This window comes from Sarcina sp. DSM 11001, from assembly GCF_900101015.1.
Taxonomy (GTDB): domain Bacteria; phylum Bacillota; class Clostridia; order Lachnospirales; family Lachnospiraceae; genus CAG-791.
Map to the genome: position 1 here is coordinate 115,343 of NZ_FNFZ01000006.1, position 52,081 is coordinate 167,423.

The following is a 52,081-nucleotide window of genomic DNA, read 5'->3' on the forward strand; positions in this document are numbered from 1 at the left end:
TTGAGCTCCTGGAAAAGCTTGGCCATGAGCATGGAATCCTTACCGCCTGAAATACAGACGGCAATGCGGTCGTTCTCACTTACCAGTTCATACCGGACGACCGCTTTTTCAAAGCGGCCGACCAGGTCATGTTTGTATTTCTTGCGCAGTTTTTTTTCTATCTCATCTCTGCGCTCCTGAAGATCTTCTGAATAAGTTATTTCCATGTTTCTCTGTTCAAAGTTCAAAGAGGATATTTCCTGATCACCAGTCACTTTCCTGCTCGGTGTATTTTTCATCGCAGTATTCACAGCGATAGATCTTGCGCCGGGAATCGGCCAGGTAGAACATGTGCTGGATCCCCTGTTCGATCGTCGTAATGCAGCGGGGATTGTTGCATTTGATGACATTTTTGATCTCTTTGGGGAGAGGGACACGCTTTTTTTCGATCAGTTCGCCGTCTTTAATGATATTGACGGTGATGTCAGGATCAATGAAGGCAATGACATCGAGATTAATACTGTCTGCATCGGTTTCGATCTTGACAATGTCTTTTTTTCCCATGGCATTGCTGCGGGCGTTTTTGATGATCGCAACAGGGCATTCCATTTTGCTCAGTTCCATGTGATGGTAAATGGACATGCCTCTCCCGGCATGGATGTGGTCAAGCACGATGCCGTTTTCAATTTTTCCTACATTCAGCATATCATAGACCTCCTGTGATTAGGACTTGCCGCAGTATCGTAGATTTATTCCGAGATTTATTCATAACAAAGCAGGTTATAACAATGCATCGTACAGCTGCTCATTGCAATGAAGCAGTTTAGAACATATTGCAATTGCGGAGCTTCAATCTTTGCGGGCTTAATCATTGTCGCAGGTCGTCGTGCCGTCCTCATTGACATGGATCCCGAGAAGGGTGAGGATGAGGGCCATGCGGACATAAACTCCGTACTGGACCTGGCGGAAATAAGCGGCCCGGGGATCATCGTCTACTTTGACAGAGATCTCGTTGACGCGGGGGAGGGGATGCAGGACGAACATGTCGTTCTTTGCCTTGCGCATGATCCTGGGGGTCAGAATGTAAAAATCTTTCAGGCGGACATAGTCTTCTTCGTTAAAAAAGCGCTCTCTCTGCACGCGGGTCATGTACAGGATATCGAGACGGCCGATGACATCGTCCAGCTTGATGAATTCCTCGTACTGGATCCCCTTTTCATCGAGCATATCGGTGACATAATCGGGTACACGCAGTTCGTCCGGGGAGATAAAGATAAAGCGGATATCCTGGTAACGGGACATGGCGAAGATCAGCGAGTGGACAGTGCGGCCGAATTTCAGGTCGCCGCAGAGGCCGATCGTCATGTTGTTGAGCCTTCCCGTGAGGGAACGGATGGTGAGCATGTCCGTCAGGGTCTGGGTGGGATGCTGGTGGCCGCCGTCCCCGCAGTTGATGATCGGGATCCGTGAGAACTGTTTGGCTACCATGGCGGCGCCTTCCTTGGGATGGCGGATGGCGGCGATATCCGCGAAGCAGGAGATGGTGCGGATAGTGTCCGCAACGCTCTCTCCCTTGGAGACAGAGGAACTGTTGGCATCGGAGAAGCCCATCGTGGAACCGCCCAGATTCAGCATGGCGGTCTCAGTGGAAAGCCGCGTGCGGGTGGAAGGCTCGTAGAAGAGTGTTGCGAGCTTTTTGCCCCGGCAGGCGTTCGCGTACTTGGGTCGGTTCGCCTCAATGTCGGCCGCGAGGTCAAAAAGCCGGTCCAGTTCTGCAGTGGAAAAGTCAGTTGGTGACAGAATGTGGCGCATAGTCGATCCTTTCCAATCATCATGATTTTTAAAAAACATGGAAAACTGGTACATGGTAAAAAAGAGCGTGTTTACAGTTCCCTTGAGACAGCGGGTAAAAACCCGCAGCCTGGTCCGTCATCCTGCGGCAGTCCCGAACTATTGGTCAGGCCATTTTCCTGGTCAGACCATTGTATCGGTCAGGCCATTGGTTCAAAGGCGATTTCCTTTGCCTGCAGGAATTTCCGGACGGTCTTGTCCCACAATATATCAGCATTTTTATTCAGCGTAAAGCTTTTCATGGAAATTCCTGTGAGAATAGAAACCTCGGAATCCCTGTAGCTGACCGTCAGGACAAAGGAGCCGACACAGTCCAGAAGCTCCCTGTCCCCTTCCTTCTCGAGCATGGCTTTTGTGTATTCCGGCTTGAGCAGGAGGACAAAGCGGAAAAAGACAGGCGGCCTTTTTCCGCGGATCAGCTCGCGCAGGGAGGGACGGATCTCGCTCCATGCGACGTGGTCGTAGGGAAGCAAGGCAGGGTCATCCCGGATCTCCTTCTCAAAAAAGTCCTTCTGCACCTTTCCGTCCACCGTCCAGGTGACCGCCGTCTGCAGAGTTCCTTCCGCGAGGAGAAACGAGTCGAATGTATTGCGTGAGAACAGCCCGGACATAAAACTGCCGAGGCTGCTGATTCTGAGTGAGATCATGTCCCTGCCTCTCGTTTTTATTTTTCATCTATGATTTCGCAGTTTACGGGGGTATGAAAGGTACTTCTTTCTGACAGGTACTTCTTTTAACAGGTACGCCTTATAAAAAAACGATAGAAACCATGACTGAGCGCAGTAGTACAATGAAGCCGATCTGCAGCACCAGGATCAACGGGAGCCCGAAGCGGAATTTTGCCATGCGGATCTTGTGGTGGAAGAGAAACATACCCACGATAGAACCGATACTGCCTCCGATGATGGCGACAGTGAAAAGTACAGCCTCCGGAATGCGGAAGCGGCGCTCCATGGCCCGGATCTTGTCGGAAGCCATCGTCGCGATCCCCATAAAGTTGATGAAAATTAAATATAAAATAAGAATGATTCTTGCAAGCATTCAGATCCTCCATATCAGCTGTCAGTGCGTTATTCATAACGCGGCCGGCTTCCTGAAGCCGGCTTTTTCCTATTTTAATAGCTGATGAGTGCAGACGCAAGAGAAACATTTTTCGAAAAACTGACAATAAATTTGTCGCTACAGTACACGCCCTATCGAGGGCGTGTACTGTAGCTTGCGAAAATCCCATTCCAAATCGCTTCGCGATGGGATTTTCGCCGTAAAACTCGGGTTTTTCGCGAAAAAGCCGCGAAAAACACCTCGAGTTTCGAGGGAGTCTGTACTGTAACAATTTGTCAATAAATGTGTCAATATCTTCGTCAGCATCTGCGGCGGATAAACGGGGGAGCCGGGAGCATTTTCCCTGAGTATTGATATATTTTTTCCGTTTATTGAAAATCTGTACAGGAATCGTTTAAAAATCGTATGAAAATCATCAATTACCGTCTGTTCCAGATCAGAAAAAAAGTGTAAACTCTTTCAGTGAATAATTTATTCCAATCTGTCTTTAGGCAAGTAAAGACAGAAGAAACCCGCCAAAAGGCCATTACAGGAGAAGTATGCTTATGAGCAGACTGAGTATTGACACACAAAATACCGCCGACAAGACGGTAGAGGAGCTTTATAAGGACCTGGAGCGGCGTGTACAGGCCAGCCAGCCGGGACTCTGTCCGGTGGACCTTGCAGCTTCTTTCCTCAAGACCTGCTACGCGCAGTCCTGCGGAAAGTGCGTTCCCTGCCGCGTCGGACTTGGACAGCTTGAAAAAATGCTTGCCGAGGTCCTGGACGGACCTGCGAGACCGGAGCTTCTGGACATCATCGAGCGCACGGCACAGAGTATCTATTTCACTGCGGACTGCGCGATCGGTTCGGAAGCCGCCAGGATGATCCTGAAGGGGGTTCGCGGATTCCGCGAGGATTATATCGAGCACATCGAACACGGCAGATGCAAGGGCAAACACAACCAGCCCGTGCCCTGTGTGGCACAATGTCCCGCGCATGTGGACATCCCCGGCTACATCGCCCTGATCCACGAGGAGCGCTACACCGACGCGGTGCAGCTGATCCGCAAGGACAATCCCTTCCCGTCGGTCTGCGGCCTGATCTGCGAGCACCCCTGCGAGGTACGCTGCCGCAGGACTCTGGTGGACGACGCGGTCAACATCCGCGGCCTCAAGCGCTACGCCTGCGACCATTCGGGTGAACTCCCGGTACCGGAGATCTCGCCTTCGACAGGCAAAAAAGTCGCTGTCATCGGCGGTGGTCCCTCCGGACTTTCCGCAGCCTTTTACCTGTCGATCATGGGTCACGAAGTGACCGTCTATGAGCAGCGCAAACAGCTGGGCGGTATGCTCCGCTACGGCATCCCCAACTACCGCCTGCCCCGGACAGCCCTCAACCGGGAGATCGACAACATGAAAAAGGTCGGCTTCAAGACGATCTGCAATGTCAGCGTCGGCAGGGACATTTCCTGGAAAGATATCCGGGACCAGAATGATGCCGTCTACGTTGCCATCGGCGCGCATACAGGAAGCAAAATGAACATCGAGGGAGACGACGCGGAAGGAATCATCTCCGCAGTCGATATCCTGAGGGGCATCGGCGATGACTCCTATCCGGATTTCACTGGACAGGACGTCGCGGTCGTCGGCGGCGGTAATGTTGCCATGGACGTCGCCAGGACTGCCATCCGCTGCGGCGCCAAGACCGTCCGGGTACTCTACAGAAGAAGGATCGCGGATATGACCGCCCTGCCCGAGGAAATCCACGGCGCCATCGAGGACGGCTGCGAGATCTCCGAGCTCCTGGCTCCCCTCCGCATTGAAAAGAACAGAGAAGGAAAGATCACAGCCATCTGGGTGCGCCACCAGATCTCCGGCCCCATGGTCGACGGCAGACCCACCATCGTTGAGTCCAGAGAGCTGGAGGATGTCCGGATCGGGTGCGACGTGCTCCTGGTCGCGGTCGGTCAGGGTATCGATTCCCGGAAGTTCGGCGACTACGGCATCCCCCTCAAGAGAGGACGCATCGACGCCCGCGACACCAGTGATTTCAAGAACATAGAGGGTGTCTTTGCAGGCGGCGACTGTGTGACCGGACCCGCTACCGTCATCCGCGCGATCGCGGCGGGCAAGGTGGCGGCCGCTAATATCGATGAATACCTGGGCTTTAACCATGTGATCAAGGCCAACATCGATCTTCCTCAGGTCCGTTTCGACGACCACAAGCCCTGCGGGCGTGTCAACCTGCGTGAGAGACCCGCACAGATCCGCAAACACGATTTCGAGCTGATGGAGACCGGCATGACCCACGAAGAAGCCTGGCAGGAATCCAGCCGGTGCCTGCGCTGCGACCATTTCGGCTACGGTGTCTTTAAAGGAGGGAGGGAAGTTCAATGGTAAATGTGATCATCAACGGCAGAGCCGTCAAAGTGCCGGAGAAGACGACCATCCTGGAGGCCGCGGAGAAAGCCGGTGTCCGGATCCCTACTCTCTGTTATCTGAAGGACCTCAATGAGATCGGTGCCTGCCGGATCTGCGTCGTGGAGGTGGAGGGCTATGAGCGCCTCTTCACAGCCTGCAACAATCCGGTAGCCGACGGAATGGTCATCCACACCAACTCAAAGAAAGCGAGAGAGGCCAGAAAGATCAATGTCGAGCTGATCCTCTCCCAGCACAATACCAACTGTGCCGTATGTTCCCGCAACTGGAACTGCACCCTGCAGAAGGTCGCCAATGACCTGAACATCCACTGGATCCCCTTCGAAAAGGACCTGCCCAGGATCTCCAGGACGGACTATCACTTCCCCCTGATCCGCGAGTATGACAAGTGCATCAAGTGCATGCGCTGCATCCAGATCTGCGACAATGTGCAGACCACAGGCATCTGGGATGTTTTGAACACCGGTTCCAGGACTACGGTCGATGTGGGCGGTGTCTACCGTCTGGAGGACTCCAAGTGTGTGCTCTGCGGCCAATGTATCACCCACTGTCCTGTCGGCGCGCTCCGTGAGCGCGATGATCTCGACCGGGTGCTCCTCGCACTCGAGGATCCGGACATCATCACGGTCATCCAGGTGGCACCTTCGATCCGCACTGCCTGGGGTGAGGGCTTCGGCCTCAAACCGGAGTTCGCGACCTACCGCCGCCTGGTCTCGCTCCTCAAGAACATCGGCTTCGATTATGTCTTTGACACCAACTTCTCCGCAGACCTGACCATCATGGAGGAGGCCAGCGAGTTCCTCGAGAAGGTCAAAAAAGCGGCAGAGACAAAGGACACCGGAGCGGAAGAGAAATTCCCTATGTTCACCTCCTGCTGCCCCGGCTGGGTGCGGTTCTGCAAGGCGAACTATCCCGAGTTCGTGGACCAGCTCTCGACCTCCAAGTCGCCGCAGCAGATGTTCGGCGCCATCTCCAAGAGCTACTACGCTAAGCTCCTGAACGTGGATCCCTCCAAGATCTTCGTCATTTCTGTCATGCCCTGCCTGGCCAAGAAGGCGGAGTGCGCCTACCCGACCATGGTCGATGACCAGGGTTCACCGGAAGTGGATGTCTCCATCACGAACCGAGAGCTTGTCCGCCTGATCCGCCTGGAGAACCTCAATCCCGCGGAGTTCCCGGAGTCCGAGCCGGATATGCCTCTCGGCGTCGGTTCCGGCGCGGGCAACATTTTCGGCGCGACTGGAGGCGTCATGGAGGCCGCTCTCAGAAGCGCCTACAACTTTGTCACCGGCGAGAATCCCGCTCCCGATACCTTCAGTGACGTCCGCGGCATGGACGGCTGGAAGGAGCAGGTTTTCGACCTGGCGGGCACACCGCTCAAGGTCGCGGTCGTCAACGGTCTGGGCAATGCCAGAAAGCTCCTCAACGAGCTGAAAAAGGGCCGCGTCTCCTACGACTTCGTAGAAGTTATGGCCTGCCCCGGAGGCTGCGTCGGCGGCGGCGGACAGCCTATCCACGACGGCATCGAGATGGCGGCGGACCGCGCCAAAGTCCTTTATCGCCAGGACGCCGGCATGGAGCTTCGCTTCAGCCACGAGAACCCCTCCATCAAGGCGGTCTACGAAGACTTCCTGGGCGAGCCCCTCTCCGACCTGTCCGAGCACCTGCTCCACACCGACCACCACGGCTGGAAGATGCCGGGAGAGGAGTGAAGATTCCTCGATAAAGAGCCACAGGCCTGTGATGCCTGCATCCTGATGATGCCATTCGCGGCTGCAGGTGATGGCGAAGCGGAAACATCGCCGCACCGGCGCTGTCAGGGAGTCGATGTGAACCCATCGGCGACTGACGGCACACTGGAAGTTCCGGCTGAAACTGCAGCGTCAGGAACCTGAGCCAATCTGAGTCACATAAAAAAGCAGGCGCAAAATGCGCCTGCTTTTTAATTAAGAGAATGTTTTTAAGACGTTTTGTTTTTGTCAGATACCCGGTCTCCAACAGGGCAGACCAGAGGTTGTCGCCGTTTTCATAGATGCGGTGGTACGGCAGGTTTTCGTTTATCAGGCATTCGATGCTCTCCCCTGCGAGGAGCCGCTCAAAGGATTCATTGGCATCCGTTGTTTTGCCTAAAAAACCGTGGATCATGGCAGGCGCGGGAATATCCGAATACAGGTCCAGGTATGTCCGGATACAGGCTCTGGCAGCTTCAGATCCAGGGCTTACAGTATCCCCATTTCCTGCATCTTCATGGCGCGAACCTTGGTGGAGAGACCGAAGAGGGTGATGAAGCCCTCGGCATCGTGATGGTCGTAGAGGTCGCCGGTGGTGAAGGAGGCGAGGCTCTCGCTGTAGAGGGAGTAAGGGGAAGTCGTGCCGGCCTTGATGATGTTGCCCTTGTAGAGACCCATCTTTACTTCACCGGTGACGTATTTCTGGGTGGACTCGATGAAGGCCTGCTCCGCCTCGCGAAGAGGGGTGAACCACTTGCCTTCGTAGACGAGGGAAGCGAATTTGTGGCCGATATCGTCCTTCATGGCGTAGGTGTCGCGGTCGAGGATGAGCTCCTCGAGCTGCTGGTGGGCCTCCATGAGGATGGTCCCGCCGGGAGTCTCATAGATGCCGCGGGACTTCATGCCGACGACACGGTTTTCCACGATATCGACGATGCCGATGCCGTTCTCGCCGCCCAGCTTGTTGAGCTTGCGGATGATATCGGAGACCTTCATAGCCTCGCCGTTGAGAGTCTTCGGTACGCCGGCCTCAAAGGTCAGGGTGATGTAAGTGATCTCATCGGGAGCCTTCATGGGAGTCTGGCTCAGGACCAGGAGATGGTCATAGTTGGGAGCGTTTGCGGGATCCTCGAGCTCGAGGCCTTCGTGGCTGATGTGCCAGAGGTTCCGGTCACGGCTGTAGCTGCTGTCGGCGGAGAAGGGAAGCTCGATGCCGTGCGCCTTGCAGTACGCGATCTCGGATTCACGGGAGTCCATGGTCCACTTGGGGCTTCTCCAGGCAGCGATGATATTGAGGTCGGGAGCCAGAGCCTTGATGCCCATCTCGAAACGGATCTGGTCATTGCCCTTGCCGGTCGCGCCGTGGCAGATCGTGGTCGCGCCTTCCTTGCGGGCGATCTCGACAAGCTTCTTGGCGATCAGAGGACGTGCCATGGAAGTACCCAGCAGATACTTGTTTTCATAGACGGCATGAGCCTGTACGCAGGGGACAATATACTCATCGGCAAACTCATCACATACATCCAGAATGTAGAGCTTCTCGGCGCCGCAGTATTTTGCGCGTTCCTCGAGATGATCCAGCTCCTCCTCCTGTCCGCAGTCGATACAGACGCAGACGACGTCAAAACCGTAGTTTTCCTTCAGCCAGGGAATGATCGCCGTAGTGTCCAGACCGCCGCTGTATGCCAAGATGACTTTTTCGTTTGCTGTGCCCATGATAAATGACCTCCTGATTACTTTCTTTGAACATTTCTGTTCTCTGTTTCATTTCTGTTCTTTGATTAATCCTGTTAAAGTTTAATCCTGTTAGATTTCTTGTTTTTCAGTCCTTTTTATTCAGACCGCGATGTTTGACGCGATGATCCTCATCTGATCTGTGCGGATTTTGTAAAAGGGATATCCGCTGAACGAATACAACTATACAACTTTCGTATGTTGATTGCAAGCCCTAAATTGTGAATATTTTTATGAATATTGCATATTTTATGCATATTTCTAAAAATTTATGCAAAAATACTGGACTTACATGAATAATAGGTGTATGTTATTGAAAGCGTTGATGTCATGGCTGAATAAAACGGATGTTCAATCCGGCTCTTCAATCCGGGTATGTCCGGGTTTTTCAGCGTTTCCGCCAAATGACATTTCCTGTTGCATGTAAAAAAGAATAGTTTATAATGGTAAGAATGCAATGTGGGAAAAATATTGGAATGATAGAAAAGAATTAAAAAGAGACAATGGCAAATAAGAACTTACCTTTACAGATCCGGATCCGGGCCATGCTCATCGAAGATTACGAACAGGTGCGCCACCTGTGGATGACGATCCATGGATTCGGAATCCGGAGCATAGACGATACAAAAGAAGAAGTGGCCCGTTTTTTAAAGAGAAATCCGACGACCAGTGTCGTTGCTGTATGCGGGGAAAAGGTCGTGGGCGCGATCCTCTGCGGGAGTGATGGACGGCAGGGATGCCTTTACCATGTCTGTGTGGCAAAAAAATTCCGCCGCAGAGGCATTGGCCGCCAGATGGTCGGGTATTGCATGAATGCTCTCCGAAGGGAGAGGATCAACCGGGTGACCCTGATCGCCTTTACCAAAAATGACGTGGGCAATGCCTTCTGGAAACAGATCGGCTGGACCGTACGCACGGACCTGAACTATTATCAGTTTGTCCTGAATGAGGAAAATATCACACGGTTTGTGGAATATCAGGAGGAGTAGACAGCCTGCTGATCGTCAGAGAATAATCGATCATTTCGGTGAGATCAGATACTACTGTTGAATATTATGGACAGCATCCAATATAGTAAAAGAGTGTTTCACTATCGCACTTGGAAATAACAAATAAAGAAGGTGTTATGATGGAAAAAATTTCAGGCGGCGTGACAGCCGCAAAGGGCTTTTCGGCTGCATCGGCAGCTGCGCAGATCAAGTATCAGGGCAGGACAGATATGGCGATGATCTACAGCGCCTCTCCCTGCGCGGCAGCGGGAACCTTTACAAGGAATGTCGTCAAGGCGGCGCCGGTGATCTGGGACCGCGACCTTGTGCGGAGCGGGAAACCGGTGCACGCCGTGGTCGTAAACTCCGGGATCGCCAATGCCTGCACCGGCCAGACAGGGCTCGACTACTGTCTGAAGACTGCGGAGGCGGCGGGAGCCGCCCTGGGGATCCCCGCGGACTCTGTCCTCGTGGGTTCCACTGGAGTCATTGGTTTCCAGCTTCCTATTGACCGGATCTGCGCAGGTGTTGAGGCCCTGGCGGGAGGCCTCGGAGAAGACCTGGACCACGGAACGGATGCCGCAAAGGCCATCATGACAACGGATACACATAAAAAGGAGTGCGCCTGCTCCTTCGAGATCGACGGGAAGAAGGTGACGGTCGGCGGCATGGCCAAGGGTTCCGGTATGATCCATCCCGATATGTGCACCATGCTGGGCTATGTGACAACGGACGCAGCCGTGGAGGCTTCTGTCCTCCAGCAGGCGGTCAGCGCCATCGTGGACGAGACCTTTAACATGATTTCCGTTGACGGTGATACATCCACCAACGATACCCTGCTCGTCCTTGCAAACGGCGAGGCGGGAAACACCAGGATCACTTCGGCAGAGGGAGAAGCCTATGAGGCGCTCTTTGAGGCGCTGCATCTGGTCTGCAGAGATCTCGCCATGCAGATGGCCGGCGACGGCGAGGGAGCGACCAAGCTGATCGAGTGCACGGTACAGGGCGCGGATACTCTCGAAAATGCCCGCACACTGGCCAAATCCGTCATCACTTCCAGCCTGACCAAGGCGGCGGTATATGGCAGTGATGCCAACTGGGGCAGGATCCTCTGCGCGCTGGGCTACGCTGGCGTGGAGTTTGACCCCAATGACCTGCAGCTGTATTTCGTGGATGAGACCGCGGCATCTGCAGGTGAAAAAGACTCTGCAAAAGCAGCTGCTGCCGGTTCAGGAGAAGCAGAAGAGGGGGGCAGTCCCCGAAAGATGCTGATCTTCACAGACGGAGCGGCAGCTGCCTACAGCGAGGAGGAAGCCACTCAGCTTCTGAAAAAAGAAAAAGTCACGATCCTGGCGCAGTTCCACATGGGGAACGCCTCCGCCACTGCCTGGGGATGTGACCTGACCTATGACTATGTAAAGATCAACGCGGATTACCGCAGCTGATCTTTCAGGGCATTTTATCATTTTATGGCAGCTTTGCTGACCTGTGAACAGATTGAACAGATATGTATTTACGGATCTCCGGAGCCGGGGAAGATAAGTACCGAAGCTCTCCGGGGCTGCGGACGATAAATATGCCGGCTCTCCGGAGCCGGGGAAGATAAATACGGCGGCTCTCCGGGGCCGCAGCCAGAAAGGAACAACAGTTTATGGAACCTTATTTAAACAGGGAACAGATGGAGGCGCAGGAAAAGGCCCAGGTGCTGATCGAGGCGCTGCCTTATATTCAGAAATTCAACCGCAAGATCATTGTCGTCAAGTACGGCGGGAGCGCAATGAGCGATGAAGAGCTGCAGAGGAGTGTCATTCAGGACGTCACCCTGCTCAAGCTCGTAGGCTTTAAGCCCATCATTGTTCACGGCGGCGGAAAAGCCATCAGCAAGTGGGTGGAGAAGAGCGGCAAGGAGGCAAAATTCGTCAAAGGACTGCGCGTCACGGACGCCGAGACCTGTGAGATCGCGGAGATGGTTCTGGGCAGTGTGTCCAAAAAGCTCGTCTCCATGGTGGAAGAACTGGGGATCCGGGCCATCGGGATCAGCGGCAAGGACGGAAATCTCCTTCATGTCCAGAAAAAATACGCGGATGGACAGGATATCGGTTTTGTGGGAGAAGTCACTGACGTTGACCCCAAGATCCTGTTTGACATGCTGGAAAATGATTATCTGCCCATCGTCGCGCCCCTGGGAATGGACGATGATTTCAACACCTATAACATCAACGCCGACGAAGCGGCAAGCGCGATCGCCCGTGCGGTCTGCGCCGACAAGCTTGTCTATCTCACCGACATCACAGGCGTCCTGAGGAGCCTTGACGATCCGAATTCCCTGATCAGCCGCATCAATATCGACCAGGCTGACAAGCTGATCCAGGACGGCATAGTCGGAGGCGGCATGCTTCCCAAGCTTGCCAACTGTACTGATGCAGTCCGCGGAGGAGTGCACCGTGTCCATATCCTGGACGGCCGCATTCCCCACTGCATCCTGCTTGAGATCTTTACCGATAACGGCGTAGGCACTGTATTCTACAAGGGCGATTATATGGCGGACCGCGGCTACTGAGGAATCCAGGAAAGAAGATAAATTCCCCAAAAAGATTGATTCCAAAAAAGAGGAAAGAAAAACAATGGAACAGAACAACAAGATGCAGCTGATGATCGAGCAGGCGGAAAAAGACCTGCTGCACACCTATAACCGGTATCAGATCGTCCTGGACAGGGGCGAAGGAATGTATTTGTATGATATCAACGGCAAAAAGTATCTGGATTTCATGGCCGGGATCGCTGTTTTTGCCCTTGGCTACGGCAATAAGGCCTACAACGATGCCCTCAAGGCCCAGATCGACAAGATCCTGCATACCTCCAACTATTTTTACAATGAACCCGCGATCCGCGCGGCCGCAAGGATGAAAAAGGCCTCCGGCATGGACCGGATCTTTTTTACCAACAGCGGCGCGGAGGCAGTGGAGGGCGCCCTGAAAGCGGCCATGAAGCACGCCTTTTTAAAGGACGGGCACAGGGGCCACCAGGTGATCGCCATGGAAAATTCCTTCCACGGCAGGACCTACGGCGCGCTTTCTGTCACCGGCAATTCCCACTACCGTGAACCCTTCGGCCAGATGCCCTGCGATGTGCAGTTCGCCCGTCTGAACGATCTTGAAAGCGTGAAGGTTCTGATCACAGAGGAGACCTGCGCAGTCATCGTCGAGCCCGTTCAGGGCGAGGGCGGCCTTCTGCCTGCTTCTGAGGAGTTTCTGAAAGGCCTGAGGGCGCTCTGTGATGAAAAGGGAATCCTCCTGATCTTTGACGAGATCCAGTGCGGCATGGGGCGCACGGGTTCCATGTTTGCCTGGCACCGCTTCGGCGTCCGCCCGGATATCATGACCTGCGCCAAGGCACTGGGCTGCGGAGTTCCCGTCGGCGCTTTCCTGCTCACTGAGGAGGTCGGACAGAGCTCTCTTGTGGCCGGCGACCACGGTACGACCTACGGAGGCAATCCTCTTGCCTGCGCCGCTGTCAACGCCGTTCTCGACCAGTATGAGGCTCTGGACCTTGTGAACCATGTGCGCGAAACTGCGCCTTATCTGACCAGCACCCTGGACGGACTTGCGGCCGAGTTTCCCTGCATCAAAGAACGGCGCGGTACCGGATTCATGCAGGGACTGGTTTTTGACCGCCCTGTGGGTCCCATCATCGCCGATGCCATGGACAAGGGCCTGATCCTCATCAATGCGGGCGCTGAGATCATCCGATTTGTACCTGCGCTGATCACGGAAAAACAGCATATCGACGAGATGGCAGAGATCCTGCGCGGCGCGATCGCCCGCAATTCCTGATCTGCCCTGATCTGTTTCCAGTGTTCTCGGCAGCCTGTGAGTTCGGGCTGCCTGCGGCATGCGGTTTTTGGACTTGACAGTATTACAGTAATAAAGTATATTGGAGTCCGTAATGAAATACAGAATCTTCAGGGCAGGGTGAAAGTCCCTACCGGTGGTACAGCCCACGAGCCGCGAGGCATGATTCGGTGAAACTCCGAAGCCGACAGTATAGTCTGGATGGAAGAAGGTTCCGAAAGAAAAACATTGATCATTCCGGTACCCGGCCGCGGTGGCTGGTATCTTCGCGTGTTGCGTATTTTTCTTTCAGATCTGTGATGTGTATTGTCTCAAATGCACTTGAAAAACTGCCCTGGAACAGAATGATCTGTTCCGGGGTTTTTCTTTTTTGAGTGCAGACAGAGGGACAATACCATGAGCATGCCTGCCCTGAGACTTTCTCCGGTGCGGGCAGTTTTTATGGAACCGAAGATGCCATGATTATAGATGAGACGGGAACGGGAGGAACACTGGAAATGGAAAAATGGATGACTCCGGAGCAGAGAAAAGCAGATGAAGAGTATATGCGGATGGCTCTGGAGCTTGCCGTAAAAGGAAAAGGCTGGGTGGCCCCCAATCCGATGGTGGGCGCTGTCATCGTACGGGACGACGGAAAGGTGATCGGTCAGGGATATCATGAGCGGTACGGGGAGCTTCACGCGGAGCGCAATGCCCTGAAAAACTGCCTGGAATCACCCCAGGGCGCGACGATTTATGTCACCCTGGAGCCGTGCTGTCACCATGGGCGCCAGCCCCCCTGCACGGAAGCGATCCTGGAGGCCGGGATCCGGCGTGTCGTGGTTGGGAGCGGAGATCCCAACCCTCTGGTCTGCGGTAAAGGAATCCGCATCCTCAGGGAAAACGGCGTGGAGGTCACGGAGGGTGTCCTGAAGGAAGAGTGCGACCGGATCAACGATATCTTTTTTCACTATATCAGGACGAAGACCCCTTACGTAGTGATGAAATACGCCATGACACTGGACGGCAAGATCGCCGCCTATACAGGAAATGCGCGATGGGTCACCGGAGAGGCGGCCAGGGAGCATGTGCACCGGCTGCGGCACGAGCTGAGCGCCATCATGGTCGGCGTGGGGACTGTGGTCGCTGACGACCCCATGCTCAACTGCCGGCTTCCCGATACAAAAAATCCCCTCCGGATCATCTGCGATACTCACCTGCGCACGCCCCTGGATGCCCGTGTGGTACAGACGGCGCGGGAGATCCCGACGGTGTTCGCGACCTGCTGCGATGATACAGAGAGGGTCATGCGTTATCAGGAATACGGCTGCCGGATGATCCGTGTCGGCAAAAACGGCAGGTCCGTAGACCTGCGGGAGCTGATGAGAAAACTCGGGGCGGAAGGCATCGACAGTATCCTCCTGGAGGGAGGGGGGACCCTGAACTGGTCCGCCCTGAACAGCGGAATCGTCAACAAGGTCATGGCCTATACTGCGCCGAAAATCTTTGGCGGCTACAGCGCCAAGACTCCTGTCGAGGGAGACGGCGTCACCACTCCCCAGCTGGCTTTTTCCCTCAAAGATACCTCTGTCACGAAGCTGGGAGAGGATTACCTGATCGAAGGAAAATTATAAGAAAGAGAAGGCTTCAGATATGTTTACTGGAATCGTAGAGGAGATGGGAACCATCCGGCAGATCCAGAGAGGCCGGGCTTCCGCAGTGCTCACGATCGGGGCCCACAAGGTCCTGGAGGATGCCCATATCGGAGACAGCATCGCAGTCAACGGCATCTGTCTGACGGTCACAAGCCTGGGAGGCGGAGCCTTTACTGCGGATGTCATGCATGAGACACTGCGCAGGACATCCCTCTCCGGACTGGGCCCGGGCAGCCGCGTCAATCTGGAACGCGCCATGGCTGCGGACGGCCGGTTCGGCGGCCACATCGTATCCGGCCACGTGGACGGAGTCGGGATCGTCGCTGAGATCCGCAGGGACGACAACGCGATCTGGTACACTTTCCGCACAGATCCGAAGGTGCTGCGCTACATCGTGGAAAAAGGATCGATCACGATCGACGGGATCAGCCTGACGGTCGCGGATGTGACCCGGACCACTTTTTCCATTTCCGCGATCCCGCACACAGTCCGTGAGACCGTCCTCCAGTTCCGGAAAAAAGGAGATACAGTCAACCTGGAGACGGACATCATCGGCAAATATGTGGAGAAGCTCCTTTATGGGGGACCGCCTGCGGACAGTGCCGGTATTCCGGCCGCCGGAAGCGGAACCGGTTCGCAGCTGCATCATGAAGAGAAAAAAGGAGGAAGCGGCCTTACAGAAGAGTTTCTGAGGATGCACGGCTTCTGAAAGATACACTAAAGTATTTGGACATGGAGGTGTAAAGAGAATGTGTCAGTTCAATACAGTAGAGGAAGCGCTGCAGGATCTGCGCGATGGAAAGATCATACTTGTCACAGATGATCCGGACCGTGAGAACGAAGGGGATTTTATCTGCGCCGCGGAATTTGCCACTACAAAAAACATTAACTTTATGGCGACTCATGGCAAGGGGCTGATCTGTATGCCCATGTCGGAAGCATTTGTGCGCCGCCTGCAGATCCCTCAGATGGTCCGGACCAACACGGACAACCATGAGACGGCCTTTACGGTCTCCATCGACCATGTGTCCACGACGACAGGGATCTCCGCCAAGGAGAGGTCCATGACCGCGCTGGCCTGTGTCCAGGATGACGCAAAGCCCGAGGACTTCCGCAGGCCCGGGCATATGTTCCCTCTGCTCGCCAAAAAGAACGGTGTCCTGGAGCGGGACGGCCATACAGAAGCCACTGTGGACCTGTGCAGGCTGGCAGGTCTGAAGGAGTGCGGCCTCTGCTGTGAGATCATGCGGGAGGACGGCACGATGATGCGCACCACCGAGCTCAAACAGCTCGCTGACAAGTGGGGCATCACTTTTATCACCATCAAGGATCTGCAGAACTACCGGAAATGCCACGATAAGCTGGTCGACAGGATGGCAGAGGTCCATCTTCCTACCAAATACGGGGATTTCAGGGCTTACGGATTTGTCAACCGCCTGAATGGCGAACACCACATCGCCCTGGTCAAGGGAGAGATCGGGGACGGCCGCGATATTCTCTGCCGTGTCCACTCCGAGTGCCTGACTGGCGATACCTTCGGCTCCCTGCGCTGCGACTGCGGACAGCAGCTTGCCTCCGCCATGATGCAGATTGAAAAAGAAGGCCGGGGCATCCTCCTCTATATGCGTCAGGAGGGCCGCGGGATCGGCCTGATCAACAAACTGCGCGCCTATGAACTGCAGGAACAGGGCATGGACACCCTTGACGCCAATCTGGCGCTCGGTTTTGCCGGGGACGAACGTGAATACTTTATCGGGGCTCAGATCCTGCGCGAACTTGGCGTGAAGACCATGCGTCTGCTCACCAATAACCCTGACAAGGTCTACCAGCTCAAAGAATTCGGCCTTGAGATCGCGGAGCGAGTCCCAATCCAGATGGAGGCGACCCCCTTTGATAGATTTTATCTCAAGACAAAACAGAAACGCATGGGCCATATGATCAAATACGAGTAAAGCATGGATGTTCAAGACTCGTTTGCGAGACTTGCGTGCCGGATGCGGATTTCCCTTTTTGCGCGTGCATCCCGCGTCTGAGTACACGGGTATTACGCGATGAAGAATAAAATATCGGCGGAAAGAGCATCGATGAAAAAGGAACAGAAGAAGAAAAATCGATAAAAAGCACTGTTGAAAAGTATCTGATGAAGAGAGGAGAACACTATGAGGACACTGGAAGGCAAAATGATAGCAAAAGGGATCCGGATCGGTATCGTCGTTTCCCGTTTCAACGAGTTCATTACTTCGAAGCTTCTTGGCGGAGCCATGGACGGACTCCTCAGGCATGATGTTTCCGAAGATAATGTCGATGTCGCCTGGGTCCCCGGCGCCTTTGAGATCCCGCTCATCGCCTCCAAAATGGCCGGCAGCGGAAAGTACGATGCTGTGATCTGCCTCGGCGCTGTCATCCGCGGATCGACCAGCCACTATGATTATGTCTGCAATGAAGTGTCAAAGGGAATCGCCTCTGTCTCTCTCCAGACAGGAATCCCGGTCATGTTCGGCATTGTCACGACCGAGAATATCGAGCAGGCGATCGAGCGCGCCGGAACGAAGGCAGGCAACAAGGGCTATGACTGCGCGCTCGGAGCCATTGAGATGATCAACCTGATCAAGACAATGGAACAATAAAGAGGACAGCAGGATAGTGGAACAGCCGGACAGATGACAGGATAGGGAATACCTTATATACCTTATTCTGTTGACATCTTTTTCAGCATACCTATAATTTAACATTGAACCGGAAACTGACAGTCATGCCGCTCGCAGGAGCGGCATGACTGGTTTAGGTGTATATGATCAATGACGATCAGACAGAACAAGAGGTAGTACATGTCGAGAATGCTGGTGCTGCAGGCGACCATCTTTATTCTGATGGCGCTGGGCTTTTTTTTCAAAAAAAAGAAAATCATCAGCAGGGAGGGACAGAAAAATATCACGGATCTCGTGATCTATCTGATCCTTCCCTGTAACATTATCACGAGCTTCCTTTCGGAGCTTCCCGGGGATGCCATGGCAGCGGCGCTGCAGATCCTCCTGATCTCCCTGGTGATCCAGATCATCGCGGTCATCTACGGGAAGGTACTTTTTGCCCGGGAGGGAGAAGACAGGAAAAAATGCCTGCGCTACGGTATCATCTGCTCCAATGCCGGTTTCCTGGGGAGCCCAGTGGCAGAAGGGATCTTCGGCGCCGGAGGTCTGATGCTGGCCAGCGTTTTTCTGATCCCGGTGCGCACCATGATGTGGTCGGAGGGGATCGCTATTTTCACAAAAGAGACGGACATCAGGGCTACTGTAAAAAAGGTAGCGACCCATCCCTGTATCATCGCCTGTGTGATCGGAATGCTCCTGATGCTGACCGGCGCGCAGGTCCCGGCGGTCATTCTCACCCCGGTGCAAACCATCGGGCGCTGCAATCTGGCCATGTCCATGATGGTGATCGGTATGATCCTGGCGGAGATCGATCCGCGTACTCTGTGGGATCCCGTCGTCGGGATCTATACCCTGCACAGGCTGATCATCATTCCTGCCCTGGTGATGCTGGTCCTGCATTTTCTGCCGGTGGATCCTACCGTAAAGGGCGTCAGCATCCTGCTGACGGCCATGCCCGCCGGCTCAACGACGAGCATGCTGGCCGCCAAATATGACGTGGATCCGCAGTTCGCGACAAAGATGGTCGTTTTTTCAACGCTGCTGTCGATCCCCGCGATTCTGATCTGGAGCATCATTCTGGTATGACACATCGCCGTCTTTTTTATAATGGATTTATAATGGACGCTTTCATATGATTGGTCTCGTATGGATGCTTCCTGTGGACTTTTATGATGGCCTTTTGTGAGGGCGTTTCATAAGGACGCTTTCATAAGGACGCGTTCATATGGACGATCCTGACTGTCCTGACATCTCCTTTTTCATGTTGACCTTCAGGACGGGAGTGGGTATGATAATAGGACTGCGGTTCGGCCCGGGAATTCGGTTCGGGAATTCAGCCCGGGACTTTGAGCCAGGACTTCAGACCAAGGCCCCGGACTGCAGCTTTGACCCGGATCATAAAAACCATAATACAGGAAAGAATACGGCGGGAAATTCTGCGCCGGGAAAGGATACGGATTCCATGTTTTTGATGATCGGTATCTCACAGGGGAGAAAGGATCTTTCCCATGACCAGCTGGTGATCTGCAGCCAGTGCGGCAGATATGGACACTATCGTGTCTTTATGACCTTTACCCAGCTGCTCCTGTTTCTGATCCCCTGTTTCAAGTGGGGAAAGAAGTACTATGTACAGATGTCCTGCTGCGGGACGGTGTATTCCCTGAATCCGGAGATCGGCGCCAGGATCGCCCGGGGTGAAAATGTGCAGATCGGACCTGCTGATCTTCAGATCGCCCATAGCGGGGGAGGACCTGCCCGCATGGTAAAACGCTGCTCAGCCTGCGGATATCAGACTGAGGAGGATTTTGACTTCTGTCCCAAGTGCGGTAAACCACTGTCGTAGTCCTGTATTATGAAAAATCCCCGTGTATTTTCTGACTTCAGTCATGAGGTTCACCAATATAGAAACATCAATATAGAAACATCAATTTTAAAAAACATCAATTTTAAAAACATCATTTATTGAAACATCAATTAGCATAGAAACATCAATTTCTAAAAAATCTAAAGAAACATCAGAGAAACAGCCGCGGGCAGGAAGAAAAGCCCGTGACAGTATCATCATGGAGGCACAGGAATGAGAATAGCGGCAACCTATGAAAACGGCAATATTTTCCAGCATTTCGGCAGAACAGAGAGCTTCAAGGTCTATGACGTCGAAGACGGAAAGGTCCTTTCTTCGAAAGTGATCGGTTCCGGCGGAGTCGGTCACGGCGCGCTGGCGGGACTTCTCGCGGACAATACGATCGATGTCCTGATCTGCGGCGGCCTCGGAGGAGGAGCCATGAATGCTCTGGCAGATGCCGGGATCACTGTCGTTGCAGGAGCAGAGGGAAATGCGGACGAGGCAGTGGAAGCCTATCTGCGCGGCGAGCTCGTTTCTTCCGGCGCAAACTGCGACCATCACCATCATGAAGAAGGCCACAGCTGCGGCCATCATGACGGGGAAGAAGGATGCGATGAGGACGGCTGCGCTGAAGACGGCTGTGGAAGCTGCGGCGGCTGCGGCGGTTCAGGAGCTCCCGTGATCATCCTTGAAGGGAAAAATGCCGGCAGGACCGTCAGAGTCCATTACAGGGGAACATTTAACGACGGGACCCAGTTCGATTCCTCCTATGACCGCGGCGAACCTCTGGAATTTATCTGCGGCGCAGGCATGATGATCAGCGGCTTCGACAAGGCAGTCGTGGATATGGAGACAGGCCAGGCTGTCGATATCCATCTCATGCCGGAGGAAGCCTATGGAATGCCCGATCCCGACAGGATCATCACGATCGAGATCGAACAGCTCCCCGGATCCGAACAGCTCAATGTAGGCGACCGGGTCTTCCTCAGAGCCTGGAACGGCCAGCCCTTCCCCGTGACAGTCACGGCAAAAGAGGAGGAGACCATCACTCTGGATTCAAATCATGAGATGGCGGGAAAAGAACTCAATTTCCACATCGAACTCCTGGAAGTGCAGTGAGAAGTTCCGCGAAGAGGAACGGTATACAGCCATAAGACTTGTTGACAGAGCACTCTTGGTTTTTTGCAGAGAGTATTTGCAGAGGATATTCGCAAAGAGTGTTTGCAGAGAATATTTGCAGAGGATATTCGCAAAGAGTGTTTGCAGAGAATACTTGCAGAGGATATTCGCAAAGAGTGTTTGCAGAGAATAGTTGCAGAGAGAATATTCGCAGAGAATATTCATCAGAAGAATAATTATCAGAGGCATGACGGGGGGCAGACAGCGGTCCCCCGGTCATGCCTCTTTCTGTCTGTCCCATTGTTGGAGAGTTCCCTTGCTGGAGAGTTCCCTTGCCGGAGAGTCCCCGTACACACTTTTTGCATTGACTGTTGTTTTTTCAGACTATGATTGGTATTGTAGAAAAAAACTAAAAAATACAGAAAACTCTGAAAGGAGCTCTCAGATGGAATATATGAATAAGCAGACTCTCAGTCATCTGATCGACTCGGCAATGCACCGGATCTCCGCGGATCTGGTCATCTTTAATTGCAATATAGTCGATGTGTATACCGGGACCATACGGAAGGATTCCATCGCAGTAAAGGACGGGCTCATCGTGGGCTTTGGAGACGATTACCAGGGAGAGGAGATGATCGACGCGGAAGGGGCGTACGCGGCTCCGGGGCTCATAGATGCCCACATACATATAGAGTCTTCCTACACTTCTCCGGAGGAGTTCGCGAGGATGGTCGTGCCGAGGGGGACTACTACTGTGATCGCGGATCCTCACGAGATCGTCAACGTGTACGGGCTGGAGGGTTTTAACTACATGGTCCGTGCCGCTAAACAGACAACGCTCTCGATCCATTATATGCTTCCAAGCTGTGTGCCGGCGACCCGGCTTGAGGATTCGGGCGCTGTCGTTGACGCATTCGATCTGCAGTGGCCCATGGCGGACTATCGTGTTCCGGGACTCGGTGAATTCATGAACTATCCGGGCATTATCAACAAGGACGAAGAGGCCCTCAACAAGATCCTGCTCGCACAAAATATGAGCAAGATCATAGACGGTCATGCTCCTTTTGTCAGAGGGGCGGAACTGAATGCATACGCGGCAGCAGGGATAAAAACCGACCATGAATGCACGACAGTAAAAGAGATGAATGACCGTCTGGAGCGGGGCATGTACGTGCAGCTGCGCGACGGTTCAGCCTGTCATGACCTGAAAAACCTGATCCCGGCGATCACGCCGTATAATTACCGGAGATGCCTGCTCTGCTCCGATGACCGCCAGCCGAGGACGATCCTCGAACAGGGGCACATCGACAATCATCTGAGAATGCTGACTGCGGCCGGTATTGATCCGGTCATGTCTGTCTGCATGGGATCGCTGAACGTTGCGGAATGCTACAGGCTTGACAACCGGGGAGCGCTGGCGCCGGGTAAGCGCGCCGATATTGTCCTTTTCAATAACCTGCAGGAATTCAGAGCCCGGATGGTATTTATCAAGGGCAAAAAGGTCGCTGAGGACGGCAGATATCTTCCTCCTGTCGAAAAGACACCGATCTCTTCTGTGCGCGGCTCCATGAACGTAAAACCTTTTACTATTGACAACCTCAAAATGCATCTTCTGAGCGACCGCGTCCGCGCGATAGGAATCATCAAAGACGGGATCATGACCAGATCGGAAGTCATTACAGTCAAAAGAGATGAAGAGGGTGATTTTATCTTTGATCCTTATGAGCCGGTCGCCAAGATCGCTGTTCTGGAGCGGCATCACAGCACAGGAAAGATCGGACTGGGATTCCTCAAGAACTATGGCATCCAGAAGGGCGCCATCGCACTTTCTGTCGCCCATGATTCCCACAATATCATTTGTGTCGGGGTGAGCAACGAAGAGATGTATGCCGCGATCCAGGCCCTGATCGACCAGGAGGGCGGTTTCGTCCTTGTCGAAAACGGCCAGGTGATCGCTTCCCTTCCCCTTCCTATCGCCGGCCTGATGAGTGATCTGACGGGCGAGGAGGTCTCTCAGCGCCTGAAGCATCTCCATGACACTGCCTATGAGCGGCTGGGCGTCAGCAGAGAGACAGAGCCGGTCATGACGCTCTGTTTTATGAGCCTGATCGTTATACCGGAGCTCAAGATCTCAACCAGAGGCCTTTTTGACGTGAGCCAGTTTAACTTTGTTTCTCCCGAAGCGTTTTGAACACCCCTGACCGGCCTTAGCCAGCTATTAACCGGCTGTCGACCGGCAGCTTTTGGCGCCCTGATTATGAATTGATTTCCTGTATGCTTTATGCTAAACTTTTTTAGATTGTCAGCATGGAAAAAAGTGGACGGAAAACGTCATTTTTTGCTGTAATGGAGAGGAGAGTGATCGAGTCTTATGGACGATGGCAGTCAAACGACCTGGCTGATCGTGTTATTGCTGTTGGTTGCCGCCATGGTTTTTGCTGTCGCGGAGACCGCCTTTGCCAGTGTTTCCCGCATACGTCTCAGGACAGAGGCGGAGAAGGGGGACGCCAGGGCAAAGCGCGCGCTTTATGTGACAGAACATTTCAATAAAGCGATTACGACACTTCTGATCTGTACGAATATCGTGCATCTTGCCACGGCCTCCATCGTGACCGTCTATGTGTCCAAACGGTGGGGTATCTCTGCAGTTTCTGTTTCCACATTGATAACGACACTGGTAGTGTTTTTCTTCGGAGAAATGCTGCCTAAAAGTGTTGCCCGGAAATACAGCCTTAAGTTCAGCCTGGCAACGTCAGGGCTGCTGTGCTTCCTCATGACGCTCCTGTATCCGGCAGCGGCTTTTCTGACCTGGATCGGAAATGCGGCGGCCCGGATGACGAAGGGAGACAATGCGGTGTCTGTCACAGAGAATGATATCTACGATATCATCGAAGACATGGAAGAGGAGGGTAAGATCGATGAGGCCCAGGGGGACCTGATCTCCTCCGCCCTGCAGTTCGGCGATGTGACGGTCGAGAGCATCCTGACCAGCCGTCTGGATGTGGCGGCCATCGATATCGATATGTCTCAGGAAGAGATCCTCTCTTTTATCAAGGAACAGAACCACAGCCGGCTGCCTGTTTATGAGGGAACCATCGACAACATCATCGGGATCCTCCATATCCGGCGCTATATCCGCAATTATATCCGGCAGGGGGAGGCCCTCGATATCCGCCCCCTCCTCTATGAGCCTTTTTTTGTACACCAGTCGACAAAGATCGATGACCTGCTGGGTGTCATGTCCAGAAAAAAGATCAACCTCGCCGTCGTGACGGACAATTACGGAGGGACACTGGGCATCGTCACGGATGAGGACATCCTGGAGGAGCTGGTGGGAGAGATCTGGGATGAGGACGACCGCGCGGTGCGCAACGTCGTGCCTATGACGGACGGCTCCTATAGTGTCAACCCCGAGGAGCATGTGCTGGATGTCCTGGACGAGCTGGGGCTGGATTACAGCGAGGAGGAGGAAGAGGAGATCGGCCGCAAGCTCATGAATGAGCTTGCCTATGAGGTCTTTCCCCACATTCCCGTCGCGGGGGACAGCTTCCGGTATCTGGGCATGAAGATCTCCGTCCTTGTCATGCGCCACAACAGGATCATGCGTCTGAAGGTGAGACGCCTGACGGAGACCGAGCTCGAAGCGGACGCCGCGGATGCCCTGGCGCAGAAGAGTGAAAACGGTCCCGATTCCGGAAACGGCGGCAGCGCCGGCAGGATTCCCTATGCGGTGCATCAGGCTCCCGGAAAACATTATATGCGGCCCAGTGTTCCCCGTGCCGGCCGGACGACGGAAGGGGGTGACGGCAGATGACGGAGCTGTATCTTTATATCGCCGGAATCATTGTATGTGTCCTTCTCTCGGCTTTTTTCTCTGCTTCCGAGATGTCCTATTCCTCCTGCAGCAGGCTCCGGCTGGAGCACCAGCGGGATAAGGGGGATAAAAAAGCCTCTATCGCAGTGCGTATCCACGAGAAATTTGACGATGCGCTCTCCGCGATCCTGGTGGGGAATAATCTGGTCAATATCGCCGCGTCCTCTCTGGGCTCTCTGGCGGTCATGGCCGTTCTCAGCGACCGGTACGCCTGGCTTTCGACTCTGATCCTCACGGTCGTTGTCGTCATTTTCGGCGAGACGATCCCCAAGATCACCGCTAAAAAGAACGCGACGCGGTATGCCCTGCGCTTTGCCCGTCCCGTCCGCTTCCTTATGATCGTCTTAAAACCGGTCACCTTTGTCGTTGTCGGCCTGGTCAGCCTGATCACCCGCCTTCTGCCCGATGTGGTGGAGGAGGACAGTGAAGTTGCCCTCCAGGAGCTGCATACCATGATCGATATCGCGGAAAATGAGGATGTCCTGGATGAGGACGCCTCCGAGCTGGTCAGCGCCGCGATCGATTTCGCGGATATCTCCGCTTCTGAGGTCATGACAGCCCGCGTGGATATCATCGGCATCGATATCGATGACCCCTGGGAAGAGATCCTGCACACGATCGACAAATCGCCCTTTTCCCGGATCCCGGTCTTTGAGGGCAGCGTCGACCACGTGATCGGCATCCTGTCCCTGAACCGCTTTCTAAAGGCTATGATCGACAGGGACAAGGTGGAGATCCGCAAGCTCCTGCTTCCCACCTGCTATGTCTACAAGACCATGAAGCTCCCCGCAGTCCTTTCATCGCTGCGGAATGCCCAGCAGCATCTCGCTGTCGTCACGGATGAATACGGCGGCACCCTCGGCGTCGTCTCCATGGAGGATGTCCTCGAGGAGCTCGTCGGCGATATCTGGGACGAGACAGACACTATAGAGCGCGATATTGTGGAAAAGGGCGAGGGCCTCTACGAACTCGACGGGGATACCCCGATCTACGAATTCCTGGAGCTTATGAACATGCAGGAGAGTGAATTTGACTTTGACTCGGAGACAGTGGGAGGATGGTGCATAGAGATCAATAACGGCTTCCCCGCCGTCAACAGTATCTTTACCTATGAGAATCTCGAGGTCCGGATCCTGGCTGTCACCGAGCGCCGTGTCCGCAGGGTGCTGGTCAGGCATCATTCCGAGGAAGAAAAGGACTAGAGGACCGATCATAAATAAAAGAACAGGCTGTCTGCCAGCCTGTTTTTTTGTTTCTTCATCGGGAAATACCCGTGTCTTCAGACATGGGACACACGCGCAAAAAGGAAAAACCGCCGGAGAGTTCCATCAGCGCCATCATGTAGCAGAGGCCTGCTGCGTTGTCGGTGATCAGAGTCACCTTAATTGTATATTGTTTAAAAAATATATAAACCATTTACTGAAGCGAATTCATCAGGCTCTCAGTCTTTTTTACCAGACGATCATTTTTTACAGAAAAAAACGAAGATGGACAGAAAATTTCCTTTATAAAATATAACGAAAATGTTACAATATGTTAACCGCACAGGCAGAGCCGCTGTAAGGATTTACGGAGGTTTTGTCGGATGTCCATAAAACGGCTTAATAGGTTTGGCGCAGCAGTCCGGGATCTACGGTTGCTGCGGCTTATTGGCTATGCAGAAAGATACAATATTATAGAAAGATGCAATACAGAAAGTTACAATACAGAAAGATGCAATACAGATAAACACAATACAGACAGACACAATACGAAAAGATCCATTACACGGCTGTACACGGCGATCCTGTTTCTGCTTCTTTTTGTATCGGGCTGCAGCGGCAGAAGCAGCGCGCCCGTTCTTGAGACATATCCGCCTGTTGAAATTTCAGAGAATGAATGCAGTATAGACAGCAGAACCGGCCTGTCAGAGAAACAGCCAAAGAAGCAGGAGCCGGACGGCGCGGAAGGTCGGTCAGAGGAACAGTCACAGAAGCAGAAGACCGGCGACGATAATACCGGTATAAATACCGGTTTAAAGACGGATTTAGAAACTGATTTAAAGACTGATTTATTGACTGTCCATGTCTGCGGAGCGGTGCAAAAGCAGGGCGTCTATAAACTTCCTCAGGGAAGCAGAGTCTGTGACGCTGTGGATGCAGCCGGCGGCTTTGCCCCGGACGCGGACACTTCCTGGCTCAATCTGGCCGCAGTGGTCGAGGATGCCTCGCAGATCAGGATCCCCACCGAGGAAGAGACACAGGCACTGAGGGAAAATCCGGACCTCACCGGAACCGGTTCTCCTTACCTGCCGGTATCGGGACAGAAACTTCCCGGCGGGATTTCCACTTCCGGAGAGGACGACAGGATCGACCTGAACACCGCTTCCCGCGAGCAGCTTATGACGCTGCCCGGGATCGGAGAGGCAAAAGCCGGACAGATCATTACATACCGTGAAAAAAACGGACGCTTTGAGACGATCGAAGATATCATGAAGGTCCCGGGGATAAAGAACGCGGGCTTTGAGAAACTAAAGGAATATATAACCGTGCGCTGAACACGGAGCAGACGGAATTCTCGACAGATCCTCGGATCGTCGGATGACAGAAGGAGTAATTTATGGCAGCAAAAGTTCTAGTTGTGGATGATGAGCGGATGATCGTTAAGGGCCTCAGATTCAGCCTTATGCAGGAGGGATACGAGGTAGACTGCGCCTATGACGGCGAGGAGGCGGTCAGCAGGATCAGAGAAAAAAAATATGACATTGTCCTTCTGGATGTGATGCTCCCCAAACTCTCCGGTTTCGAGGTGCTCCAGCAGGTCAGGGAATTTTCTGACGTACCTGTCATCATGCTCACAGCCAGAGGGGATGACATGGACAAGATCCTCGGCCTCGATTACGGGGCGGATGATTACGTCACCAAACCCTTTAATCCGCTGGAAGTCAAGGGCAGGATCAAGGCCATTATCCGCCGCACCTCCCGCGGCAGGCAGGAGGACGCCCTGAGTGAAAACATGATCATAGTAGGAGACCTGCGCATCGACCAGGACAACCGCCGGGTCATGATCGGAGACAAGGACATCAACCTCACAAGCAAGGAATTCGAACTCCTGGAGCTTCTGGCGACACACGCCGGCAAGGTCTACAGCCGCGCCATGCTCCTGCAGATGGTCTGGGGAAAGGACTACCCCGGCGACGTCCGTACCGTGGATGTCCACATCCGGCGCCTGCGTGAAAAGATTGAACACAATGCCTCCGAACCCAAATACGTCCAGACTAAATGGGGCGTAGGCTACTATTTCCGCAGCCACGAGAGATAATTACACACGAGAGATAATTACACACGAGAGATAAGTACCCATGAGAGATAAGTCCATAGGTATGGATCATGGGACTGCATGGACCAGGGGACGGATCCCCGGTCCGGTTTACAAAAAGGATTTGGACCAGGGGACTTTTTCCTGGTCCGGTTTACACAAGGGAAACTGGGAAAGGAAACAGGGGAGGGTTCTCTGTCCCCTTAAGAGACAGGGGACAGTGAGCCCTCCCCTGTCTCCCTTCCCATTACCTCCCGGAATGAGGGAAGGCGACGCGGCAGTATGCTACAAAAAATCAAAAAGTTCCTTGACAGACTGACATTCCTGAGAAGTCTGCGGGTCATTTTTTTTATCTTCATATTTCTGGTCGGCGTGATCCCGTGCATCCTGCTTCAGAACGGCATTCTGGACAGCTATGAACAGCGTGCTGTAGAAGTCCGTGAGGAACAGGTCAAGGGACAGCTGCGCTCTGTCGCCAATCACCTGATCAGCAGCAACTATCTGGTCAATCAGGATTCGGGCCAGGTCGACGCCCAGCTCTCGGAGTTTTCAACACTGTACGACGGCAGGCTTCTGATCATTGACCCCACTCTGACGGTTGTCAAGGATACCTATGGAATATCGGAAAACAAGACGATCGTCTCTCAGGATGTGATCAGCTGTCTGCAGACAGGTGACCGCGCAGGACTGCAGAATTATGATGAAAAATACGGTTACCTGGAAGTCGTGATCCCGATCATCGAGACCAGGACGACCGAGGAGAGGGACTCCTCCGTACATCTGGAAGAGGATGAAAGTCCGGAAGAGGCTGAGGACGGCAGCGGTCAGGCGATCATAAAGCCGGAGGCCGGTTCTGCTGAGAACAGCCCGAACAACGGTGTCCGCGGGGTTTTACTGGCGAGCACATCCACGGAATATATCCAGAAGACCAAAGAGATCCTCCGCAGCAAGGCATGGTCGCTCCAGATGGTCATGCTGGTCGTTATTTTCATTGCCTGTGTACTGATTTCCGGCTTTCTGGTCAAACCCTTCGAAAAGCTCTCTATCGATATCCGTGAGGTCAAGGAGGGGTACTCCAACGAACCGATCCAGGCCCCCATGTATACGGAGACCAGACATATTGCCGATGCCTTTAACAATGTTCTGGGCAGAATGAACGCACTGGACCAGTCGCGGCAGGAGTTCGTCGCGAATGTCTCCCATGAGCTCAAGACCCCCATGACTTCCATGAAAGTGCTCGCGGCTTCGCTCCTGTCGGAGGAAAATGTCGATCCGGCTATGTACCGGGAATTCCTGGAGGACATCGACAACGAGATCGACAGAGAAAACAAGATCATCTCCGACCTTCTGGCTCTGGTCAGGGAGGACCGCACCGACATGGATCTGGAGGTCTCCAGAACAGACATCAACGAACTGGCGGATAACGTGCTCAGACGCCTGAGCCCCATCGCGCAGCTTCGGGATATTGAACTGACCCTGGTGCACAAAAACGAAGTGGTCGCCGAGGTGGACGAGACACAGATTAATCTCGTTCTGACTAACCTGGTGGAGAACGCGGTCAAATACAACCGCCAGCACGGGGAGGTGTCCGTCACAGTGGATGCTGACCACGAATATTTCCAGTTCACCGTCCATGACAATGGCATAGGCATCCCGGAGGAGGAACAGAGCCGCATCTTCGAGCGATTCTACCGCGTCGACAAATCCAGATCCCGCGCGATCGGAGGAACAGGCCTGGGCCTTTCCATCACAAAGAGCGCCGTGATCCGCCATCACGGCACGATCACCCTGACGAGCAAAGAGGGAGAAGGCACTACATTTGTCGTCAGGATCCCCCTCCGCTATTCCGCCCAGCCCATGGATCTCCATGTAGGCCGCCAGCACAGGCAGATCAGCCGGTTCCTCAACTGGCGCCGCAGCCGCGCCGGTCAGAAGCAATATATGGAAAAAACTGTCCGCGTTTCCAGGCGCAGATTCCTGCCTGATGGAAAAGAAGACAGAAAAGAAGATAAAACAGACGACAGAAAAGACAATAAAACAGAAGACAAAAGAGAAAATAAAACAGTAGACAGACAAGACTATAAATCAGAAGCTGAAGCAGAAAACAAAGCGCCGGGGAACCTGACAGAAAGCGCAGGAGAAAATACCGGTCTGACGAAAAAGGAGGAACAGACATGAAAAAAACAACTGTTACTCCGCGATGGGAATTGTCCCGAAGAACCGCAGAGGAATCCCGGCACAGGCAGCATGTACAGGACGCGGCCAAAAGCCCGGAAACCCCCGGTCTGGTCCTGAAAGCCGGAAAGGATTCCCTGATGAGGGGCATCGTACATTTTGCCGTACTGATCGCCCTGCTCCTCGTACTTTCCGCCTGCGGAAATAAAGACAATAAAAAGGAAAAGTATACAGTATTTTATCTGACACCGGAAATAAACGCCCTTGTGACCAGAGATGTTGAATTGCCGGAAACACCTGAAACTGCTTCAAAATCACCGGATACAGATGCACCGCATAATGACAATGTCGAACAAACCTGGGAAACAGCGGAGGCGCTGCTTGACCTTCTTAAAGAGGATCACACGGAAGAAGGGTTCAGAGCCCCTGTCAAAGGTTTTTCCTGCAGGGACTTTTCCATAAGTAAACACACGATCACTCTCGATTTTACATCGGAATATAAAAAACTGGATATGATCACCGAGAAACTCACCAGGGCTGCTGTCGTCAACACCCTGTGCGGGGTCAAAGGCATCCGCCGGGTCACGATCCGCGTCAACGGCGCGCTGCTGGTCGACGATCGTGGAAACAAATCCGAAAACATGACAGCCGATCAGTTTATCTACAACTCCGGCAGAGAAATGATCAATTTTGAGCGGTCCGAGATCCACCTGTATTTTGCTTCAAAGGACGGGAAAAAACTGGTGGAGACCTACCGGGAAGTTGTCTTTAACAGTAACATCCCCATGGAAAGGCTGGTGGTCGAAGAGATCATCCGGGGACCGAACGGGGACTTCAATTATACGACCGTGAACCCTGAGACAAAGATCATCAACATCGTGACCCGCGATGACATCTGTACAGTCACGCTGGACAGCTCCTTCCTGCTTGAACCCTTTCCCAACTCGCCGGAAGTAGCCGTCTATTCCATCGTCAATTCCCTGACCGAACTCCCGGCGATCCGCCAGGTGCAGATCATTGTCGACGGGGCGGAAGGACAGGCGCCGGGAAGTTTTTCCCTTGATTCAGACAAGCTCTTTCACAAAAATACGGACATTGTTTTGACGAAATGAAGCATAGTTGATCATCTGGAACCGCTTTAGCCCGGGAACACAATACAATAAATGATAAAATAAATTTACATATTGATTGTTGATTGGTTATAATTTGTATATCGTATTCTTATACTGTTTTTGTCTGCCGGAGGGTGTGTTTTATGAAAAAGAGTATCATTGCCATATTGCTGAGTATTATGATGATTTCAGGGAGCATAGGCGCTGTACCAGTTTTTGCATCGCAGCCTCCTGCCGTTCAGGAGACTGCGGACATCCTTGCTGAGGAAGATGGATTTTCCCCGGAGAGTGGATCATCCGCCGGGGAGGATCCGGTTCTTGTGGATGAATCTGCTGTAGTGGAGACAGGCACAAACGCTGCTGAAGATGCTGCGGAAGAGCAGTCGGGACAGCCTGCGGAAGAACAGATGGTAGGTCCTTCTGAAGAGCAGCCGGGACAGCCTGCGGAAGAACAGATGGTAGAACCTTCTGAAGAGCAGCCGGGACAGCCTGTCGAAGAACAGGTGGAAGAACCTTCGGAAGAACAGATAGAACAGCCTGCCGGAGAGCAGACAGAAGTGCCTGTTGAAGAGCAGGTGGAAGAAACTGCGGAAGAACAGATGGAACAGCCTGCGGAAGAGCAGACAGAAGTGCCTGCTGGAGAGCCGGTGGAAGAGTCTGCGGAAGAACAGACGGAAGAGCCTGCTGAAGAGCAGGTGGAAGAGCCTTTTGAAGATCAGGCTGAACAGGCTGCCGAAGACGAAAATGTGGGTGAGCCCGCCGGGACCAGAAGCGGATCCATCGAATCCCCTGCGGACGAATCCATTGCAGATGGAGACGTCGGCGAAGACAATTGGGAGGATGCCGTTCAGGAGGAAATCCCGGTGCCGGAGGAACTCGAACAGTCCGAAGCCATGAACGACGGGGGTGACGCCGCAGGGGACGACCAGGTCGTAAGCGGCTCCTTTGCCGAACTGCAGCAGATGATCAATGAATGTGAAGTCGGCGGCAGCATCACCCTGGAACGGAAATATGTGGCCGGTCCGGAGGAGAAAGCGCTCGACCTGGGTTCCGAAGGTCTCAAGCATATTACGATCTACCTGAACGGCTATACCATCGACCGCGGCCTGGCTGATTCGGAGGCGGTGGACAAAGGCTATGTATTTTTGGTTTATAACGACTCTACCCTGGAACTGTACGGTCCCGGCACCATTACGGGCGGGAACAACACCGGTAACGGCGGCGGCATTTTTTTTGAGGGATATGGAAGCCGTCTTGAGCTGCACAACGGGGTGTCCATCAGTGGCAACAAAGCGAAAAATGGCGCCGGCATCTATGCCACTGGCTCGTCTGCTGCTGATCTCTGGATAGAAGGAGCAACAATCAGCGGTAATACAGCGAACAACGCCGGCGGCGGTGTGTATGTGAACAGCGGCTTTAACGGCTTTATGATGACCGAAGGCAGCATTACGGAGAATACCGCATATACCGCTTCTGCCGTCTATGTCGGTGAAGAAGCCCAATTTGTGTTAACTCACGTCTCCCCCACCGATAATTCCACGGAAATCACCGGCAATTCCGCGGAAAACGGTCCGGCCGTCTATTTAGCTGACAACAGTTCCTTTGAGATCTACGGCTGCCCGGTCATCAAAGACAACACCAGCGGCGGCAGGTCTTTTAACGTCAATGTACCGGAAAACTACTACATTTACGTGGGTAGCTATTTGTATGATCCCGCTGAAATCGGAGTCTCCACCTCTGCCACGCCTGGAGATGACGCGCCGGTTGTTTTTACATCCGGCCTGAGCAGCAATGGCCATGCAGATGCGTCTGCTTTCTTCAGTGACAGCAACGACTATCAGGTTGTCTCGACGACGGAAGGCGAAGCAGCCCTTGCCGTGCGGCCGGCTTATGAAGTCGAGATTAGCGAGATCGAACACGGTTTCGTGAGCGCGGATCCCTCAAGAGTTTACGCGGGCGATCCCGTGACCCTCACCGTCACACCGGATGCGGGTTATGAGCTGGATACGCTGACAGCGACCTATATATCGGGTGACGGGGGACATCAGGAAACGATATCGCTGGTTCCTGTATGGGACGACGATACCGGGAATTATACCGCTTCCTTCACCATGCCTGCTGCAGATGTGACCGTGGATGCGGCATTCATCTACACCGGGCCCTGGAAGGAACTGCGGGGGCTCCTCAGCGCGGGAGGGACTGTGACCCTGACGAAATCGTACACCGCGTACCCCGGGGCGCAGCCTCTGGAGATCCCGGACGGCGTAAGCGTCACGCTGGATCTGAACGGTTATGACATTGATCGCGGTCTGACTGACCTTGAGGCGCAGGCTGACGGCAGCGTCATCGTCAACAAAGGCACGCTGGTCATCAAAAATTCCGGCAGCGGATCCGGCGGCAATATCAAAGGCGGCAACACCGACGGTGGCGGCGGCGGCATCATCAACTACGGCACGATGACGCTGGAGAGCGGCAATATCACCGGCAACAAAGCCGGCACCAGCGGCGGCGGCATCCATAACACCGGCACGCTGACGATCACCGGCGGCAGCATCTCGCAGAATACCGCCGTCAGCCTGCACGGCGGCGGCATCTATAACGCGGAGAGCGGCACCTTGACGCTGTCCGGAGGCCTGATCCAGAGGAATGAGGCACAGGGCGAGGAAAGCCAGGGCGGCGGCATTCTGCAGAACGGCACGATGAACGTGTCCGGCAATCCCATCGTTGAGGACAACACCGCGCAGCAGGGCGATAATATTTATCTGCGCGCCAACCATCCGACCATGGAAGTCACGGGCGCGTTTACGGAAGGAGCGTCCCTGTATGTGACGAGAGCCAATGGTACGGGCGTCATCACCTCCGGCTACGGCACATATCACAGCGAAAGCCCGGAAGAATATTTCACCGCCATAGGATACCGTATTATAACGAATGATGGCAGCAGAGAGGCGGAGATCGTAAACAGTGACGACGTAGTGGACTATTATGAGCGTTCCTGGGTGAATAATGCTGTTTCCAGCACGCTAAAAGCGCATAATGCCGAGCCAGTGCCGAATAGCATCTTAGGGTTCAGCGGCTGGTATTATCTGGACCGCGACGTCACCATTAACGGCCGCGTGGACCTGAATGGCGACACTTACCTGATCCTCGGCGACGGCTTCACCTTTGACGTCAAGGGCCTGTACATCCCTCAGGGCAGTACGCTGACGGTCTACAGCCAGAGCGACGGCGACAATGCGGGCAAGATCATCTCTCATCCGGGAAGCGTACAGGGCGGTGCTGCCATCGGCGGCTATTCCGGGAATGACAACGGAAATATCGTGATCCATGGCGGAACGATAGAGGCCAGGGGCTACGACCACTGCGCGGGTATCGGCACCAATGACGGAAAAACCGGCGGCGATATCACCATCTACGGCGGCAAGATCAAGGCTATAGGCGGCAGCGACGGCGCGGGCATCGGCGGCGGCCGGAACTGCAGCGGCGGGACCATCACCATTTACGGCGGCGAGATCACCGCGAACGGTCCGACGGATTCAGACTGCAGTGAAAACGGCGCGGGCATCGGCGGCGGAAACTGCGGCGACGGCGGGTTGATCAACATTTACGGTGGTACGATCCAAACCTACAGCCGCGACGGCGCGGGCATCGGCGGCGGCGACAACGGCGCCGGCGGTAATATCACCATCAACGGCGGCAACATCACGTCCACCAGTGTAAATCAGGGGCAGGGAGCCCGCATCGGCGGCGGCTGCGACGCTGCTCCCGGCACGATCACCATAGGCGGCGGCACGATCACGACCAATGGCGGTTCCGGCGCAGACATTGGCGGCGGCAAGGAAAACAAATCGGGCGGTACAGTCACCATCACCGGCGGCGTCATCAACGCGAGCGGCAGCTACGGCATAGGCAGCGGCGAAAGCGGCGCTGATGTTGCCATAACCCTCGATTACACGGAAGAGACAAAGGGCAGCATCAGCATCACCGCCTCCTCTTATGGCGGTACGGTGACTCTGAACCAGTCTTTTGGCAAGTACACCGGAAATGCCGGACAAAATCTGGATAAAATATTCATGCCTGGTGTGGTTTCTGACAACAGCCTGCTGGCCCGAGGAGCACTGAAAGCATGTGATGTCGAAATCAATAGCTGGCAGACGCTTCAGATGGTGATCGACGGCGCTCCCGACGGTACGACGATCAAGCTGGATAAGGACTTCGCGGCGACCTATGAGACTGATGCCGCCCTGAAGGTCGGCAGCAATAAGAATATCATCATTGACCTGAACGGCCATACCCTGAACCGGGGTCTGACGGAATATGAAGCTGCAGTGAACGGCCATGTCATCCTGAACGAAGGCAGTCTGACCATCACTGACAGTCTCGGCGGTGGCATGATCACCGGAGGTAACTGCTCGGATAGTGCCGGAGGTATTTACAACAGCGGCACGCTGACTATCATCAGTGGCAGTATTACCGGCAACAAATCCGCCGCCTGGGGTGGCGGGATCTACTTGCCGGATAGGACAGGAGCGGTTCTGAACCTGAACGGCGGTTCCATCACAAACAATATCTGCGGCAGTAACGGCGGCGGCGTGCATGTGTCCGGAACGGCGTCCATGACCGTTTCCGGCAGCCCCGTGGTTACCGGCAACAAGAAGAATGAAATCGCCAACAACATCAACCTGGCCGAAAACGCGGTCATACAGGTTACCGGCTCGCTGGACCAGGGAGCGAACCTTTTTGTGTCCTCTTCCGGCGGCGCGGTTGTTATCACCAGCGGCTACAGCGTGAACAACGGCACGACCGATCCGGAAACGTTCTTCCACGCAGACAATGCCGGGTATAACATCGTGCTGGACACCGGCGAGGCAAAGATTGATACGGTTCTGAATGGTATCTTCTATGACGAACTCAGTTGGAACGGTACGGCAACTGTATCTGAAACTAAAACCGCGAATAAAGTCCGCGCAGTACCAGAGGACGGCGGCATGACCGACGGCTGGTACTATCTGAACAACAATGTCACGGTGGACGGCCGCGTTCTCCTCACGGGAGATACGAACCTGATCCTGGGCAATGGCCATACCCTCGATGTGAAGGGCATTTTCGTCCCCCAGGGCAGCACGCTGACGATTTATGCCCAGAGAAATGACAAGGACGCGGGCAGCATCATTTCTACGCCTGCCGGCGGCGCGGCCATCGGCGGTTATTCACAGCACGATAACGGCAATATCGTCATCCATGGGGGCGTCATCGAAGCCACGGGATATGATAATTGCGCCGGAATCGGCGGCAATGACAGCCGCTTGACCGGCGATATCACGATTTACGGCGGTTACATTACCGCCACGGGCGGCAGCAACGGCTCTGGCATCGGCGGAGGCCGAAATAGCACCGGCGGCAATATAAGCATATACGGAGGAAATATCGAAGCGTACGCCGGCGACGACGGCGCTGGCATCGGCGGCGGCGAGAGCGCCGGGGGCGGAAACATCACGATCTATTATTGCGATCATATCGAGACCCTCAGCAAGGATGGCGCGGGTATTGGCGGCGGCGAGAACGGTGACGCCGGCACGATCAAGATTCATGGCGGCATGATCGATGCCATGGCTGTCGGCGACGCCCAGGGCGCGCGCATTGGCGGCGGCAATAATGGCAGCGGCGGCAGCATCACCATCACAGGTGGTGAGGTCTATTCCTACTGCGGGGACGGCGCGGGCATCGGCGGCGGCGAGGACGGCAGCGGCGGCACGATCACGATCAGCGGCGGCAAGATCGTCGCGCGTTCAGACGATGGTAATATTGAAGGTACAGGCACAGACGTCAGCGGCGATGGCTGCGGCGCGGGCATTGGCGGCGGTAACGGCGGCGCCGGCGGCAACATCACCATCACGAACGGCGACATCACCGCGTACATCGTGAATGGCGCGGGCATCGGCGGTGGTAAAAACGGTGACGGTGGTACGATCAACATTGACGGCGGCAATATCACCGCAAACGGTCCGACAGATTCCAACTGCGGTGAAAATGGCGCGGGCATCGGCGGCGGCAGCGGCGGCGCCGGAGGCACGATCACCATCAACGGTGGTACGATCCAAACCTACAGCCGCGACGGCGCGGGCATCGGCGGCGGCGACGACGGCGCCGGTGGCACGATCACCATCAACGGCGGCACCATCACGTCCACCAAAGTAAATCAGGGGCAGGGAGCCCGCATCGGCGGTGGCTGCGACGCTGCTCCCGGCAAGATCACCATCAGCGGAGGCACGATCACGACCGATGGCGGATCCGGCGCGGGCATCGGCGGCGGCAAGGGGAACACATCGGGCGGCACAGTCACCATCACCGGCGGCGTCATCGACGCAAGCGGCAGTTATGGCATCGGCAATGGTAAGGACGGCTCCGATGTGTCCACTACGCTCGGTTATACGGCCGCCACGAGAGATGACATCAGCATCAAGGCTTCCTCCTATGCAGGCACGGTGACCCTGGAGCAGCCGTTTACGGACGGAAGTGAGAATTTTGAGCCTGGCGGGGTGACCGATTTAAGTCTCCTGGCCAACAAAACCCTGACGGCCTGGATACCGGTCGTCACCATCAAGGGCGTGACGGGTTCTTTCAACGACAAAATCAAGCTGAACTACTACTTTATTATTCCACAAATCCTGCTCTCGGATCAGAACGCTTATGTGACCCTCACCAATGAAAAAACTGGAAACAGCAAAACCCTTTACATCAAAGAGGCGGAGTATGTCGAAGGCAAAGGGCACAAGTTCAGCATCCTGCTGGCAGCGAAGGAAGCCAGAGACACCATCACCGCAAAAGTCTTCGACGGACAGGGCGGCGCGGCTGTGATCAGGGGCAATCTCAGGGACAATGACTACACAGATACCGGCGTCCAGTATACATTGGTGCGGTATTTGGACTGGCTTGCGGCCAACGGGGAAACGGACAAAGAAAAAGCGCTCGGCACAGCGGCGAAGGATTACTGCACGGCGGCACAGATCTATTTTAACTATCATGCGGACGACCTTGCGGTGAGCACTGCGGTGGGCGCGGTAACAGAGAATGAACTGATCAACTATGCTGCAAGCCGTTCAGGCACACTGCCACCGGGCGTCAGCATTCGCGGCATCTCGGCGATGCTGGAATCCGACAACACGCTGCGCCTGTACCTGGGCTTTACGGATGTCGAACCGTCGAGCCTTACTTACATGATCGGCGGACAGAGTGCTGAGCTCAAAAAGCGTTCGGACGGCGCGTACTACCTTGCTCTGAATGCCGGCGTGTATTCGAACCATCTGCAGGACACCAATCTCTACTCAATCTCGGATGGCACGAATACCTATACGCTCACGATGTCAGTGCTGACCTACGCGCGCTCCTGTGCCATCAAGAGCAAGGAAACTGAGAGCAATCTCGGCAAGGCGCTTTACCTTTACAACCAGACCGCATCCGCCATGTTTGCAAATTAAGAAACTGAAAGAAAAATTTAAAAACTGAAAGAATAATTAGGAAACTGAAAGAAACAGGAGACGATTCCTCCATTACCGCCTTCATTACCACTCTTAAGGTGCTGTTCTAAGTATTCATACATGTTTGCGGGCATTCGCCCATGGCCACAAAGTATGGTTTATTTGTACCGGCAGCATGCGCCGGAGCGAAGATGATAGGGATGGAGATTCTAAAACAGTGTGTACAGGGCTGGAAACCGCATAACTACGCGGAATTCCGGCCCTTTTTTCATTTTCGGTACACAGATCACAGACCGACTTACTGAATATTTTCGTAAATCTTCTTTCGCACAAACGTTTCTTTTTATGTCGTCGAACCTGAGGGAAAACTAAGGTGTCGTTGAACCTTAGGGCAAACTAAGGTGCCGTCGGATCTGCGGGCATAATTAAGATGTCGTTGAACCAGCTGGCAAATTACGGGTGCCGTAGAACCTGCGGGTAAAAAGGGAATATGGATGTTATGTGCTGACGAAGTTCCGGAATGAAGGTATAATTGATTCTGTCGGGAGTTGATACTGAGAGGGTTTGAAATGAATGACAAGATCGAACAATTGCTTCAATCTCCATACTATATTATCGACATTCTGCCGATGCAGGTGCCGGAAAACAGTCTCGGACAATACTTTGCTGTTGAAGAATACTACCTTAAGGATAATCAGTTTGAAGAGATTAAACGGAAGCATATCAATTTAGTGCTGAAACTGAATTGCTACAGAGATATATCCATAGATGAAGAAGCTGTGATTAATCCTTCTCCAAAGCATATTGCCAGGGAGATGCGAAAAAGATATCTCTATATTATGCTTGGCGAATCCATGATTCTCTCCGAGCCGGACGATACGCATATGACGGTCTTTAATCCTGATCCTCAACTGTTGGAACTGATTAAAGCAATCGCTGCCGGTGAAGGTCTTTATGTGTGGAAGCCCTCTTGCTGATCAAAGCAAATGACGCAGTACAAGGGTCGTTACATATCCTTTACGTGGAATCAGTACTGATTATAATTCTTCTGGTTTGGAATTATGAATTCGCATCGCAAAGGAGGGTGTGAAGATCAAAATCAGATAATCATATTTCATAAACCATAGTGGAAAAGAGCCGTCAGAGCTGATCTGGCGGCTTTTTTGCTGTCAGGTTATTAGGAGGAAAATGCCAATCGGGTACCTGATCCCATTACAATGTCTTCACTGGTATGAGGGCTTGAATTTATGATACCTGGCACCTATGTGCAGGAAGAGATCGCGAAGATGAAGGGCGTGTCGCAGAACACTATCTCCAGGAAGTTCCGCAGGATAAAGAAGCATTTGACCGGGATATACAGGGAAGCAGTATAAGGCCGGAGCGGGTAATCATAACTGAATATGGTGTCAAATGGCGGCGGGAAATTTTCCTGCCGCTTTTGATGATGGGATATTGACAAAAAGCAATCAATGGCACATATTTATGATGAAATAAATTAAAAAACCTATCATGCACTCTGCGGAGAATAAAGTGATTGAACATAGATCAGAAAGACATAGAGCAGTATCTTTCCGAGGTGAAGGAAGCTGTTGAAAGGGATAACTACCGGCTTGACCGGAACGCCAGACGTCAGGACAACATCAATCTGTTTCTGGATTATATTATTGACGAGGCGGAAGCAAAAGAAATCATATTGAGCCTGACTGTAATGGATTTTTCGGAGATCCTGCAGAATGAGCATAAGGGATATGAGCACGAAAAGCTGTATGTATTCGGCAAGGACGTAACCCTTTTGGAGAGGAACGGGACAGAAGAAAAAACAGTATCTCTGTATATCAAGTTCAATAAGCTGGAGAACTGTTTTGTGATCGTTATTTCGTTCCACGTACAGAAGTATCCGCTTACATACTATTTCAGATAATCAGGAGGCAAATCGGAAGTGACCATTATGAAAGAGAAGGAAAGAAGAGATTTCTGTATAGAGTGCAGGAAAGAGACCGAGTACCTTTTGCAGAAGAAGGACATCGTAAAGACTATAAGGGATAAGGAATACATCTTTGCAATCACCGTGGCTGTCTGCGCGGAGTGCGGAGAGGAAATGAGCATACCGGGTCTTATTGATAAGAATGTTCAGGAAATCGATGAACAGTACAGGGCGGCAGAGGGACTTGTATCTATTGACGATATCGAAAAGATCATGAAGATATATAAGATTGGAAAGGCTCCGTTGTCCCTGGCGCTTGGGTTCGGAGAGGTGACGATACCGAGATACCTGGAAGGACAGGTGCCTTCCAAAGAGTATTCGGATATCATTAAGGCGGCGCTTTCATCCCCGGCTTACATGAAGCAGAAACTCATGAAGAACAGGGAGAAACTGACGGATGCGGCATACAGGAAGGCGTTTGCAGCGGCCGAAAGCATAGAGAGCCTGTTTTCCGTATCAGATAAGATGCTCCGGGTAATCGCGTATATCTTTGAAAAGCTGGAAGAGGTGACGCCTCTCATGCTTCAGAAGTTGCTTTATTTTATCCAGGGCGTGTATTCCGCATTGTATGGAAGACCGATTTTTGGAGAGGACTGCAGGGCATGGATACACGGTCCGGTTTATCCTGAAGTATATGACCTGTTCCGGGATTTCAAATATAATCCGAGCGATGATGCGCGGTTTGCGCTTCTGGAAGGAATGGAGGATGCCCTGACGGATGACGAGAAGCGGGTTATCGACCTTGTAGTGAACACATTCGGGATGTATGGCGGAAAGGTACTGGAGAAGATCACGAACAATGAGGATCCATGGATAGAAGCGAGGAAAGGATACGGCGACAGCATTCCTTCCAGTGAACTTTTGCCGAAAGAGAGGATCATGAAGTATTATATTCTAATAAACCAGAAATACGGTATAGATACGGAGGACGGCCTGCGGACATATATTCATGACATGCTTGATAAAGCATCATGATTCATAGCGGCTAAATCCGGTTCATAAAGTCAGAGTATAAGGCTCAGAAGAGTTAAAAGCCCTTCACAACGGCACTGATGTCAATCGGCATCGAGTCCGTGGTGAAGGGCTATACAAGGTCGATATCGGATTTTTTATGCTGACCAGGGAAACCTTTCCGGATTCAGATCAGCCCGTCCATGAGGGCCCGGTTGATCTCATCCAGCCTGGGGGAATGGACGATCCGGGAAACTATAAGCTGGCTCAGCTTCGTGTCGTAGGCTTCATAGGTCTTCTGATCAAAAAGGACCCATTCGACCAGGTCGAGTTCGCCGGGATGGTCTTCAATGAACTCGTTTACTGTGGCAACGGCGATCTTTGCGGCTTCTTCCAGAGGGTATCTGTACGCGCCGGTTGAAATTGACGGAAAGGCCACGCTGCGAATCTTGTGGTCCACAGCCACCTGCAGAGAATTCCGATAGCAGTCCGCAAGGAGCTGTGCTTCCTTTCTTTTTCCGCCGCCCCACACCGGTCCGACCGTGTGGATCACGTATTTACATGGAAGGTTGTATGCGTTTGTCAGTTTGGCCTCGCCGGTATTGCACCCGTGGAGTGCCTTGCATTCCTCCAGCAATTTTGGCCCGGCCGCCCGGTGAATGGCACCGTCCACGCCGCCCCCTCCGAGCAGGCTTTTGTTTGCGGCATTTACGATCGCTTCCACATCGGAGATCTTTGTGATGTCTCCCTTTACCATACGAACTTCGGTTTCTTTTCCTGCACCGCCGGAAAACTCCCTGCGCAGTTCCATGAGAGCGATCCCCAGAAGCCCCTGCCCCGGCCATTGCGCCATGTCTGTAGACGCGGCGGCCGCGGCATCCAGCCCGATCCCCCAGACCTTGTCCAGCGGACTTGCCTCTGCGAGAACCGCGTTTCCGGTATCAAGAAGTTTCTGTTTGAGATCCGGATTCTGCTCGAATTTAGCCCGGTTTCCTTTTTTCACAATGTCAAATTTCACTTGATTCCAGGTCTTTATATCGAAAGGGGCCACCTCCCTTCCGAGGGCTTTGCATTCCCGGGGCTCCGTTGCCTGCAGGATCGCTGTATACCTGACAGAATCGTGGAACAGTTTTGCCTTTTGTGCCATCATATACTGTTCGACATGCAGATATTCAAAATCATCGACCGTGAACTTGCAGCGATACCAGTTTGAAAGATATCCGTTCTCTTCATTTTCTTTCCAGAAAAAAACGAATGGCTGCTGTCTGACCGGGCGCCGCATATAAATATATTTCTTCTCCCAGTCTTCATCGCGGTAATGGCTGTACTCGGAGATCTGGCAGCCGTGGCAGAGGTCATCCGCAATCTCCAGTATGACGTCGGAAAGCTCCAGGTCTTTCTTCCACTGATCGTCGATCGCGTTATAGCCCAGAAGGGCTCCGAGAATATTCCCTGTAACTGCCCCGGTCGAATCGCTGTCGCCTTTGTGATTGACAGCCGCAATGATTCCGGCGGAAAAGTCATTCTGATATTTCAGGGCGCAGTACAGGGAGATTCCAAGAGTCTCCTCCCCGACCCAGCCTTCTCCGAGCTGATGAATGTTGTCAAGATCACTGCGGGATCCATCTTCGGACAGCGTCACTGCCAGGTCAATAATATGGATCAGATCGGCCAGATGAGAATCTCCCGCAAAGATCTTTGCCGCTGTATCCCGGGCTTCCAGGACGATCTCTTTTAATGACATTTTCCGGTCTGCCGGAGGGAACACGATTCTGTTGATAATATGGACCAGCACGGCGGCCGGCATGTATCCGAGAGAGTGGCCATGGGTTATGGCCGCCAGCTGCGCCCCCTCCATATCCAGCTGCTCTATATCCATCATCTGATAGTTGACCGCGATCGGGGCCACACGCATGATTCCGCCGCAGCCTTTGCTGTCATTCCGCTTTGCTTTTACATAATCCTTAAATCTTTTCCCGTTCTTTTCCTCTTCAAGGGCGGAAAGACACGTGCCTCCGGGGGCCCTTCTGGAATACAGGCCGGGAACATCCAAAAGCCAGGAGTATCCGCCGGAATTTGTATAGCGCTCATGCTTGTTTACTTCCTGCATGGAAGATTCCTGCGTCAACAGCCAGTCCAGATAAGCCCTTTCCACATAGTGTCTCGGCCAGCCGCTGATTCCGCGCATTGCCCCGCGCGTATCACGGACAAGAAGACCGTTTGCCGTGAAAAGAGTCATCTGCGTATCATCAGAAATCAGTGCTTTCCCGGTCAGAGGATCTTTTTCAAACGCAGTGATTCCTCCGGATCCGTATTTAAATAAAATATCTCTCTCCGACATGAACTCCACAGGGTATCCCAGCGCATCTCCGACAGCGCCGCCATAGATACAGCCGCGGATCGCGTCCAGGTGAATCTCTGTTTCCTTCTTTTTTTCAAGGGCCCGGTCGATTTCCTCCTGATCCTCATCCCGATAGAAATGGGCAAAATTACGGGAGAATTCTTTGAAATTATACTGATCGACAGTATGATCCATGACTGCAAAATCGATCCTGCGGAACACGTCTTTTTCTTTCATGCCATGAAAATCAAATTCTTTTAAGGCTCTGTAGAACAAGTCGGAGACAAGGCGGGCATCATTGCGAAACGCGCCGCATCCAAAGGCTCCAAGGATAAGATACTGATATCCCATGTACGCCGCCACTTGCAGCATACCGGTGATCCGCTTATACATCAGAGATTCATACTCTTTCCGCGACATTCCTTCCATGCCGTATTTCAGCATCGGCGCAGCACAGGTCATGACCGCCACAACAACAGTATCCTCAAGAAGATTACCGTCTTCGTCCTTGATGATCTCCACCTGCGGATTGATCACGACCGCATCCGAACCCATATAGGTATCAAGTGACCGGTTAAATCTGTAATAGGGAAGCGCGTTTTCGCTTTCCAGCGACAGAAGCAGCGAGCTCTTTCGGCACAGATCCTCCTCCTGCGCTTTTGCGCCGCGGCGGACACCGCCGCCGGGATTGACCGGATTGGCAAGATTCAGCACGAGGATCGGCTTTGCATCCTTCCTCTCTAAACCGGATGAGAATTGTTCACGGCGCTTTCTGGCAAGACTGAAGGAATCCGCATTTACACAGCCGTATCCGCATCTTCCCAACACGCAGACACGTCTAATACCCTTCTCCCTGGAAATCGCTTCAATGTCTTCAGGCAGGAATACCCTTGCCGCTTCCATCTGCTCGCGGGTCAGCTTCAGTTTTCTGCTTTCATCCCCGATTTTGTAATATCCCTGCGTCAGGATTTTCATCGTATCCTGAAACACTGCAATGTTATCCTGTCTCATAGTTTCTCCCTTTATCCCGGTTTGCCGTAGTCTATAGGGACGGTCCTTTTGTGTCTGTCCCCTTGTTTATGTCAGTGTGAACAAGGGGACAGATACAAAAGAACCGTCCCTCTGTTTTCTATTTAAACGACTTTGCTTCTGAAACAAACTCTAGTTTCAACACCATTCCCATCCCGCGGGCGAGCCGTTTGACCATTTCAAGACTGGGATTTCGAGTTCCATTTTCAATTCTGCTGATATCTGCCTGCGTAATACCAGTCCTCTCAGAAAGCTCTTTCTGTGTCATATTCTGGCTCTTTCTGGCATTGATCATCGCCTGAATGATGTCATACTCCGGCTCAAGGGCATCATATTCTGCTTTCAGCTGAGGGTCTTTTTTTAACTCTTCATCACGATATTTCACATAGCTTCCCATGACACTACCTCCCATCTGGATGTCTCATTTCGTAATCCCTGCGATATCTTTTTGCCAATTCCCTCTCTTTCTTTGGCGTCTTTTTTGTCTTCTTTACAAATCCATTGGTCAAAACCGCTTTCTTCCCAATAAAAAAGAAATATAGAACCCGACTGATATCGTTGCTCTGCTTTGCGCGCAGTTCAAATATTCCATCCTCGAGATGTTTAGAATGCGGTTCTCTAAGCTCTGGGCCGTTTATGACCAGCAGATCAATTTCCCGGTACATTTTTGCCCGCATTTTTATGTCAAGACTGTTCAGGAACTTTCTGACTGGTTCGGTTCCATCAGGTAATTCATAAAAGTCTACATCTATGTTCATCTTTATTCTCCAGCTTACAATATTATTATATGTTTTATACGACATATTTGTCAAGGATACTGTTCCCTGGCTTCTGCTTGCCATTTTAACGATCAAGTTATAGAATATATCCATTGGTTACTCTGTTTGTTTATATTATTGTATCCAACAGATACTGTCGACATGTAAGAGAGGTGTGAGTGTCTTATGGAATCATTGTTTATGCCGGAAAGATTAAAGAAAATACGTGAGGCCAGGGGACTTAACAAAGCTGAGGCGGCAAGGCTGCTCGGTTTATCTAAAATGGGATATCTGCGTTATGAGTCAGCATCCAGGACGCCTTCCCATCAGACAATTGTATTTATGGCACAAAAGTTGGGAACCTCTCCCGATTATTTAATTGGTATAACTGAAGATTGCGAACCAAAAGAATTCGTAATCTCTAAATCTGTCGATCCTGCACTGTTTGAATTGATCACAGATATAATTGATAAGAAGAACCCCGCCCGAGACAGGGTGCTTTCTTACTACAGGAAATTGAAAGCCTCAAAAAAACAATAGCGATCACACACAAATGTATTATCTGATTAAGCTCACTCCTAACATTCCCCTTACATCTGGAGACTACCAGATACTGCAACGAGTACTTACAGTTGAGCTTGGCAGCGCAGAGGATTATCAGCGAGAATAGTCTATAGGGACGGTCCTTTTGTGTCTGTCCCCTTGTTTATGTCAGTGTGAACAAGGGGACAGATACAAAAGAACCGTCCCTCTGTTTTACTTGGATCAGCAGGCGGTGGCGGTGGCGGTTATGCTTTATTTGATTTGAAGAGGAATTTTTCTAAAATAAGCATGGATGTTGGGCGATTGGCTGGATCCGAAAAAGCTGATGCGACATTATCTATCTTTCTTAATGATAAATTTGTAGAGGAAATTCAATTAAGTTCAAATGTAACTTCTAAGTATATAGAAATCGATCTTGCACATTCTGATAATATGAAAATTGAGTTAAGAACTTCTACGTTAGGCGGTCGATACGGATTTGCAAATGTGGTTTTTGAATACTAAGCCATGTCTAGTGTAAATTAATCTTCTCTCGGTAGGTAGACGGGAGGACATTTTGATGGAAAAAAATAGAAAAGAAGAAAAAGACGAAAAATAAAGAAACAAAGAAGTCAGTAAGAGAAGGGCGAATAATCTATAACTAAGAATGATGATGCCGAGTACAATGCTAAGCATGGTGTGAAGCCTGGAAAGAAGGCAGTACAGCAATGGATCCGTCACAAGAAATTCGGTGAGGGAGTTGTTATTGAAAAGAAGGGTGGCTTTTTGATCGTCCAGTTTGCAAAGTGGGTCGAAAGCAGCTCAATGAGAAAGTGTGCCTGGATAAGGGGTTGATTGAGTGTGTGTGAAATGCTTTAAGGGAAGAATATGTTTAATCATAAAGATGGAGAGAAACCTATGAAAAGGAATACAGTAATTATTGTTTTAACGATATTATTTATCTGCCTTACATATCTACCTGTTTTTGCCTCTCAGCAGAATGATGAGTCCAATCAAGAAGACATACAGGTGTTTCAAGACCATCAGTATTTGGTTATTCTCCCTCCTTCCTTTCAAAGAGAAACGGAAAGTTACTCTTGGATGTAGGCGAAAGAATGGTGTGAACGTAACGGAGGGCATCTTGTCACACCGAATAGTCTTGAAGAGTATGAATTCCTTTATACTCTTATAAAAAATATTCCAGAGCATAAAGAAGAAATAAACCAAATGGGTGAGTACCCAATCAATGGCTTTTGGATTGGGATTTATTCTACCCCTGATGCAAAAACACGTTCTTTTGTTACAGAAGAAGAATTCAGGCCGGATATTTTTGGAATGGATCCAGGCTATTGGGGAACAAACAAGTATTACATGTATTCCGCTATAAAGCCCGGGGGTGGTAATAATACTATTATGGCAGGAGAGGATGATGAATGGTGCGGAGAAAACTTGGGATATGGTTTTATCTGTGAATGGGACAATAATGATTTGATTTCAATCAATAAGGCGGAAATATTAATAAAGGAAGAGCAATATACGGGTGAGGCTATAATCCCGGAAATTACAGTAACCTATAAAGGGGAATCCCTTAAACAAGGTGAGGATTATACAATTAAATATGATGAAATAACAGACGCAGGTAACGCAACAATAGAAGTAAGCGGAAAAGGTCGCTTTAAAGATACTGTAGAAAAAACAATCCAGATAAAGCCCTTAGATATATCCGAATGTACAGTAGAATTGCCAGATGGGGATAGCTATGGTTATACTGGCAAGCCAGTTCGTCCTCCGGTTTTGGTCAAGTATAAAGACAAAACAATTCCATATCTTCCAGACAAGACCTTTGATATAAACGATACATCATCCAAGAATATAGAAGCAGGTAAAGGTTATATTATTATTGAGGGAAAAGGAAATATTGTCGGAAGAGAAAAGAAAAATATAAAAATTTATAGTTTAGTGGATCCGGATGAGATCGAGCGAGTTGTCAAAGAAAATAGCTTATCAGAAGCTGACAATGCTTATAAAGCACTTTTAAGCATAAACTCTAAATATGGAGAACGCTTGATGGAAGATCGTAACGGTATAAACATTTTTTTGTTTGAAGGAACAGGAAATGACAGTTCTTCAAGTATGAGAATGAATGCCATGTGTGTTGTTGCCAAAGAGGGTAAAATAATATTCTTTAATCGAAATTGTACAACAATTCCTGACTATCCGTTTACCCCTTCGAAAAATGGCGGCACCGATATGCCGACAATTAAAGATGGGATCTATAGATTTACAACAGTTAATCACAGAGGAAGTTATGCTGCTCTAAATATCCTAGGAGCAAATGTTCTTAGATTTTCAAGTAATACAAAATATTACGATGATAAGAGTTCTGCAATTAACGTGCATCAACGAAGCACAGATTCTAATTCTCCGGTAAATAAGAGCTGGGCAAATTCTTCGGGCTGTCAATTAATTGGAAAAAAAGCTGAATATGCTTCTTTTATCAAATCTATTGGGATAGTTGATAGCGCTACTGTAAAAAAATATACAACTTCAAAAACCGGAAACATAATCATTGATCGTACATATGCATATGGATATATGCTCAATGTTGGCTATCCAGAAGAAGCCATTAAAGTAATTAGATGACAAATTTTGATGAGAAATGAGAAACGAGGGCTGCTACACATATAGCTGTCTGATTGCCTTAGTTGACACACCATTCACAGAGACGCAGCACGGCGAGGATGGTATTGATCGCCAAGTGTGGATGTTTCCGATCCCGCAGGTCCCGGACAATGACGTGAAGAAGCCAGGGATGTTCGTATTTAAGGACTGGGAGGATTACCAGAAGAATGGAAAGAACGTCGACGCCAAGTACAATGCTTCGCATGGTGTGAAGGCTGGGAGGGCCAAGAAGGTTGAGAGGATCCGTCACAAGAAATTCGGTGAGGGAGTTGTTATTGAAAAGAAGGGTGGCTTTTTGATTGTCCAGTTTAGTAAAGTGGGTCGGAAGCAGCTCAATGAGAAAGTGTGCCTGGATAAGGGGCTGATTGAGTTTGTTTAGAACGTAGCAGAGGAGCTCATTTCTGTTTGACAACAGATTGCTCACAATTTTATAATGGATTCAATAATTTCTTACACATACGAAAGGCACAGAACAATGACGGTTGACTGACAGCTTGCGCGCACTTGGGCTATTGTTATGAGATGGATGTCTCATAGGAGCCTGTGTGCGCTTATTTTGTTTTTGACAGATTAACCACTGACTGTTCTATCCCAACTCCACCAACCCACACCAAAAATCGGAGGTCTACATTATGAGTAAATTATCGAAACGAATAACAGCTATGCTGCTTTCCGGAATGCTGGTCATAGGATCAGCTCCCTGCAGCGTTTTTGCGGCTTCAACAGATGTGGACCCGGGCCAAACATCTGAGATTGCGGAAGAAATGTTTACAGAGGACACTTCAGAAGAACTGGTGGCTGGGGGAGAAACATCTGAGATCGAGGACACTTCAGAAGCACCTGCGAGTACAGCAGATTTAACTGAAGAAGCATCAGCGGAAGAGGAAGCACAGTATTATACTGTCACCCTCGATGCTAATGGTGGGTACTTCGAGAACGAGTGGGATGATTCCATTGGTGATTATGCCCAGAAGGCAGAAGTGATAAACAAGCTAGTTCCTGTTGATGGGACTGTTGCAGCTATTCCTGTGTTCACTGATCAGGAGGGCCAGGCTATGCTCTTTGCAGGGTGGAGTCTGGAGAGAGACGGTGAGCTTGTATCTCAGGCAGAGGAAGGATACGTTCCTGTGGATAGCTGTGTCCTTTATGCTGTGTGGCAGGCTGAAGATGTTGCCATAGGAGAAATCGGGGAACAAGAAGTGGCTGATGAAGGCACTGAGCAGGCTGATTCTGTACAGGAACTCGAAGAAGTTTATGCGGCAGAAGAATCAGCGGACGCAGTAACGTCAGAGGAAAACCCTGTCGAAGAGGATGAAGTAACTGATTTTACTGAGGATACTTCAGATGTACCGGCGGACGCGGGGGAAACGACTGAGTCCGAGGATATTTCCGGCGCATCTGCGAGTACAGGAGATATAACTGAAGAAGCATCCGGGGAAGAGGCAGAAGAAGTACAGTACTATACCGTCACACTCAATGCTAACGGTGGATACTTCGAAAACGAGTGGGATGATGCCATTGGGGATTACGCCCATCAGGCAGAAGTGGTAGAGAAGTATATCCCTGTTGACGGGACTGTTGCTGCTTTTCCTGTGTTTGTGGATCCAGATGGGCGGACCATGATCTTTGCAGGATGGAGCCTGGAGAGAGATGGTGAGTTGGTCACGATGGGGGATGAAGAATATGCCCCTGTGGATAACTGTGTCCTTTACGCTGTATGGCAGGCTGCTGATGAATATACCATGCCTGATTCGGAGAATGAGCAGGATGCTGCGTCTGCTCAAGATGCGGCTTATTCAGACGCGGAGGAAGAGGAGACCAGTGAGGGGACATCTGATTCCACTGTCGCAGAAGAAGAAACAAATCTTGAGCCTTCCGAAGAAGAGGAGACAGTTAAGGAAGAGCCTGTTGGAGAACAGGCCGAGGAGGTGGTTGAAGAGCAAGTCGACGAGCCTGACAAAGAACAAGACGAAGACTCTCAAGGCAAAGACTCTTTGGAAGAAACGGTCGATATCGATCAGGATGAGGCAGGTGAACAAATAAATGAAGATGCAAGTGCTGCAACAGTACCGATTGCAACTTCTGAATCATATAGATCAGGACCATACTATACTAAATTATGTAATACATTGGATCAATATGCAGGCGCATCTCAGAAGGAAAGGTTTGTACAGATTGCTTTGAGTCAGAAGGGATACAAGGCAAGTACTAAAGCAGCAGATGGCTCTGTAGATCTTTCCGGTAATGGAAACGCTTTGGGTGGTTATTGCGAATTTATGCATATTATTAATCCTAGCCACTTTGGAGATGAGTGGTGTGCCGCATTTGTATCATGGTGCGGAAGAATGGCTGGTTTGCCGGAAGCTCTTCTTCCTACGACTGCCGCAGCCAGAGATTTTAGAGATAAAGGATCTTCTTATGGAACCGTACATAAGTTATGGTCTGAAGATTATAGTACTTACATTGATTATCAGCCTAAAAAGGGTGATATTGTTTTACTAACACCAACACCGGATTTATGGAATCAAGGCTTTAGATGGAATAAATCAGCGCATGTTGCAATAGTGTCAGAGGATGCAACAACTCGAAATAGTGATGGGGGCTGGATATTCAAAACGATTGAACGAGGCGGTGATTATAATTCAGCTACCACTTCGGAAACAGTAGCAGGTAACACTGTTGGATCCAGAACGGCTAGTACAAAAAAGATGAGGAATGAGGGTTATCCCTGGTTTCAGATGATCATTACGCCGAATTGGGAGGATACCGGCGGTTCTGATACCCAAACTCCCAGAGTTCATGATACGCTTCCTGTTGACATGGGAGAGGAGTTTTATGCTTATATCCGAAACCAGTCTCACAATGCATACCTGACTAATCAGTTGAATAATATCGGAGGAGAGGAATTTACCGGAAATAGCAGACAGATCTGGAGGTTCAATAAACAGAGTAATGGAGCTTACTCAATTTCAAGTGTCTATGACAATGCGTGCATGGATGTACTTGGGATTACTC

General features: G+C 51.9%; 38 protein-coding genes, 2 pseudogenes and 1 riboswitch (1 of these 41 only partly in view). Of the genes and pseudogenes, 30 read left to right on the plus strand and 10 right to left on the minus strand.

What is annotated here, in order from left to right; translation table 11 throughout:
• From BLT02_RS04615 to BLT02_RS04635, 5 genes are all read right to left on the minus strand, one after another.
• A protein-coding gene (locus BLT02_RS04615; RefSeq protein WP_347474894.1) for a tRNA 2-thiocytidine biosynthesis TtcA family protein crosses the window boundary here: on the minus strand, window positions 1-206 show its start. 658 nt of this gene lie to the left of the window's left edge; 206 of the gene's 864 nt are visible here — the first part of the coding sequence; the start codon lies at window positions 204-206; its stop codon lies off the left edge, out of view.
• Between the two features lie 37 nt (window positions 207-243).
• On the minus strand, window positions 244-684 hold the full coding sequence (locus tag BLT02_RS04620) for an aspartate carbamoyltransferase regulatory subunit (protein WP_092992035.1): 441 nt from the start codon (window positions 682-684) through the stop codon (window positions 244-246).
• Window positions 685-843: 159 nt separating this feature from the next.
• Window positions 844-1,791 carry an aspartate carbamoyltransferase gene (gene pyrB / locus BLT02_RS04625; protein WP_092992037.1) on the minus strand — a complete coding sequence of 316 codons (948 nt, stop codon included), beginning with the start codon at window positions 1,789-1,791 and terminating at the stop codon, window positions 844-846.
• Between the two features lie 179 nt (window positions 1,792-1,970).
• Window positions 1,971-2,477: a DUF5721 family protein gene (locus BLT02_RS04630; RefSeq protein WP_092992039.1), complete on the minus strand. Its 507-nt coding sequence runs from the start codon at window positions 2,475-2,477 to the stop codon at window positions 1,971-1,973.
• A gap of 100 nt (window positions 2,478-2,577) precedes the next feature.
• Window positions 2,578-2,871 (minus strand): DUF1294 domain-containing protein, encoded by a 294-nt coding sequence (locus BLT02_RS04635; protein ID WP_092992041.1) that lies wholly within the window; start codon window positions 2,869-2,871, stop codon window positions 2,578-2,580.
• 566 nt (window positions 2,872-3,437) lie between these two features.
• Here BLT02_RS04635 and BLT02_RS04640 point away from each other — a divergent pair.
• Window positions 3,438-5,273: an NAD(P)-binding protein gene (locus BLT02_RS04640; RefSeq protein ID WP_092992043.1), complete on the plus strand. Its 1,836-nt coding sequence runs from the start codon at window positions 3,438-3,440 to the stop codon at window positions 5,271-5,273.
• Window positions 5,267-7,024, plus strand: a complete 1,758-nt coding sequence (locus tag BLT02_RS04645) for a [FeFe] hydrogenase, group A (protein WP_092992045.1) — start codon at window positions 5,267-5,269, stop codon at window positions 7,022-7,024. The genes BLT02_RS04640 and BLT02_RS04645 overlap by 7 nt, the downstream gene beginning before the upstream one ends.
• Before the next feature lie 507 nt (window positions 7,025-7,531).
• Here the strand turns inward: BLT02_RS04645 and BLT02_RS04650 are convergent.
• Complete coding sequence (locus BLT02_RS04650; RefSeq protein ID WP_092992047.1) at window positions 7,532-8,758, minus strand: argininosuccinate synthase; 1,227 nt, start codon at window positions 8,756-8,758, stop codon at window positions 7,532-7,534.
• Between the two features lie 521 nt (window positions 8,759-9,279).
• Between BLT02_RS04650 and BLT02_RS04655 the strand changes: the two genes are divergently transcribed.
• The 23 genes from BLT02_RS04655 (at window position 9,280) to BLT02_RS04760 (ending at window position 41,758) form a co-directional block, all read left to right on the plus strand.
• The gene (locus BLT02_RS04655; RefSeq protein WP_092992050.1) at window positions 9,280-9,765 is read left to right on the plus strand and encodes a GNAT family N-acetyltransferase; all 486 of its coding nucleotides are present in this window, start codon (window positions 9,280-9,282) and stop codon (window positions 9,763-9,765) included.
• 140 nt (window positions 9,766-9,905) lie between these two features.
• Window positions 9,906-11,210 (plus strand): bifunctional glutamate N-acetyltransferase/amino-acid acetyltransferase ArgJ, encoded by a 1,305-nt coding sequence (argJ, locus tag BLT02_RS04660; protein ID WP_092992111.1) that lies wholly within the window; start codon window positions 9,906-9,908, stop codon window positions 11,208-11,210.
• Between the two features lie 206 nt (window positions 11,211-11,416).
• Complete coding sequence (argB, locus tag BLT02_RS04665) at window positions 11,417-12,325, plus strand: acetylglutamate kinase (protein ID WP_242869697.1); 909 nt, start codon at window positions 11,417-11,419, stop codon at window positions 12,323-12,325.
• Window positions 12,326-12,389: 64 nt separating this feature from the next.
• Entirely contained in the window at window positions 12,390-13,598 is a 1,209-nt protein-coding gene (locus BLT02_RS04670; protein WP_242869698.1) for an aspartate aminotransferase family protein, read from the plus strand.
• Between the two features lie 120 nt (window positions 13,599-13,718).
• A riboswitch (FMN riboswitch) is annotated at window positions 13,719-13,833 on the plus strand.
• Between the two features lie 280 nt (window positions 13,834-14,113).
• Window positions 14,114-15,229, plus strand: coding sequence for a bifunctional diaminohydroxyphosphoribosylaminopyrimidine deaminase/5-amino-6-(5-phosphoribosylamino)uracil reductase RibD (gene ribD, locus BLT02_RS04675; protein WP_242869699.1), 1,116 nt, complete (start codon window positions 14,114-14,116; stop codon window positions 15,227-15,229).
• 19 nt (window positions 15,230-15,248) lie between these two features.
• Window positions 15,249-15,959, plus strand: a complete 711-nt coding sequence (gene ribE / locus BLT02_RS04680; RefSeq protein ID WP_092992052.1) for a riboflavin synthase — start codon at window positions 15,249-15,251, stop codon at window positions 15,957-15,959.
• Between the two features lie 40 nt (window positions 15,960-15,999).
• Window positions 16,000-17,202 carry a bifunctional 3,4-dihydroxy-2-butanone-4-phosphate synthase/GTP cyclohydrolase II gene (locus tag BLT02_RS04685; protein WP_092992054.1) on the plus strand — a complete coding sequence of 401 codons (1,203 nt, stop codon included), beginning with the start codon at window positions 16,000-16,002 and terminating at the stop codon, window positions 17,200-17,202.
• A 207-nt stretch (window positions 17,203-17,409) separates the two neighbouring features.
• Window positions 17,410-17,877, plus strand: coding sequence for a 6,7-dimethyl-8-ribityllumazine synthase (gene ribE / locus BLT02_RS04690; protein ID WP_092992056.1), 468 nt, complete (start codon window positions 17,410-17,412; stop codon window positions 17,875-17,877).
• 201 nt (window positions 17,878-18,078) lie between these two features.
• Window positions 18,079-18,984 (plus strand): AEC family transporter, encoded by a 906-nt coding sequence (locus BLT02_RS04695; RefSeq protein ID WP_092992058.1) that lies wholly within the window; start codon window positions 18,079-18,081, stop codon window positions 18,982-18,984.
• A gap of 202 nt (window positions 18,985-19,186) precedes the next feature.
• Complete coding sequence (locus BLT02_RS04700) at window positions 19,187-19,741, plus strand: zinc ribbon domain-containing protein (RefSeq protein ID WP_347474895.1); 555 nt, start codon at window positions 19,187-19,189, stop codon at window positions 19,739-19,741.
• A gap of 234 nt (window positions 19,742-19,975) precedes the next feature.
• Complete coding sequence (locus tag BLT02_RS04705) at window positions 19,976-20,863, plus strand: FKBP-type peptidyl-prolyl cis-trans isomerase (RefSeq protein WP_092992060.1); 888 nt, start codon at window positions 19,976-19,978, stop codon at window positions 20,861-20,863.
• Window positions 20,864-21,308: 445 nt separating this feature from the next.
• Complete coding sequence (gene ade / locus BLT02_RS04710) at window positions 21,309-23,054, plus strand: adenine deaminase (RefSeq protein WP_347474896.1); 1,746 nt, start codon at window positions 21,309-21,311, stop codon at window positions 23,052-23,054.
• Window positions 23,055-23,234: 180 nt separating this feature from the next.
• Entirely contained in the window at window positions 23,235-24,677 is a 1,443-nt protein-coding gene (locus BLT02_RS04715) for a hemolysin family protein (RefSeq protein ID WP_092992062.1), read from the plus strand.
• Window positions 24,674-25,939 (plus strand): hemolysin family protein, encoded by a 1,266-nt coding sequence (locus BLT02_RS04720; protein WP_092992064.1) that lies wholly within the window; start codon window positions 24,674-24,676, stop codon window positions 25,937-25,939. Before BLT02_RS04715 ends, BLT02_RS04720 begins: the two co-directional genes overlap by 4 nt.
• Before the next feature lie 383 nt (window positions 25,940-26,322).
• The gene (locus tag BLT02_RS04725) at window positions 26,323-27,273 is read left to right on the plus strand and encodes a ComEA family DNA-binding protein (protein WP_092992066.1); all 951 of its coding nucleotides are present in this window, start codon (window positions 26,323-26,325) and stop codon (window positions 27,271-27,273) included.
• Window positions 27,274-27,335: 62 nt separating this feature from the next.
• Window positions 27,336-28,037, plus strand: coding sequence for a response regulator transcription factor (locus BLT02_RS04730; protein WP_092992068.1), 702 nt, complete (start codon window positions 27,336-27,338; stop codon window positions 28,035-28,037).
• A 279-nt stretch (window positions 28,038-28,316) separates the two neighbouring features.
• On the plus strand, window positions 28,317-30,212 hold the full coding sequence (locus BLT02_RS04735) for a sensor histidine kinase (protein ID WP_092992070.1): 1,896 nt from the start codon (window positions 28,317-28,319) through the stop codon (window positions 30,210-30,212).
• Window positions 30,209-31,321, plus strand: coding sequence for a GerMN domain-containing protein (locus tag BLT02_RS04740; RefSeq protein ID WP_092992072.1), 1,113 nt, complete (start codon window positions 30,209-30,211; stop codon window positions 31,319-31,321). The genes BLT02_RS04735 and BLT02_RS04740 overlap by 4 nt, the downstream gene beginning before the upstream one ends.
• A gap of 143 nt (window positions 31,322-31,464) precedes the next feature.
• Window positions 31,465-38,799: an InlB B-repeat-containing protein gene (locus BLT02_RS04745; RefSeq protein ID WP_092992074.1), complete on the plus strand. Its 7,335-nt coding sequence runs from the start codon at window positions 31,465-31,467 to the stop codon at window positions 38,797-38,799.
• 569 nt (window positions 38,800-39,368) lie between these two features.
• Window positions 39,369-39,776, plus strand: a complete 408-nt coding sequence (locus BLT02_RS04750) for a hypothetical protein (RefSeq protein ID WP_092992076.1) — start codon at window positions 39,369-39,371, stop codon at window positions 39,774-39,776.
• A 270-nt stretch (window positions 39,777-40,046) separates the two neighbouring features.
• A complete protein-coding gene (locus BLT02_RS18085; RefSeq protein ID WP_278277368.1) occupies window positions 40,047-40,172 on the plus strand; it encodes a hypothetical protein in 126 nt (41 codons plus the stop codon).
• A 161-nt stretch (window positions 40,173-40,333) separates the two neighbouring features.
• On the plus strand, window positions 40,334-40,720 hold the full coding sequence (locus BLT02_RS04755; protein ID WP_092992078.1) for a type II toxin-antitoxin system MqsR family toxin: 387 nt from the start codon (window positions 40,334-40,336) through the stop codon (window positions 40,718-40,720).
• A gap of 27 nt (window positions 40,721-40,747) precedes the next feature.
• Window positions 40,748-41,758, plus strand: coding sequence for a Panacea domain-containing protein (locus BLT02_RS04760; protein WP_092992079.1), 1,011 nt, complete (start codon window positions 40,748-40,750; stop codon window positions 41,756-41,758).
• A gap of 163 nt (window positions 41,759-41,921) precedes the next feature.
• Here the strand turns inward: BLT02_RS04760 and BLT02_RS04765 are convergent, their stop codons facing one another.
• The 4 genes and pseudogenes from BLT02_RS04765 to BLT02_RS04780 all read right to left on the minus strand — a co-directional run bounded on the left by BLT02_RS04765 (window position 41,922) and on the right by BLT02_RS04780 (window position 45,976).
• Window positions 41,922-42,491 carry an O-acetyl-ADP-ribose deacetylase gene (locus tag BLT02_RS04765; protein ID WP_347474898.1) on the minus strand — a complete coding sequence of 190 codons (570 nt, stop codon included), beginning with the start codon at window positions 42,489-42,491 and terminating at the stop codon, window positions 41,922-41,924.
• Window positions 42,492-42,536: 45 nt separating this feature from the next.
• Window positions 42,537-45,086, minus strand: a pseudogene (locus BLT02_RS17725) (TIGR02452 family protein); the annotation flags it as partial.
• Between the two features lie 118 nt (window positions 45,087-45,204).
• A complete protein-coding gene (locus tag BLT02_RS04775; RefSeq protein ID WP_092992081.1) occupies window positions 45,205-45,501 on the minus strand; it encodes a helix-turn-helix domain-containing protein in 297 nt (98 codons plus the stop codon).
• Window positions 45,502-45,505: 4 nt separating this feature from the next.
• A complete protein-coding gene (locus tag BLT02_RS04780) occupies window positions 45,506-45,976 on the minus strand; it encodes a type II toxin-antitoxin system RelE/ParE family toxin (protein ID WP_347474897.1) in 471 nt (156 codons plus the stop codon).
• A gap of 72 nt (window positions 45,977-46,048) precedes the next feature.
• Between BLT02_RS04780 and BLT02_RS04785 the strand changes: the two genes are divergently transcribed.
• The 5 genes and pseudogenes from BLT02_RS04785 to BLT02_RS04810 all read left to right on the plus strand — a co-directional run.
• Window positions 46,049-46,402 carry a helix-turn-helix domain-containing protein gene (locus BLT02_RS04785; protein WP_092992083.1) on the plus strand — a complete coding sequence of 118 codons (354 nt, stop codon included), beginning with the start codon at window positions 46,049-46,051 and terminating at the stop codon, window positions 46,400-46,402.
• 306 nt (window positions 46,403-46,708) lie between these two features.
• Window positions 46,709-46,909, plus strand: a complete 201-nt coding sequence (locus tag BLT02_RS04790; protein WP_139187414.1) for a hypothetical protein — start codon at window positions 46,709-46,711, stop codon at window positions 46,907-46,909.
• Window positions 46,910-47,611: 702 nt separating this feature from the next.
• A complete protein-coding gene (locus BLT02_RS04800; protein WP_092992089.1) occupies window positions 47,612-49,027 on the plus strand; it encodes a hypothetical protein in 1,416 nt (471 codons plus the stop codon).
• A 16-nt stretch (window positions 49,028-49,043) separates the two neighbouring features.
• Entirely contained in the window at window positions 49,044-49,445 is a 402-nt protein-coding gene (locus BLT02_RS04805; protein WP_092992091.1) for a hypothetical protein, read from the plus strand.
• Between the two features lie 253 nt (window positions 49,446-49,698).
• Window positions 49,699-52,081, plus strand: a pseudogene (locus BLT02_RS04810) (InlB B-repeat-containing protein); the annotation flags it as partial.

Bases quoted from the DNA above. Each gene is read 5' to 3' on its own strand.
- BLT02_RS04620 (WP_092992035.1), bottom strand. From the start codon at position 684: ATGCTGAATGTAGGAAAAATTGAAAACGGCATCGTGCTTGACCACATC.
- pyrB (WP_092992037.1), bottom strand. From the start codon at position 1,791: ATGCGCCACATTCTGTCACCAACTGACTTTTCCACTGCAGAACTGGAC.
- BLT02_RS04630 (WP_092992039.1), bottom strand. From the start codon at position 2,477: ATGATCTCACTCAGAATCAGCAGCCTCGGCAGTTTTATGTCCGGGCTG.
- BLT02_RS04635 (WP_092992041.1), bottom strand. From the start codon at position 2,871: ATGCTTGCAAGAATCATTCTTATTTTATATTTAATTTTCATCAACTTT.
- BLT02_RS04640 (WP_092992043.1), top strand. From the start codon at position 3,438: ATGAGCAGACTGAGTATTGACACACAAAATACCGCCGACAAGACGGTA.
- BLT02_RS04645 (WP_092992045.1), top strand. From the start codon at position 5,267: ATGGTAAATGTGATCATCAACGGCAGAGCCGTCAAAGTGCCGGAGAAG.
- BLT02_RS04650 (WP_092992047.1), bottom strand. From the start codon at position 8,758: ATGGGCACAGCAAACGAAAAAGTCATCTTGGCATACAGCGGCGGTCTG.
- BLT02_RS04655 (WP_092992050.1), top strand. From the start codon at position 9,280: ATGGCAAATAAGAACTTACCTTTACAGATCCGGATCCGGGCCATGCTC.
- argJ (WP_092992111.1), top strand. From the start codon at position 9,906: ATGGAAAAAATTTCAGGCGGCGTGACAGCCGCAAAGGGCTTTTCGGCT.
- argB (WP_242869697.1), top strand. From the start codon at position 11,417: ATGGAACCTTATTTAAACAGGGAACAGATGGAGGCGCAGGAAAAGGCC.
- BLT02_RS04670 (WP_242869698.1), top strand. From the start codon at position 12,390: ATGGAACAGAACAACAAGATGCAGCTGATGATCGAGCAGGCGGAAAAA.
- ribD (WP_242869699.1), top strand. From the start codon at position 14,114: ATGGAAAAATGGATGACTCCGGAGCAGAGAAAAGCAGATGAAGAGTAT.
- ribE (WP_092992052.1), top strand. From the start codon at position 15,249: ATGTTTACTGGAATCGTAGAGGAGATGGGAACCATCCGGCAGATCCAG.
- BLT02_RS04685 (WP_092992054.1), top strand. From the start codon at position 16,000: ATGTGTCAGTTCAATACAGTAGAGGAAGCGCTGCAGGATCTGCGCGAT.
- ribE (WP_092992056.1), top strand. From the start codon at position 17,410: ATGAGGACACTGGAAGGCAAAATGATAGCAAAAGGGATCCGGATCGGT.
- BLT02_RS04695 (WP_092992058.1), top strand. From the start codon at position 18,079: ATGTCGAGAATGCTGGTGCTGCAGGCGACCATCTTTATTCTGATGGCG.
- BLT02_RS04700 (WP_347474895.1), top strand. From the start codon at position 19,187: ATGATAATAGGACTGCGGTTCGGCCCGGGAATTCGGTTCGGGAATTCA.
- BLT02_RS04705 (WP_092992060.1), top strand. From the start codon at position 19,976: ATGAGAATAGCGGCAACCTATGAAAACGGCAATATTTTCCAGCATTTC.
- ade (WP_347474896.1), top strand. From the start codon at position 21,309: ATGGAATATATGAATAAGCAGACTCTCAGTCATCTGATCGACTCGGCA.
- BLT02_RS04715 (WP_092992062.1), top strand. From the start codon at position 23,235: ATGGACGATGGCAGTCAAACGACCTGGCTGATCGTGTTATTGCTGTTG.
- BLT02_RS04720 (WP_092992064.1), top strand. From the start codon at position 24,674: ATGACGGAGCTGTATCTTTATATCGCCGGAATCATTGTATGTGTCCTT.
- BLT02_RS04725 (WP_092992066.1), top strand. From the start codon at position 26,323: ATGTCCATAAAACGGCTTAATAGGTTTGGCGCAGCAGTCCGGGATCTA.
- BLT02_RS04730 (WP_092992068.1), top strand. From the start codon at position 27,336: ATGGCAGCAAAAGTTCTAGTTGTGGATGATGAGCGGATGATCGTTAAG.
- BLT02_RS04735 (WP_092992070.1), top strand. From the start codon at position 28,317: ATGCTACAAAAAATCAAAAAGTTCCTTGACAGACTGACATTCCTGAGA.
- BLT02_RS04740 (WP_092992072.1), top strand. From the start codon at position 30,209: ATGAAAAAAACAACTGTTACTCCGCGATGGGAATTGTCCCGAAGAACC.
- BLT02_RS04745 (WP_092992074.1), top strand. From the start codon at position 31,465: ATGAAAAAGAGTATCATTGCCATATTGCTGAGTATTATGATGATTTCA.
- BLT02_RS04750 (WP_092992076.1), top strand. From the start codon at position 39,369: ATGAATGACAAGATCGAACAATTGCTTCAATCTCCATACTATATTATC.
- BLT02_RS18085 (WP_278277368.1), top strand. From the start codon at position 40,047: ATGATACCTGGCACCTATGTGCAGGAAGAGATCGCGAAGATGAAGGGC.
- BLT02_RS04760 (WP_092992079.1), top strand. From the start codon at position 40,748: ATGAAAGAGAAGGAAAGAAGAGATTTCTGTATAGAGTGCAGGAAAGAG.
- BLT02_RS04765 (WP_347474898.1), bottom strand. From the start codon at position 42,491: ATGGTAAAGGGAGACATCACAAAGATCTCCGATGTGGAAGCGATCGTA.
- BLT02_RS04775 (WP_092992081.1), bottom strand. From the start codon at position 45,501: ATGGGAAGCTATGTGAAATATCGTGATGAAGAGTTAAAAAAAGACCCT.
- BLT02_RS04780 (WP_347474897.1), bottom strand. From the start codon at position 45,976: ATGGATATATTCTATAACTTGATCGTTAAAATGGCAAGCAGAAGCCAG.
- BLT02_RS04785 (WP_092992083.1), top strand. From the start codon at position 46,049: ATGGAATCATTGTTTATGCCGGAAAGATTAAAGAAAATACGTGAGGCC.
- BLT02_RS04800 (WP_092992089.1), top strand. From the start codon at position 47,612: ATGGGTGAGTACCCAATCAATGGCTTTTGGATTGGGATTTATTCTACC.
- BLT02_RS04805 (WP_092992091.1), top strand. From the start codon at position 49,044: ATGAGAAACGAGGGCTGCTACACATATAGCTGTCTGATTGCCTTAGTT.